The organism is Acinetobacter portensis, from assembly GCF_023158935.1.
GTDB lineage: Bacteria > Pseudomonadota > Gammaproteobacteria > Pseudomonadales > Moraxellaceae > Acinetobacter > Acinetobacter faecalis.
The window spans coordinates 920,259-977,929 of record NZ_CP096120.1; the positions used below are offsets into that span (position 1 = coordinate 920,259).

The following is a 57,671-nucleotide window of genomic DNA, read 5'->3' on the forward strand; positions in this document are numbered from 1 at the left end:
TCAGAAATTTCAAATAACTCTTCCATGCTATTAATTTTTAATTGATGAACAACATGCATTAAAATATTTGCAGTTAAAATAATGTCCATATCTGCACGATGCGCTTTTTTAATCATATCTCTGGCTTTTTCGCTGCCTTTGGTAATCATATAAATAAGTGCAGAAATATTGTGTGCTTCAGCATCTGGCCAAACTTTACGCGCAAGAGCAAGCGTACAAATTGCTTTAATATTCGAGCTATTTACACCACATTTTTCAAGCGCACGAATGTCATAATCAATATTGTGGCCAATAATATAAGTTGTTTCTGCAGGTAATTTGAACGTAGTGTAATGTGGTTGATTCACCAAGTCGGATTCTAAAATATGATGAACCGCCATTGCGGCAAAAGAAATAGGTTCATCTACAGAATAAAGCTGATCAAATAATTTCGATTTATCTAAAGTTAATTTGCCATTTTCAATGTGAATTGGCGCATATGCAATTTCAATAGGTTGACCATTTAATGTGTGCGTTTCTGTATCTAGGATAATGGCTTGCATATCGCATTCCAAAAGAATTAGTAATTCTGTTGAATTTAACATTATCGTTTAATGGGTGACAATTAAATGCAAAGATATAGAAACGAAAATCTACTTATATTTAGAAATAATGTTTTGATAGTCTATTTTTAATTCTGAACTAGAAATTAAGCCTTTATATAAATGGGCAGAGTAAAACTTGAAGTGCGACATAAACCACCTAATTAATTTAAAGGGTTTATGGAGTATATAAAATTATCATACCATCATCTTAACTTTGAAGATCGTACTGCATTAATGCTTGAGTCAAGAAAAGAAGGCTTTTCACCCAGAAAATTTGCTGAACTCATTAAAAGACATCCTAGTACGATCTATCGTGAGCTTAAAAGAAATAGCATCAATGACGTTTATCAAGCTCAATATGCTTCTGATAACACCTTCGCTAGACGTAGACGTGGTCACAGAAAACTCAAAATCGATTCAATCCTCTGGAAATTTATTGTTGAAGCGATCCGTTGTTTATGGTCTCCTCAGCAAATAGCAAAGCGTTTAAAGAGATTTCCTGATTTGGATCAAACAATGAATGTAAGCCATACAACGATTTATTCAACGATACGAGCATTACCAAAGGGTGAGCTGAAAAAAGACTTACTATCCTGTCTGCGTCATGAAAATAAAAAGCGAAAAGCTAACGGTGAACCTAAAAAAGATTCTATATTACAGGATATTAAAACTATTCATGAGCGCCCAACCGAAGTTCAAGAAAGAAAAATACCGGGTCATTGGGAAGCCGATTTAATTAAAGGTAAAGACAATAAAAGTTCGATAGCAACACTTATTGAACGAAATACACGGCTCTGTATCTTGGCAACATTACCTGATGCAAAGGCAGAATCAGTGCGCAAGGCTTTAACTGAAGCTCTGAAATATTTACCCGCAGAACTGCGTAAAACATTGACCTATGACCGTGGACGTGAGATGTCAGAACATAAAATCCTCGAAGAAGATTTAGGCATAGATGTATATTTCTGTGACCCACATTCGCCATGGCAGAAAGGCACATGCGAAAATATGAATGGTTTAATTAGGCAATATTTACCTAAAGGGATTGATTTAAACCAGGCAGATCAGCATTATTTAAATCAAGTTGCCATGTCACTGAATACTCGCCCTAGAAAAGCGTTAGATTGGCTTACACCATTAGAGAAATTTGCTCAGCTTGTTGATTATCATAAGGCTTTTGAAACTGTCGCACCTCATGTTTGAATTCGCCATGTAAGGGAATACCATCTTCACTATCGACTAATTTAATGGCTTGAGTGCCATCTCTATATTCAAAAATAGCGCAGGGCATTTTATCTTTGTCTAAAACAATAAATCTTTTTTGTTTAATGGCGATGTCAAAATCTATAAATGTTTGTTTGAGTAATCTTAAAAACACACTTTCATTTGCACTTAAAAGATTTAGTTCACGAATTCTGTCGCTATCAGTTTGATGGTAACTTTTGAGTTGTAATTTTTGTTGATGAGTCATTGGTCGGTAATATGAACGATGATTTTGTTTGGGGTGAGATTTATTTAAACGTGCCTTAATGCAAAAGCCCAATATAAATCCAAGTGTTAACAAAACAAGTTCATACATGATTTTTTCTATAACGCTAAAAACTTGAATATAACTTATGAAAACAAGGACTTCAATTTTATGTTTGATCGAATGGTCTAAACTTGACTTTTGCCTCAAATTTCAAATTGATTAATAAATATCTAAACAGAATAAAGAGGGGGAGAAGAGTTGTTCATTATGATGATTTTTGGAAAAATTATACTTTGATGATTTAAATCAATATTTCAAAACTTCAATATCATTTCAATAAGTTGTTTTTACTAAAAAAAGAGTTTTTTTTGAAAACATGCATAAATTTTATGTAAAAGTGAGCAAACTTCATTCTCTAAATTTATAAACTTCATGTTACACTATGCGCCAATCTTAGCACGGCTTAAAAGCCCTAATTTAATAGGACCTCGCTAATGTTTGCCAATATCTCAGTTGCTGAATTTGATCCAGAAATCGCGAAAGCTATTACTCAAGAAGATGCTCGCCAAGAAGCGCACATCGAGTTAATTGCTTCAGAAAACTATTGCTCACCAGCAGTAATGGAAGCTCAAGGATCAAAACTTACTAACAAATATGCAGAAGGCTACCCAGGCAAACGCTACTATGGCGGTTGTGAATACGTAGACGTAATCGAACAATTGGCAATTGACCGTGCTAAAGAACTCTTTGGTGCAGACTACGCTAACGTTCAACCACATGCTGGTTCTCAAGCGAACTCGGCTGTTTACTTAGCACTTCTTAACCCAGGCGATACAGTTTTGGGTATGAGCCTTGCTCACGGTGGTCACTTGACTCACGGTGCAAAAGTAAGCTTCTCTGGTAAAACTTACAACGCTATTCAATACGGTTTAAACCCAGAAACTGGTGAAATCGATTACGAAGAAGTTGAACGTTTAGCTGTAGAACACAAGCCACGTATGATCGTTGCTGGTTTCTCTGCGTACAGCCAAATTGTAGATTGGCAGCGTTTCCGTGATATCGCGGACAAAGTTGGCGCTTACCTATTTGTAGATATGGCTCACGTTGCTGGTTTAGTTGCTGCTGGCGTTTACCCAAGCCCAGTTCAAATTGCTGACGTAACAACAACTACGACTCACAAAACACTTCGTGGTCCACGTTCTGGTTTAATCCTTGCAAAAGCAAATGAAGAAATCGAGAAAAAATTACAGTCTGCTGTATTCCCAGGTAACCAAGGTGGTCCATTAGTACACGCTGTTGCTGCTAAAGCTATTTGTTTTAAAGAAGCTATGGCTCCTGAATACAAAGCTTACCAACAACAAGTTGTTATTAATGCTCAAGCTATGGCTGAAGTATTAATTGCACGTGGTTACGAAGTTGTTTCTGGTGGTACTAAAAACCATTTATTCCTATTGTCTTTAATTAAACAAGACATTACAGGTAAAGAAGCTGATGCTTGGTTAGGTGCTGCTCACATTACTGTGAACAAAAACTCTGTACCAAACGATCCACGTTCTCCGTTTGTTACTTCTGGTATCCGTATTGGTACACCTGCTGTGACAACTCGTGGTTTTGGTGAAGCAGAAGTACGTGACCTTGCAGGTTGGATCGCTGACATCTTAGATGCGAAAGGCGACGAAGCTGTTATTAACGCTGTTAAAGCGAAAGTTGAAACTGTTTGCGCTAAATTCCCTGTTTACGCTAAATAAGTTCTACTTGAGAAAAGCCCCCTCAAGGGGGCTTTTTTTATAGCTATTAAAAATGAAAAGTTAACTAATCTTTTTTATTTCTGTTATAAAAGAATGAGAAATAAAAATAATTTTATTGGCTGTGCAAACTAAGCTTTATAAAAGTATAGGAACAAATTTAATGTCAAAACCAAATATTATTCTTTCAGAACAAGATTTGCATCGTTTAGAAACAATGCTTGAGCATCAGACAGTTTTAACTCCAACTATGAAACATTTGGAAGATGAATTAGCACGTGCAGAAGTTGTTGCACCTAATGATGTACCGACAAATGTTGTAAGTATGAATGCTAAGGTGCTTATTACACTTGCTCCTTCTAAAGAATCTTCAGAAGTAACTTTGGTTTACCCACATGACTTTAAAGGCGAAAAGGGGCAGGTGAATGTTGTTGCACCTGTAGGCGCTGCAATTTTAGGATTATCTGAGGGGCAAGAAATTGAATGGCCTCAACCAGATGGTCATATTATGAAAGTAAAAATTGAGAAAGTGCTTTATCAACCAGAGCGTGAAGGTAATTACTTATAATTCATGCGTTGTTGAAACTAATTAGCCATGAAAGATCATGGCTTTTTTATGTGAATGATTTATGTAATAAAACTATGAAGTTAAATAGACTTTTTAATTGCAAAACTTCAACAAAATCATAAGATAGATTCAGTACTATAAAATAATGTATTTATGAGCATTTTAAATAATGTCACAAATTGAGCATCTTGTTCCGTTAAAGGAAATGATCGTTGATCGAAATGAAGTGTTATCGATTAAACGCGATGATTTAGTGCCATTATTAAATGATCAATATAAGTTAAATCATTATGCAGACTCGATTATTCAAGCACAGGCTTTATTATTAGATGGTGTAGATCCTTATTTAACTTTGAAATTAAGCCAAACAATTGAACAGTTAATTCAAGCGTTAGCCAAGTCTCAAAAATATTTGAAAAAGCGTAAATTTAATAAAGTACAAAAATGGCTAGGAATAGATATTGAATATGGTTCAAGCCAAATTGAGTACTATAAAAACTTAAATGAATTGTTAGATCGAGCAGATGATTTAAGCCAAAAATTGCAAATTGAAATCCAAAAATCACAGGCGCGTTTTAAGCAGCTTATTAGTTTACGTTCGAAAATGTTTCAATATATTGTGTCTGCGGAAGAGTTTCTTTTGGAATATCCAAGTTTTGTGAAAGACATTCATCCTTTAGATCAATTTTCTGAAAGATTATCCAAGAAAATTAATACCTTGTATACACTGCAAGCCAGTAATGATATTGCAATTACACAAATGCAATTATCACAACAACTTTCATTTGGCTTGTTAGATCGTTTTAAAGAAGCGCAACAAGTTTTAATTCCTGCATGGCAATATCATGTTAAACAGAGTCGACAAAGTAATTCGACAGTAGAGCTTGAAAAGCTTGATAATAGTCGTGAAACTTTGATTAGAAATTTAAAAAAATCACTAGAGAAGCCCTCTAATTCATAAGCTTATAGGTGAAATATGACAAATTCTGAAAATCATGTTGTTGTAGAAACTTCGATTGAACAAGTAGAGCAAAAGTTTCAGCAATTGAATTTGCAAGAAATTGGCTTACAAGCATCAGATTTTAATGAAGTGCTTGCTGCACAAAAAGAGCTTTCAGATTTAAGTCATAATTCTGTTGCTGAATATGGAAAAAATATCGCGAGTAAAACATCAATCTATACAGATGAACTGTTGAGCCTTGTTCAAAATAAAGACTTAGATGAAACAGGGCAAAAGTTGAATCAAGTAGTACAAGTTGCACAGCAATTAAATACATCGAGTATTTTAAATAAGTCTAAGGATTCTGGTTTTTTATCCAATATTTTTAATAAATTAAAAGGTGCTAAGCAAAATTTTGATCACCAATTTAATAATACTAAAGAGCAAATTGATGTTTTGGTGAAAGAGATTGAAAACTCACAAAATGGCTTAAAAGCACGTGTAAGCACTTTAGATAAAATGTTTGAAGGTGTGCAAGATGAATATAAACAGCTTGGTATTTATATAGCTGCTGGAAAATTAAAAGAGCAAGAGCTTCAACAGGAAATTGCTGTTTTAACCAATCAAACTCCAGACCAAACCACCACACAAAAGATCTACGATTTGAATCATATTGCGAATAACTTAGAAAAGCGTGTGAGTGATTTAAAAGTTTTACAACAATCTGCAATGCAAACTTTGCCGATGATTCGTATTATTCAGTCGAACAATTTAATGTTAGTCGATAAGTTTTATGCCATAAAAAATATTACTTTGCCTGCTTGGAAAAACCAAATAAGTTTGGCTATTTCTTTACAAGAGCAAAAAAATAGCGTTCAACTGGCAAATACAATTGATGATGCAACCAATGATTTGTTAAAGCGCAATGCAGATTTATTGCATCAAAACTCGGTAGATACAGCAAAAGCGAATCAACGTTCAGTGATAGATATTGAAACACTTGAACACGTGCAAAATACCCTCATTAAAACGGTTAATGATGTGATTCAAATTCAGAAGGAAGGTGTAAAAAAACGTGAAGAAGCAAGTGATCGTTTACGTACTTTACAGAATAATTTGAATCAATTGGTTCTTGAGTCTAGTTCGAGTGAATCTAGAAAATCTTAAAATTCGCTGCTTAAAATTTTCTTCAAAACTTAGTTTTAGTACAGAAATTTTATAGATTAAGTTAGATATCTTTCATCATTCTTGGCACTTATTTATCTATTTCTTATATAAAAAAGTAAGTTGATTACGGATCTTTTTCACTTTAGGAGTTTAATTTGTCTCCCTTAGATGAATATACATTAAGTCAGCAACAAATTGAGCAAGGTGTTGTTGTACTTAAAAAAAGACACAGAAATTTGATGTTATTAGCAATGACAACATCAACTGTTTTTGTCGCATCTGTTTTATCTATATTTATTCAACATGATCTTATTTACAGCTTTTTCGGTTTATCTACTGAAGTAAAACAACTTCATATTGTTCCAAGTTTAAATGTAAATGTTGATCAACCTGCAGATTATTTTTTAAGTCTTTTATCTTGGTTTGGCTGGTTTATATTAAAGATATTTGTCTCGTTTATAGGAGCATTTTTTGTTATTCGTTTTTTAAAGAAAATTAAATATTTTTATATTCGTTTTCAATCATTTGTACTGAGGTTTGTTGGCTGGCTTATTGCATTTATTTTGCTTTGGTCTAGCTTAACTTATGTTCAATATGATGGTGGCGATAAAAAAGCCCATGTGATTGAAAAATTAGTGAAATATGAAAGTAATATTCAAGAAAGTGAGATTGCACAATATTTGAAAAATAATGATATTGCGAAACCAATTCAGGATTATCTATTGGCTCAAACAGCTTTATTGCATAAGCCTGCTGATAAGGCGTTGGCAATGGTATTTACTCAGAGATTAGTAAATGCAGAAAAAAATGATGTGAAATTTTTAGAATACGGTTTTCAGCCTGAACAAATTTGGATTTTGCAAAATCAACTTTATGGAAAAAGCATTACTTTGTTTGCGAAAAATGTTGATAAGCAAGCAACTCATGCAGAATTAATTTCTAAATATGCACAAATTCTGATTTATGCTGTCATCGTGCTTTCATTTATAGTGAGTTTGTTTTTGTTTGTTTTGGCATCCAACTTGAAAAAAAGAGCCATAAGAATTGAACAACGAATATTCTAAAAAAAGCCCCTTTCGGGGCATTTTATTAACTTGATTTCAGCAAGTTTTGTAAGTCACAGAAAGATCCATTATGTTCATAAATTTCACCATCCACCAAATAGTAGGGTGTAGGATGAGTCGGTAAAGACATAATACGCTTATGTATATTCTCAAGTTGTTGCGTAGTATCTTTTATTTTTATATTTCTCATAATTTTAGTGGAGTCTAAACCCACTCCTTCAATAATTGCATTCATAATTTTAGGATTCGAAATATCTGATCCTTTAGTAAATATGGCGTGAAATATTGCTTGCGTAAGGGAGAATTGATCGAAGCGATGATCTACAGCCAAAATTGCTTGATGAGCAAGCGTGCTATTTGGCATATGTTTCATATGATCTAGGTCAATCACTAAATCTTGTTCATATGCAGCAAACTTCACTTGATCAAGCTTCTTATACGCTGCTTCTGTCCCATATTTATCTTTCAAATATTGAAGAATGTCTAAGCTGTCATTTGAAATTTCAGGCACCATTTTTACAGGTACTAATTCAACATGATGAATATTGGGTTCATCCCAAGTTTTTTTAAGCTGTTGAAATGCGATATAACTAAAAGGGTAGACCACATCAAATACAAATTAAATTTTCATAATAGCTATCCTTTAAATTACGATTACAAGTTTGCCAGATACATGACCTGTTTCACTTTTTATGTGTGCAGCTGCAATATCATTAAAGTCATAAACCTGATCAATTATTGGTTTAATTTTTCTTAATTCAATAAGCTGATTTACTTCTGTTGATGATTTACCTTGCACGCCACGCATAAAGTTAAATTTCTTATTTGGTGATGGGGTAAATTGTACGCTTTCATCTGAAACAAGTGTAACGAGTGTTCCATTTTCTTTTAGTAATTCCCAAGAATCGATTTGAGTTTGACCGCCAACACTATCTAAAATAAGGTCAAAGTTTTTTTCTAATGTGGTAATAGATGTTGCACGATAATCAATGATTTCATCTGCACCTAATTGCTTTGCTAAATGAATATTAGATGTGGAAACAGTTGTTGTTACATGAGCGCCAAAGTATTTTGCAATTTGAATGGCTGCTGTACCAACACCTCCAGCACCAGCATGAATCAGTACTTTCTGATTTTTTTGAATATTTCCCATAGTTTTGAGTGCTGAATAAGCAACTTGAGAGCCACTTGGTAAGCTTGCAGCTTCAGAAAAGTTTAAAAATGCAGGAATAATTTGAGTTTTATCAGCATCCATACTTACATATTCTGCATACGCATGTTGTGTGCGTCCATAAACGTTATCACCAACTTTAATATGCTTAACATCATCGGAAACTTTCATGACAATGCCTGACACCTCTGAACCTAAAATAAAGGGTAGTGGTAGAGGAATAAAAGCTTTCATTGCTCCGCTACGTAATTTCCAATCTATAGGGTTAATACCAAAGGCTTTAACTTGAACAAGAATTTGTCCTGCATTAATCGTAGGTATTTTCACGTCTTTTATTTCTAATACATTTGCTTTGCCATACTGACTAAATTGAATAGCTTTCATATTTTAAAGTTCATTAAATTATTTGAATTTACTTTAGCGCGAGAGTTTCTTTGAATACAGGCTGCTAAGTGCAAAGGACTGTTGCAAAAATGAAGTTATTATATTGATTTGCAAAAACGATTATGTTTATAAAAACAAACTGTTTCCTCAATTTAATGGTTTGTTCTATGATTCTCTCATCAAATAAACATTTACTCCTTTGGAGACGTTAGCAATGTTAGATCAAAATACTTCAGCTCAATTAAAAACACTTCTTGAACGCCTTGAAAGCCCAATTGAAATTGTTGCAACTTTAAATGGTTCTGATAAATCAGACAAAATTAAAGAGCTTGTTTCAGAAATTGCAGAGCTTTCTAATTTAGTCACTGCTCGTTTTGACGGTACTAACTCTCGTGCGCCAAGTTTTGGTATTGCAAAAGTAGGTGAACAACCACGTGTAAACTTCGCAGGTTTACCAATGGGTCATGAGTTCACATCTTTGATTCTGGCATTGTTACAAGTTTCAGGTTATGCACCAAAAGTATCTGATGAAGTGCTTGCTCAAATTAAAGCTTTAAACCTTAAAGCGGACTTTGACGTATTTGTATCTTTAAGCTGTCATAACTGCCCTGACGTTGTTCAAGCATTAAACTTAATTGCGATTAACAACCCTGGCACAACAGCAACCATGATTGATGGTGCATTCTTCCAAGAAGAAGTTGAAGAACGCAAAATTATGGCTGTTCCAATGTTATTCCAAAATGGTGAGCACATTGGTCAAGGTCGTATGACTTTGGAAGAAATCATCGCAAAACTTGATACAAACTCTGCTGCAAAAGATGCCGAGAAGTTAAATGCTAAAGAAGCATTTGATGTATTGGTGATTGGTGGTGGTCCTGCAGGTAATACATCTGCTATCTATGCAGCACGTAAAGGGATTAAAACAGGTATCGTAGCTGAACGCATGGGCGGTCAGGTCATGGATACCATGGATATTGAAAACTTTACTTCTATCCAAAAAACACAAGGTCCTAAGTTTGCTGCTGAAATGGAAGCACATGTACGTGAGTACGGTGTAGACATTATGAATTTGCAACGTGTATCTGACATTAAAGGTGCAGATGCAACAGCAAATGGGCTTGTTGAAGTGACTTTAGAAAATGGTGCAAAACTAGAATCTAAAACTGTCATTCTTTCAACAGGTGCGCGCTGGAGAGAAATGAACGTTCCGGGTGAACAAGAATACCGTACACGTGGTGTTGCATACTGCCCACACTGTGATGGCCCATTGTTTAAAGGCAAGCGTGTTGCAGTGATCGGTGGTGGTAACTCTGGTGTAGAAGCAGCAATTGACCTTGCAGGTATTGTTGAGCATGTAACGCTTGTTGAGTTTGATACAAAACTTCGTGCTGACCAAGTACTTCAAGACAAATTGAACAGCTTGCCAAACACAACTGTTATTAAAAATGCGTTATCTACAGAAGTGGTTGGTGATGGTTCACAAGTAACTGCGCTTAAATACAAAGACCGCGCAACCGATGTTGAACACACTGTCGAACTTGCAGGAATCTTTGTACAAATTGGTTTATTACCAAATACAGATTTCTTAAAAGCAACAGATGTTGAACTTTCAAACCGCGGTGAGATTGTAATTAATGACCGCAATGAAACCAATGTAAAAGGTGTATTTGCAGCGGGTGACTGTACAACAGTTCCTTACAAGCAAATCATTATTGCGACAGGTGAAGGTGCTAAAGCTTCGCTATCTGCTTTTGATTATATTATTCGTAGTGGTAGTTAAGTTTAAATTGAAAGAGGTGAAAGCGTCCCCAAACACTTTCACCTCTAAACTGATACATATATTGTTCTTTTTGGGAACTTTGGATGCTAACACCAAAGTTCCCTTTTTTTATTTTAAGTTAAAAATTCAAGGTGTCCCCAAGCACCTTGAATTTATCCCTTAATATCGTTTTATTATTTTTGTTTTTTTCTTTTCCCCCTGGTTATAATTTCTTAAATAGCAATATATGTGCCATTTCATCTTTTATTGTGTACTGAATAAATTCAGCGCTTTAAACTTTGTTTTTAGCTGTTCTTGAGTTTCTATATGTTCAGGATGCGGAATAATGCATTCGATAGGGCATACAGAAACACAAGTTTGATGATCATAAAAACCAACACATTCAGTGCAACGATCTACATCAATTTCATAGACCTTTGAACCTTCATAAATTGCATCATTTGGACATTCGGGTAAGCACATGTCGCAGTTAATGCATTTGTCAGTAATGAGCAATGCCATTTTAAAATCCTAAACCGCTTGATAAGCCAAAGACGACGCTGAAATATCAGCAGTAGAATTTGGTAAGTTGCGAATAAGTAAAGCAAAGTTCATATCTACATCAGCAGGAACAGGAATATCTACGATATGACCTGAACCTTTGGCATCTTCAATTGAATTACCTTTTTTATCTTTAATTTCTGTTAAAGTGAATGTGATATTTCCAGAAGTTGTCATAAGCTCTAATGAGTCACCCACAACAAAGCGATTTTTCACATCAATTTTAATGTAGTCACCGTTACGTTCTAAAACTTCACCACAGAAAATTTGATGATCGAAAACTGAAGAACCTGTTTCATAGTTTTGATATTCACTATGTACATGACGACGTAAGAAACCTTCGGTATAGCCACGGTTTGCTAAGCCTTCAAGTTGTGTCATTAACGCAGGGTCAAACTCTTTGCCTTGTAGGGCATCATCAATTGCTTTGCGATAAATTTGTGCAGTACGTGCACAGTAGAAGTACGATTTAGTACGACCTTCAATTTTTAATGAGTGAATGCCCATTTTTGTTAAACGGTCTACATGTTGTACTGCGCGTAAATCTTTTGAGTTCATGAAGTAAGTGCCGTGTTCATCTTCTTCTGCGGCAAACATATCTTCTTCATTGCGTTGTAAAAGCACAGGCTCATTAAATTGGTTTGGTTCAAGCATATGTTGTTCGTCAGCATCTACTTGTAAACCTGAACAACCACAACCAGAGTTTTCATCTAATTGTTTTACAGGAATCACATCGCCTGTTTCATCCTCGACAGCATCGTGAATTTTGTATTCCCAACGACATGCATTGGTACATGCACCTTGGTTGGCATCACGTTTATTCATGTAGCCTGAAAGTAGGCAACGACCTGAATATGCCATACATAACGCACCATGTACGAAAACTTCAATTTCCATATCTGGTACATTATTTTTAATTTCTTCAATTTCATCTATAGATAATTCACGTGACAAAATTACACGTGTTAAACCCATATTTTTCCAAAACTTAACTGTTGCCCAGTTTACAGCATTGGCTTGAACAGAAAGGTGGATATCAATATTTGGGAAGTTTTCACGCACCATCATAATCAGACCAGGGTCAGACATAATGAGCGCATCTGGGTTCATTGCAATAACAGGTTCTAAGTCACGAATGAAGTTTTTTAGTTTTGAGTTATGCGGTTGAATGTTTACAACAACATAGAATTTTTTGCCCAGTTCATGCGCTTCTTTAATACCAATTGCTAAATTGTCATGATCAAAAGCATTATTTCGAACACGTAAACTGTATCGAGGTTGTCCTGCATAAACCGCATCTGCACCATATGCAAAAGCGTAACGCATATTTTTAAGTGAACCAGCAGGAGAAAGTAATTCAGTAACGTGGGAAATAGTCATGTCTAAATAGGCATAAAAAATATATGGCTTAATTGTAAGAACTAAAAAAAAAGATTCAACCTAGTAAATTGGTCAACTTTTTAAGAAGATTTAGCCTCAAGTTGCTTCAAAATTTGACAATCATCAATGCGAGAATCTGTATTGCAAGTAGAACGAAGCTCAACAAGTTGAGTTTGGAATTTTTTTAATTCATTAATTTTATCAGTTACTTGTTGGATATGGTCGTCAATAAGTTTATTCACAGCACTACAACTTTGTGCAGGATTTTGCTCAAGTTCTAATAAGTATGTAATTTCATTTAATGAGATTTCTAGCGCACGGCAACGCTTAATAAATATTAATTTATTTAATGTTTTTTCATCGTAATAGCGATAGTTGTTTGAACCACGAAAAGTTGGCTGTAATAAATTCTTCTTTTCGTAAAAACGAATGGTGTCTGTGCTTAAACCTGTTTTTAAAGATAAATCTTTAATGAGGTAATTTTTTTGTATTTTCATGCTTGACCTTGGAGTTACTCCATAGTTTTCAATAAGCATAATATAAATTGAATGATAAGTTCATAGAGGTTATGTAAATGGCATGTTCTTGTAGTAGTGTACCTGAACCCCAAAAGCCAAATAGCAAATTTCGTACAGCTTTATGGATTGCTTTAATTATTAATGCTGCGATGTTTATTGTTGAATTGATTGGTGGTGCTTATGCACATTCATCTTCACTTTGGGCAGATTCATTAGACTTCTTTGGTGATGCTGTTAATTATGGTGTTTCGCTTGCGGTATTAAGTGCAAGTTTATATTGGCGCGCAACAGTAGCTTTAGCAAAAGGTATTGTAATGGCAACCTTTGGCTTTGTTGTAATTGGCAAAGTTATTTATGCCTATGTGCAGGGAATTCCACCTGAAGCAATTACCATGGGTGCAATTGGTATTCTTGCCTTAATTGCCAATGTCATTTCAGCAGCAGTTCTATATGCGTTTAGAGATGGCGATTCGAATATGCAATCGGTTTGGTTGTGTAGTCGTAACGATGCAATTGGTAATGTTGCGGTAATTTTGGCGGCTGTTGGTGTGTTTGGTACAGGAAGTATGTTACCAGATTTAATTGTGGCAATGATTATGGCTGGACTTGGTTTAGTTGCAGGTTATCAAGTGATTCAACGTGCTCGATTAGAACGTCAGCAAAATAAAATTGTAGATGTTTGTTCAAATTGAAAATGATTCAAAATAAAAAACCGAGCTAAGATGCTCGGTTTTTTAATTATAAAACGGTAGGTGGAAGATAAATCGTAAATTCATTTATAGGTTCAATTAATACGCTATAAGGTTTAAGTTGATCTTCAAAACTGACCAATCCCATACGTTCCAATAATTCAAATTTTGCATGCACAAGTTTCGCAGGTTTAGGCTTTAAACGATCATGCCAAACTCTATAAGTGCCTAACTTTCCATCTAAGCGATAGTAAAAACCAGCAAGAGGATGAGTTAAAAAAACTTGATAAGTTTCTTGATTGGGAAAGCCTTCAAATTGCCATGAATCTGTTTCTGATTGTTCTAAGTGAACTTCAGATGCAGCCCAATCGCTTAAAGTTTTCATTTTATATTGTGAGTAAAAGCCTTCTTTATTTTGAATGCAATCGAAGTTAATAGATGCTTTGTGCCAAGGTAATTGCCATATATGACGTGGGACAGCAACTGTCCATGAATCTAACGTTGTACCAAGAAACCAAACACAACGCTCTTGAGTTGTTTGATCTATCACATAAACACGATAGTTGGTTTGCCCCATAGTAAAATTTGGAAAAGGATAAACTGCCGAAGTAAAGTCTATATCTATAAACGGTACAACAGACATGAGTGCACAAGTTTTACCTTGATATTCAATCGTATCTAATTTAAAGCGTTTAGGAATAATATTTTCAAAACGAATAGGGTCAATTGCATAGGTAATTAAAGCAAAATGTTGAAGGCTACATTTCACATCTATGCCTTTAGGTTTTGGACGTGGGTGTAAATAATGCTCAAAACTAAGATTTGGAAATGTCATAAAGTTTTATATTCGTTCTATTTGTGCATTTTCTATTCTATGTAAAAACAGAAATATCGTCCAATAAAAAACCGAAGCTTAAGCTTCGGTTTTTAGATTCTAAAGAATCTTATTTTTCAACGAATGCACGTTCAATTACGTAATCGCCTAAAACACCCATTTTCGGTGATTCCTTAAGACCATGTTGGTCAAGAAGTGCAGCAACATCGTCAAGGAATGCAGGGCTACCACAAAGCATTGCACGGTCAGTTTCAGGGTTGAAACGTGGTAAACCAATTTTCTCGAACAAGTCACCAGTTTCAATAGCTGTAGTTACACGGCCTTGAGTGTGGAAATCTTCACGAGTAACAGTTGGGTAGTACACTAATTTTTCTTTAGCGCCTAACTCACCAAAAAATTCATGGTTTGGAATTTCGTTTTCAATTAAGTCTTGGTAAGCTAATTCTGAAACATAACGAGTACCATGAACAACGATAATTTTTTCAAAACGTTCGTAAGTTTCAGGGTCGCGAATTGTAGAAAGGAACGGTGCAAGACCAGTACCCGAAGAAAGAAGGTACAAGTTTTTACCAGGGTTTAAGTCATCTAGAACTAAAGTACCTGTAGGTTTTTTAGAAACTAAGATTTCATCGCCCACTTTAACTTTTTGTAAAATAGAAGTTAAAGGACCATCTGGCACTTTAATAGAGAAGAATTCTAGTTCTTCTTCATAGTTGGCACTAGCAATAGAATAAGCACGCATTAAAGGCTTGCCATTTACTTCAAGACCAATCATGACAAATTGTCCGTTTTTAAAACGTAGCGCGACATCACGAGTCGTTTTAAAAGAGAATAAAGTGTCATTCCAGTGGTGGACGTGAGTAATCTTTTCGACGTTGAAAGCAGCCATTAAAGGTCTCAATAATTATCAAATTAGAACAGCTTGCTATTCTAATCTAAAATGATTCTCGATAAACTGAATATATTTAATTGAGCTTATCAGAAAAAGTGATTATGACCGATCTTAAAATGCCAATTATTGGTTATATGAAGTCTCCCTACACAGAAAAATTTGGTATTCCACGTCAGCCAAACTTGGTAAAAATTGAATCTTATATAGAAATGATTGCGCCTTATAATGATTTATTGGCATTTGAAGGTATAGAAGATTTTAGTCATCTTTGGCTGATTTGGCAGTTTCATGATAATAAAAATCAACAAGATAGCGATAAGTTTAGATCGCAGGTACGTCCACCACGTTTAGGTGGAAATAAAAAAATTGGCGTGTTCGCAACACGAAGTATGTATAGACCATCTCCAATGGGCTTATCTGTAGTAAAGCTAAATAAAGTTGAAAAAGTAGGGAAGTCTGTTCGTGTATATGTGACAGGAAGTGATTTATTAAATGAGACACCTATTTTAGATATTAAGCCTTATATTCAATATTCAGATGCAGTTTTAGATGCAAAAAGTGGTTATGCGCAAGATGAACCTATTCGAAAGCAGGTTATTTGGAATGATGATGCTCAAATCCAACAACAAAATTTACTTAAGAAAAATAAAATTACATCGCAATTAATTGATGAATTAGAACAGGTTTTAAGTTTAGACCCAAGACCTGCTTATCAAGATGATGTAGAACGCATTTATAAAATGAAATTTGCAGAATTTGATGTGCAATTTAAGGTGATTGAAAACGCAATTTATATTTTAGAACTGTGAACTAATATACATAAAAAGTCCGTGAATATTCTGTTTTTATTGTATTAATTGCTATTCTAAATAAAACAATCTAAATTTTATACATGACAATAATTAATAAAATTACGGACTTACTCAGGTATAAAAAAATTATATTAAGTTTTACCTTAGGGGCGATATTTCCATATATCGCGCATGCAAATGTGAATAGTGAAAATATTATTGAAGTTGGTGAATCATGTGATACACAATCTATTGTAGATGCAATTCGTTGTGGTCAAGTCACAGGCAAATTTCATACCTTATATTATTCAACGCATAATGCTTATTTTGTGGAGGATTTGAATCAAGATACTGTGACAGCAGGAGGATATCTAAAATTTGAAACTGCGCCATTTTATGGACTCACTGCGGGAGTAAGTTATGCAGGTCAGCGCCGTTTGGACGATCGACATTCTGATAATGATGAAGTGACCGAGCTAAAAAATAATAAAGATGGTTTAGCTGAAGCGTATATAAATTGGAATAAAGATGCTTGGAAAATAAAAGTTGGTCAGCAACATTTAGATGTACCATTTTTAGGGAATTATGACTGGCGTATTATGCCGCCACTATTTCGTGCCGTAGATATTCAATATGGTTCACAAAATGATTATGTACGATTTACGGGTGCAGATCATTTTAAAAGTTATGCGGATGATCAATTTACAAAAACTTCAAGATATTCAAATGTTGAAACAGATGGTGTGTGGTCTATTGGTATTGCCAAAATTACGATGATTATAATTACCTTACTTATTTTGAAAGTCATTTAAAATTAAATGAACAGCGTTTTACTCCAAGTTTAGGCGTACAAATTATGTATGCTAAAGGTGATGGTCAAGCCCTAAAACAAGCATCAAATCTGGTAGAAAATCATAAGGTCGATCATCAAGGAGTTGGTGCACTTCTTAGCTTAAATCCTAAAGAAAATATCACCGTCAAAGCGGGTTATAATTACATTAAAGAAAACAAAGATAGTTATATGAATGGTGCATTATTTACGCCTTATATGATTTATACATCTTCGGGTCCATATTTTGCACAACCATTTTTTACAAGTACTCAAGACTTAGGTTCAGGGCATGCGTATATGGTTTCTATTGAGGGTTCTTTAAATGAACAAACATATATTGGCGCAAATTATTCATTTATGGATTTAAAAGAATCATCAGATGTGAAGTCATTGAATCAATCTGAATACGTGATTTATGGTTTTTATAATTTCAAAGGAGCAATGAAGGGGTGGAGTTTGGCTAATTTCTTTGGTGTTGTTACATCACCAAGAGAAGATAAGGTGTTTTTGCAAAACAGATTTGGAGTTAAGTATATTTTTTAACAAAATAAAAAGTTAAAAGAAAAATACCGTTAGAAGCTTATTAAACACTTTTAATAATTTGTTATAGTGATATCAGTTTTGGGGAAAACGCTATGACATTTAACTTTGAAATTGATACGACTTGGTGTTTAGAACAATTATTAAAAGATGGACGTATTACAGAACGTGATCGAGGTTTAATTCAAACTACACATCGCCAAAGAGATCAATTGAAATGGCATGCTTTACAATGGATTGCGAATTTTAATTTAATAGATCAAGCACATCCGCAATCTACTTTAACGCTTAATCGTTTATGTCAGTGGCTGTCTGAAAAATCTAAATTACCTTTTTATATTATTGATCCGCTCAAAGCAGATGTAACTGCTTTAACAGGCGTAATGTCACAAGAGTTTGCATTACGTAACCGTATTTTGGCTGTGGAAATTACCCCAACTGAAGTTCTTATTGCAACCGATCAACCGTTTCAAAAAGAATGGATTGCCAATTTAGAAAGCAGTTTATCGCCAAAGCAAATTAAGCGTGTGTTGTTAAATCCAGAACAATTACAACGTTATATTATTGAATATTATCAAGTTAGTCGTGCTGTTACAGGTTCGCAGAAATCTTCAGCTTATGAGCGTGATAACAAAGGTGTAGAAGCTCTTTTACAGTTGGGTGATACGCAAACGCCAGATGCAAATGATCAACACATCGTAAAATTGGTCGATTGGGTTTTACAGTTTGCTTTTGAACAAGGCACGAGTGATATTCACTTGGAGCCACGAAAAGGCGAAGGGAAAATCCGTTTTCGTATAGATGGTGTGTTACATACCGTTTATAACATGCCTGCAAATACGCTTATGGCGGTTATTTCACGAATTAAAATTTTGGGTAGAATGAACGTTGCCGAAAAGCGTAAACCGCAAGATGGACGTTTAAAAACACGTACGCCAAAAGGGCAAGAAACAGAATTGCGTTTAGCAACACTGCCTACAGCATTTGGTGAAAAGTTGGTTATGCGTATTTTTGATCCAGATGTTTTGGTTCGTAATTTCCAACAACTTGGTTTTGAAGGGCATTTACTTGAAAGTTGGAAAGCTCTAACGAGTCATAGTCATGGCATTATTTTAGTAACAGGGCCAACGGGGTCGGGTAAAACCACTACGTTATATTCGTCTTTAAAACAGCTTGCAACCGAGCAAGTCAATGTATGTACCATTGAAGATCCAATTGAAATGTTAGAGCCTAGCTTTAACCAAATGCAGGTAAATGCAGGTATCGATTTGGGTTTCGCAGATGGTGTACGTGCTTTAATGCGTCAAGATCCAGACATTATTATGGTTGGTGAAATACGTGACAATGATACTGCAAATATGGCAATTCAAGCAGCTTTGACGGGGCATTTGGTTTTATCTACATTACATACTAACGATGCACCATCAAGCTTAACGCGTTTGCACGATTTGGGAGTTCAGCCATTTTTAACGGCAGCGACGATTTTAGGTGTTTTAGCACAACGTTTAGTTCGAACGCTTTGCCCGCATTGTAAAACTGAAACTTTTATTAATGAGCAAGAATGGAAACATCTTGTGGCAGACTATTCTATTGCTATGCCCGAATTTGTGTTTAAAGCTGTAGGATGTGAAGAATGTCGTCATACAGGTTATAAAGGTCGTGTGGGTATTTATGAATTTTTGCCTTTAAGTTTGGATATGAAGCATTTAATAGGCACAAATTCGGCTTTAAATGATGTGCGCGCTCAGGCGAAAAAAGAAGGTATTGAACCTTTACGTGTAGCAGGCGCACGAAAAGTAATGTCGGGCTTAACAACTTTAGAAGAAGTACTTCGAGTTGTGCCATTAAGTTAAAAATATTTTTTATCTTAAGATTCACCTCATATTTGTTTGTTTTAATAACTTCATCGAATAGACACAACAACTTAGAGGTTTAAGATGAAAACATTAACGAAAACAATTTTAATGGTTGCTGCAATGGGTACTGCTTCAGTTGCAATGGCAAATACAGTAAATGAGCAAGCAATTCATAAAGTTGTTACTGTAAAACAAGCATTAAACATGAAAGATGATGCGAATGTTCAACTAAAAGGCTATGTAGTTAAATCTGTTGGTGATGAAAAATACGAATTTCGTGATCAAACAGGTTCTATTACAGTAGATATTGATGATGAACTTTGGATGGGTAAAGCAATTTCTGCAAAAACACCTGTTGTAATTATTGGTGAAGTAGATATTGATTACAAACCAATGAAACGTGTTGAAATTGATGTTGATGCTGTGAAATTTTAATTTTTAAGCGATAAACAAATTTCATTTATAAAAAACCACATGAATTCATGTGGTTTTTTCATATAAGCTGTACCAATAAATACATCAGCACATTTGTTTTGCTTAAAAGACTTATATAGGAAAATTTATGCGAATTTTATTGGCAGAAGATGATCATTCACAAGCTGAAAGCATAAAATCTTGGCTCGAAATGGATGGCTATACCGTAGATTGGGTAGAGCGAGGAGATCATGCAATTTTAGCAATTGAACAACATGAATATGATTGTTTATTGTTAGATCGAGGTTTGCCTAAAGCAACAGGTGATGAAATTCTAAAAGTCACTCGCCAAAATAAAATGAATATTCCTGTGATTTTTTTAACAGCAAAAGACAGCATTCAAGATAGAGTAGATGGATTAGATTTGGGTGCAAATGACTATTTGGTGAAACCATTTAGCTTAGAAGAATTGTCTGCACGTGTACGAAGCCAATTACGCCAAAAACAAACTGTTGCAACATCTACAATAGGGTTTGCAAACTTAGTTCTAGACGTACAAGCAAAGCAATTAAAACAAGATAATAATGTGGTCGATTTAACTGCCAAAGAATTTCAAATTTTAAATAAGCTTATGCAAAATCCATCGCATATTGTGACCAGAGAACAATTAGAAGAATCTATATATGCATGGGGAGATGAAATTGAAAGTAATGCAATTGAAGTATTTATCTATCAAATTCGTAAAAAAATTGGCAGCCATTATATAAAAACGGTACGAGGTTTAGGCTATAGAATGAATCAGGATTTATAAAATGAAAAATGTGATGCGAACTGTTTCGTTGCAAAAAAAATTAGTCAAAAGTTCAATTTGGGGCTCAATTTTTGCGGGACTTATCGCATTTATTTTATTGCTTGGTATTTCTATTTATCAAACCATGAGCGTGCAAGATGAGCTTATGGATGAAATTTCCGATATGCTTTTAATTGCTGATATTTCAAGTGTTTCAGGTTCACAATTAGATGAATTGAGTGAAGAGTTTGAAATACAATATCAATTAAATTATAACAATCAGATATTAACGCATTCGGAAGATTTTCAATCTATATTCATAACGCTAATAGAAAATAATAAAAACAAAGAAGGCTATAGTTTTATTTGGCACGACAATCAACTGTGGCGTACATATATTCAAACCAATGATGAAATGCTGAGTTTTATCGTTCAGCCTATAAAATATCGTGTGAAAGATTTAATGAATACTTTCGCAATTTATTTTGGCATTCTGTTATTACTGTGGGCTATTCAGTGGTTATTTATTCACTTCACGGTAAAACATCAATTCAAGCGTTTTAATTTGTTAGCTAAACAAATTGCTGAAAAAAGTGCAGATGATTTAGCGCCAATACAACATCAAGCAGTAGAGTTTCAAGAATTACAGCCTATGATTCATCAGCTTAATGAGTTATTGGCAAGGCTAGAACATTCTTTAGAAGCAGAACAACGTTTTACCGCAGATGCTTCTCATGAGTTGCGTTCGCCGTTGTCTGCCATTCAAATGCGTTTGCAACTTTTAACGCGAAAATATGCATCAAATGAAATATTGAACAAAGATTTAAAACAAATTCAACAAGATGTGAGTCGAGGTACTTTGGTTTTAGAAAATTTACTTTTACTTGCTCGTTTAGATCCAAGAAAGACGAATGATTTGCCTAAATCAAAAATAGATTTAGAAGCGCTTATTCAAGATGTAATAAGTGCGCTTAAACCTTTTGTAGATGAAAAGCAGATCAATATTAAAATGAGTGTTGCTCAAGATGTATGTATTCATGTGAATAAAGAACTTATTTTCACCTGTATTCGAAATATTTTAGACAATGCGATTCGTTATATTTCCATGAATGGTGAAATATATATTCAGGTACTTAAGCAAAGTCATCAAACTGAAATTGTAATTACAGATAATGGTAATAATGTCACGGATGAAACAATTGCACGTTTGGGTGAGCGCTTTTATAGAGCGTTAGGTACTAAAACGACGGGTTCGGGTTTAGGTATTTCAATTTGTCAGAAAATTATTGAATTACATCATGGTCAGTTGAGTTTTTCGAAAAGTGAACAAGGCGGTTTGATTGTGAAAATATCTCTGCCAAATTAAATTTTTATTTAAATAAAAAAGCAGTATGCGCTGATTCATACTGCTTGTTCCCACGCTTATTATTATATTTAGTGTTTTTTATTTTGTGAGAATTAGACGGTTATTGCGTGTTAAGCGTAAGCGGTATTCTTCACCTGCATGCATAATTCTAATTTCACGACCTAAAGAAAATAAGTTATTTGAATGTAGCATTGGTAGTGAGTGAGCAGTTTCGTTACGAGTGAATAAGCTAAAAGGTGCGTTCATTTTTCTAAACTCCAAGGTGTGTGGTGAACGTTTTAAATGATAATCATTATCGAATAGGCCTGTCAATGACTTATTTAAAAAATGTTCGAAATACTACAAATCGCTTACACTTTATCACCTGAATTATGGAAAAGGATAAATTCATGTCAAAGCCAAATTTGAATGTTGCAATTGGTCTTCTTGTTCATCAAAACCGTATATTGGTGGGATGGAGAGAGGAGAATCAACATCAAGGAAATAAGCATGAATTTCCAGGTGGGAAAGTAGAAACAGGCGAAACACCAGTTGAAGCATGTCGCCGTGAAATATATGAAGAAGTTGGGCTGAATATAGATTTAGATCATTGGAAAAAGTTTGATGTTATTCGTCATGAGTATGATGATGTTATTGTTCAGCTTCATTTTTTTATAGCGCATGTATCTAATGGAGATAGCCAAAAGGTAGTTGCACCGTGGAAATGGATTGCACGAGATCAGTTACTTCAATTAAATTTTCCAAAAGCAAATACAAGTATTGTGAAACGTTTATATTGGCAGCGTTTAATTAAAATTAGTCATGATTTGTCTTGTTTGAATCATATTTCAGATGATCGATTATTATATTGGCGTATTGCAGAATCTGAATTTTCACATGAAGAATTTTCACAATATAGCATCGAAAAATTATCCAAAATTATTGTGAATATTAATATTTTTAATCGGTTAGGCGAGTTGCAAAAAAATGCAATTCAAACCATTCATTTGAAGCAAGATCAACTTTTAAAGCTCGGTAGAAATCAATTAGATTCATCTAAAAGATATATCGCTGCTTGTCATAATTTAGAAGCTTTAAAACATGCAGAGAAAATTGGCTGTGAAGCTGCTTTTTTAAGCCCTGTATTGGCAACAGAAACACATCCTGATGCACAAGGATTAGGGTGGGAAAACTTTGCTGAAATAACATTACAAGCGAATTTGGTGGTATTCGCTTTAGGTGGTGTTTCACCAGAACTGTTGAATGATGCAAAAAATAATCATGCATACGGTGTTGCAGGTATTCGAAGTTTTTAACCTAAATTTATAGCAAATAACTTTGATTTAAAAATGCATTAAAGTCTAAAGTGACTTTAATGCATTTTTTGATTCAGCAACAGATTTTGCATTATTTTGCTTTTGTGCAGCACGCTGAATGGTAAGCCAAAGTTGGCGTTTCATTGTGTTGGTTTGTGCAAAACTTAAACCGCGTCTAGCCAATGATTCTGCATTTTTGGCATTGTTTTTTTGTAATGCAACGAGTGATAAATACAAATATGTATCGGCAGATTGTGGTGCAAGGCGTTGCGCTTGAAGAATAAGGCCTTCAGCTTTATCGAATTGACCTGCGTTATAGCTAGTTTTCGCTTGGCTCATAAGATTTTTATAAGCAGGTAGTGATTCACCATCTTCTAGCTTTTGCTTTGTAGTAGAAGAAGGAGCGGTGTGTAATTTTTCACGTTTTATTTCATCTAGCTCGTAAGTCTTAATTACGACACCATTAGCATTTCTAATTTCTTTTGCTTGAGGTTTAGTTGTTGAATCTGTTTTTTTAGAATCAGACTTCATTGGCAGGTTTTGACAACTCACCAAACCAAGAATCATGCATGTTGAAAGTACAATTTTATACATTGAATACAATCCTTTAATTTGTAAATTCACCGCTAGAAATTACACGTCCGCCATTTTCATCTAAGCTGTCGCTTTCACGAATTAAGTTTTCTATGCTGTCAGTAGGTTCAGCATTTTCATCGCTAGTTGATGCATTTGGATCGTAAGTTGCTTCAGGATCGTAAAATGGCAAGCCACATTCAGTTGCTTGAGTTGGTGATTTAGTACGAAGTACAGGAACCTGTATTGAGCCTTCGCAATAAGGCGCAGATAAGAAGCCTGAATAACGATCTAGCCATAACCATTGAACATCATCAGGTTGGCGTAAATTCACAGGTTTTTGGCGTAACTGTTTCATTACATTTGACCAAACAGGGAGCGCACCAGATGAGCCTGTCAATCCTGTAATTGCATTGTCATCTAAACCTAACCAAACAACAGTCGCATAATTACCTGAATAGCCTGCAAACCAAGAATCACGAGTATCGTTTGTAGTACCAGATTTCCCTGCAAGCTTTAAATTAGGCGATAAAGATGCATTCGCAGAACGACCTGTACCTGAAGCAATCACTTGTTGTAAACCGTAATTAATCATATAAGCAGACGAAGGATTCATCGTTTGTTGAACTGTGAGGCTATAACGATCTAATACACGACCTTTTGCATCTACAACTGTACGAATAGACTTCACCGGATATTGGAAGCCACCTGTAGCAAAGTTATTGTAAATACCAAGTACTTCAAGTGGAGATAAATCTACAGCACCTAAGAATGTAGAAGGGTAGCTAGGAATTTTATTACCATCGATACCAAACTTCATTAATTGGTTGCGGAAGCTACTTACACCAAATTCTTGACCTAAACGAACGGCAGATAAGTTATATGAGTTTGCAAGTGCTTGAATCATAGGTACCACGCCATGTTCACCGCCACTGTAGTTTTTAGGTGTCCAGTTTTTACCGTTTGAAGGAATGCTAATGTAGCTGTCTTCAATTTGAGATGCCCAGTTATATCGACCTGAATCTAAAGCATTTAAATAAATAACAGGTTTAAGTAATGAACCGACTTGGCGTTTTGCATCTAATGCGCGGTTAAAGCCTGTGAAATCTTGAGTAGAACCTACAGCGGCAACAAGCTCTCCATTTTCAGGATGAGTAATGACCACAGCACCTTGTAAATCTTTTAAGCGTTTAGGATTTCTATTCACTAAACTTGAAACTGAAGATTTAAACGCATTTTGAACATTGGTTTGTGCAACAGGATCAAGCGTTGTAAAAATACGTAGACCTTGATTTGTTAAATCACTTTCTTGATATTCTGCACGTAATTGACGACGCACAATATCCATGAAATCTGGGAAGCGAGAAGGCCCTAAAGTTGGTTTATCAATAACATTGAGTGGACGAGCAACTTCAGTTTCATATTGCGCTTCAGTTAAATAACCCATAACAAGCATATTATTTAACACAATATTACGACGTTTAAGTGCACCTTCTGGGTTTCTCCAAGGATTGAATAAACTTGGACCTTGAACCAAACCAACTAAATACGCTTGTTGAGCAATATTTAATTCACGAAGAGGCATACCAAAATAGAACTGCGATGCCAAACCGTAACCATTAATAGAATAGTTACCATTTTGACCTAAATGTACTTCATTTAAATATGCTTCTAAAATTTCACTTTTTTCATAGTGAAGTTCAATCAGCATTGCCATGAAAGCTTCGTTTACTTTACGTTTTAAAGTTCTTTCAGGTGTTAAATAAAAGTTTTTAACCAATTGCTGAGTAAGTGTTGAACCACCTTGACGCTTACCACCAGTTACATTACTTACAAGCGCGCGCGCTGTACCACGAATAGAAATACCATGATGGCTATAGAAGTTACGATCTTCCGTTGCAATTAAGGCTTCAATAAGTGGTTTAGGTACTTTATCGAGTTTAATAAGAACACGGTCTTCATTATGCTGAGGATAAATACCGCCAATAAGCATTGGTTCTAAACGTGCAATACCTGTTGAAGATGGCTTTGTCGCACTTACTTCTGAAATTGCATTATTGTTAAATGTAACTTTTAAAATTTGTTCAGGTTCAACGCTATCGCCAAAATCGAAGCCGCGCGTATGCACATAAACAGAATTACCTGAAGTCGTATAATTTCCAGTTTTTGTATAATTATCTGAGCTTTTATAACCAAGGAAATTCAATTCTTGAATAAGGTCTGACTGGCTCACAGGCGCATTGCTATAGATTTCTAAAGGACGAGCAAAAACCTTTGCAGGAATGTCCCATCGATTACCTTCAAATTTGTCACGAACAATATTATCCATGCGAATTAAGTAGATACTAAATGCTACAAATAAGCCGATAACAACAATACAAAAAAGAAGGGCAAATATGCCAATGCCACGTTCAGACTTCATATATCAGAATAAAATATTAGTAAATTACGCTAATCATGCGAAGCTTTTAATCAATTTGCAATGATTAATATGTTTATATCTTTAAAAAAGTCATGTATTACTAAGAGAAATTTCTAGTCCTAATTTTTCTAAATCTTCTGTGATAGTGATATTATAGATAACGAATCGTAGTGGAGCGATATCGCTGGTGCAAATTTCACATAAGAATTTTCGTAACATTGGTTTAATTGGACGTCCAGATAAATCTTCAGTTGTTGAAACTATTAGTCTTATTCATGACCATTTAATTAGTATTGGTCTACATCCAGTTTTTGACTCGGAAACTGCCGAGCTAGTACCGTATAAAAACACGCAAACTGTAAGTCGCGCTTTACTAGGTGAAGTAGTCGATTTAGTGATTGTGGTAGGGGGGGATGGTTCATTACTTCATGCTGCACGTGCTTTGGTAAAATTCAATACGCCTGTTATTGGTGTAAACCGTGGTCGTTTAGGTTTTTTAACCGATATTAAGCCTACAGAAGTAATTTTTAAACTCGATCAAGTTTTAAAAGGTCAATTTCAGTTAGATCGTCGTTTCCTTTTTGAAATGGAAGTTCGTTCAAAAGGCGAAATTATTTACGAAGCAATTGCACTTAATGATGTGGTATTGCACGGTAAAACTGTACATATGATTGATTTCGATTTAAGTATTGATGGTCAGCATGTTTATCGTCAGCACAGTGATGGTTTAATTGTATCTACACCGACAGGTTCAACGGCTTATGCCTTATCTGGTGGTGGACCTATTTTGCATCCAAGTATGGATGCAATTGCACTCGTTCCTATGCATCCCCATACATTGTCTTCTCGACCAATTGTGGTGGGTGGGCAAAGTGAAATTAAAATTGCGGTACATGAAAACCGTGTGATGCCAATGGTGAGTGCAGACGGTCAACAAAGTGTGTCATTAGGTGTAGGAGATACTTTGCATATTCGTAAACATCCTTATAAACTAAATTTACTTCATCCGCCTGGATACGACTTCTATATGGCTTGTCGTACTAAATTGGGTTGGAATCAAGGTTTTGAATCTTTGCAGCAACAGGATTAATCATGAATATTGAACAAATGCTAGCGGTACTCGATCCTGAAATTGTGGGTCGTTTAAAAACTGCAGTTGAAATTGGTAAATGGCCAAATGGTGTTGCATTGACTCAAGAGCAACGTCAAACGTGTATGCAAGCTGTTTATGCGTGGGAAATGAAAAACCTTCCTGAATCAGAGCGTAGTGGTTATATTGACCGTGGTACGAAAGAAGAAGATGAACATTGCGATTCGCATGTTGAAGAAGAGTTCAAACCAATTCGTTTTGTTTAATAAAACTGAAAATCAAAAAAAGGCACCTAAATGGTGTCTTTTTTATTTTAGGCTGTGTTAGTTTGTTGTGTGTTATTTATAAAATAAAAGAGCAATATTATGGGGTTACGGGGTGTTGAACAAAAAGATTTTATGCAATGGAATACATTGTGGAAATTGTATCAAGAGTTTTACCAAGTAAGTTTAAAAGAAGAATTATCTACACTAACTTTTGAGCGGTTCTTGAATAAAAGTGAGCCAATGGAGTGCTTTGTTTTTGAAGATGGTGAAAAAATCGTTGGATTTGTTCATTTTATTTTTCATCGAAGTACTTGGAGTGAGCGTGATTCTTGTTATTTACAAGATTTGTTTGTGAGTCCAAATTGTCGCTCTAAGGATATTGGAAAACAATTAATTGAAGCTGTTTATGCAGAAGCTGAAAATAAAGAATGTGCAAAAGTGTATTGGTTAACGCACGAGAGCAATTCGACAGCTAGGGTTTTATATGATCATGTTGCAGAAAATGTTGGATTTATTCAATATCGAAAAAATCTTTAAGACAAACCCAAGCCAATACTAAAGTGTATTGGCTTGGGTTTAATAATAATTTAGAAACGAGTATTCCAAAGTTCTTTTGCTTTGATCATTGCGTCTTCATAACTGCTTGAAATGCCCATGGTGAATAAAGCAATTCCCATGGTTTCTACCACAGCAATTTCACCATATTCATGTGATTGTTTGCCTTCCCAAACCGCTTTAAATACATCTAAATTTAGTTCTTCTTCAATTGGGCTTCGGTTATCTGTTAGCTTTGGTAATTCGTGTTCGTATAATTCACCATTTTGAATACCACAAATTAATGTTTTAGCATCAGGATTACGTTCAAATTCGCCTCCTTCACCTTTGATTACAGCACTATTTTTATATCCCAGTTGAAAAGCAGCTTGTTGATGCGAACTTCTATAAGCAGGATGGAAAATCGCTTGCATGGTTGCTTTTGCGTTAAATGGATTAATTAAACGTGCAAGGGTGTGAATAGGCGAGCGTAAACCCATGACATTTCGGAGATTAATTAAGTCACTTAAAATTGGTGAAATAACATCTAAGGGTAAATATGCAAAGTTCTTTTCTTGAAGTTGTTGTTCAACATGTTCTTGATTTTGGCAAATTTTAAAATCTAAAAATTCTAAAACTTGTTCTGTATATAAACGGTTGATGGTATGACCCGAAGCTCCATGCATCACAACTTTATAGTCATGTTTTGCAAGCGTAAGCGCAGCAAGTAAAAACCAAGGGTAGTGTTTTCTTTTACCCGCATAAGATGACCAATCTAAATCGACATCTAATGTTTTAAAATTGAGTTGATCTTTCGTCGCTTGAACAAAGCCTGTTAATTCATCGACAGATTCTTCTTTCACACGAAGAAGCATTAAGAATGCCCCAAGCTGAACATCTAAAACTTCATCTTTTAAAATCATGGAAAAAGCTTGATAAGCTTCATCGTAAGTGAGTGAGCGAGCACCGTTTTTGCCTTTCCCAACAATACGAACAAATTGTGCAAAAGGATGTTCAAAGTCTTTATAAAGATTGCGCTTGGTATTCATTAAATCATCATCAACATATTACAGCTAAGACAATATGCCATAAAACGCTGCTGAAAATGTGTGAGAAATTTTTAAATATTAATTTAATGACAGATGTTGGTCATGACAATTACTTTAAAAATGTATAGCATGAAAATTGGAAGAAAAATCAAACAATCAAAATAAGATAAGGGACTAATTATGTTGGCATATGATGCAGATTTAGAATTATTTCGCGATAATTTTAGAAGATTTATGAAAGATCATATTGAACCTCATTATGCACAGTGGGAACGTGAAGGGAAAATTCCACGTTCTATTTGGAGTATGTTGGGCGAAAATGGATTTTTATGTGTTGATATGCCTGAAGAATATGGTGGCTACGGTGTTTCAACACATTATTCTTTAATGCTAATTGAAGAGTCCGCACGAGCAGGCTATAGCGCGTTATCTACAGGAATGTCTTGCCATTCTGAAATTGCAGCGCCATATATTTTGCACATTGCAACAGAAGAGCAAACACAACAGTGGCTACCTAAAATGGTCAGTGGCGAAGTAGTTGGTGCAATTGGTATGACAGAACCTGGTGCGGGTTCCGACTTGCAAGCTATGCGTACAAGTGCAATTTTGCAGGGTGATCATTACATTCTAAATGGTTCTAAAACCTTTATTTCGAATGGGCAACATGCAGACTTGGTTGTTCTTGCTGTTAAAACTGATCCTCAAGCACGGGCAAAAGGTGTTTCACTTATGCTTGTAGATGCACATTTGGATGGCTTTAAAAAAGGAACAAACTTAGAAAAAATAGGTCTACATTCGCAAGATACTTCCGAATTATTTTTTGATAATGTTCACGTTCCTAAAGATCAGTTATTGGGGCAAGCAGGACAAGGTTTTGCATATTTAATGCAAGAATTACCACGTGAAAGAACAGCAATTGCAGCAACAGCTTTAGGTGCTATTCGTGGATCTATTGATGTCACTATTCAATATGTAAAAGAACGTCAAGCCTTTGGGCAAGCCATTAGTCAATTTCAAAACACACGCTTTGTTTTGGCACAAGCAAAAATAGATGAACTTGCTACATCTGCATTTTATGAAAGAAATGTAGAGCTTTATATGCAGGGTAAATTAGATGTTGAAACTGCGGCAGCATTAAAAAGTTTTGCAACAGATATGCAAATGAAAGTTGCAGACAATTTGCTTCAATTGTTTGGTGGATATGGTTATATGACGGAATATCCGATTTCACGTTTCTTTGTGGATGCGCGTATTCAGCGAATTTATGGCGGTACAAATGAAATTATGAAAGAAATTGTCGCGCGTGGAATGGTTGGGCGCTAAAGATAGTTTTAAGTGTATGGAAAAATAAAAAGGGCTTCGGCTCTTTTTTATGAATTATATTTCTTATAGGCTAAAGGAAAGGTTGTTATGAATTTCAATATTGAACATGATTTTTAACAAACGAAATAAAAAATCTTAGAAAGAGTTATCACTTAAACTTCTACTATTTATAAAACCTTTTCAATATACAAACTCCTTGATTTAATGAATGATGTTGAAGGTGAAAAAGACAATAGAATTGGTGAAATCTTCAACTGTGTAAATTTAAGGCTGAATAAAGCAAAGTCTTATTGCACAACAATTGAAAGCTAACTATTGTTATACTGTCGAAAACATGTTTTTAAGGGCATCATAACAATGATCAACGACGATCAAAACACAATCACTTCTCTTGATTTAGGCAAAATTCGTGAGGATATTGACTCTGTAGACCAACAGCTTCAACAACTCATCAATCGCCGTGCGAAACTGGCTGAAGCTGTAGCGAAAGCAAAGTTTGCTGCTGAAGAGAAACCATTGTTTTACCGTCCTGAACGTGAAGCGCAAGTTTTGCGTAATGTTATGGAACGTAATGAAGGGCCTCTATCTGACGCGACAATGGCTCGTTTATTCCGTGAAATTATGTCTGCATGTTTGGCTCTTGAAGCACCGCAAAGTATTGCGTTCTTAGGGCCTGTTGGAACATATACACATTCAGCAGTTTTAAAACATTTTGGTCAAGATGCTGTTGTGCGTCCATTGCCTACAATTGATGAAGTATTCCGTGAAGTTGAAGCGGGTAGCGCACATTATGGTTTAGTGCCTGTTGAAAACTCATCTGAAGGTGTGGTTAACCATACTTTAGATTGTTTCAAAGCATCTCCTTTAAATGTAATTGGTGAAGTTGAACTTCGTATTCATCACCAATTTTTAGTGTCTGAAAACACACGTAAAGACAGCATTAAACAAATTTATGCACATCAACAAACTTTGGCGCAATGCCGTGGTTGGTTAGATGCGCATTATCCAGGTGTTGAGCGTGTTGCATTAAGTTCTAATGCAGAAGCTGCACGTCGTATTCGTAACGAATGGCATTCTGCTGCTATTGCATCTGAAATTGCTGCCAATATTTATAATTTAGAAACTTTGCATAGCAATATCGAAGATAACCCAGAAAATACCACTCGTTTCTTGGTTATTGGTCGTGAAAAAGTGCCACAAAGCGGTAATGATAAAACCTCATTATTGGTTTCTGCACATGACCGTGCGGGTGCTTTACTTGAAATTCTTGCGCCATTTGCGAAGCACAATATTAGCTTAACCAGTATTGAAACACGTCCTGCATTACCTGAAAAATGGGCTTATGTTTTCTTTATTGACTTAGAAGGTCATATTGAACAAGAAAACGTAAAAGCAGCTATCGAAGAAATTCGTCCGTTAGTAAAAGAAGTACGTGTTTTAGGTTCGTATCCAATTGCAGTTTTATAAGTTCACATCAGTGGCTAATGTCTAGGGGAGATTAGCCACAACCATCACCTGAAATTTTTGGAAGTGTAAAATGACGTTTGTTCCAGCCAATGAAGGCATTGCAAAGTTAAACCCATATCAGCCTGGTAAGCCTATTAGTGAGCTTGAACGTGAGTTGGGAATTACGGATATTGTCAAATTAGCGTCAAATGAAAACCCATTGGGTTGTTCTGATAAAGTGAAAGAAGCAGTTGCTGCTGAACTTGCTGAAATTGGTCGTTATCCAGATGGTGGTGGTTTTATTTTAAAAGACCAAATTCAGCAGCAATTTGGCGTTGCACATAACCAAATTACTTTAGGTAATGGTTCAAATGACTTATTAGAAATTTTTGCACGTGCATTTGTATCAGAGAAAGATTCTGTTGTTTATAGCCAACATGCATTTGCAGTTTATGCACTTGTGACTCAAGCAATTAATGCAGAAGCAATTGAAGTTCCTGCAAAAGGCTTTTCACACGATTTAGAAGCAATGGCTGCTGCTGTTAAAGCAAACACAAAATTAATTTTCATCGCAAACCCAAATAACCCAACAGGAACTTGGTTTGAAGAAGCTGAATTTGAAGCATTTATGCAGAAAGTTCCTGCAAATGTGATTGTTGTTTTAGATGAAGCTTATGTGGAATATTATCCTGAAAACTTCAACAGCTTAAAGTTCCTAGCACAATATCCGAACCTCATCATCAGCCGTACAATGTCAAAGTGTTTTGGCTTGGCTGCGCTTCGTGTTGGTTTTGCTTTAGCTTCTGTAGAAGTAACAGATTTCTTAAACCGTATTCGTCAACCATTTAACGTGAACCATTTAGCAATGGTTGCTGCAGTTGCTGCGTTAAAAGATGAAGATTTTATTGAAAAATCACGTGTTGTAAACAAAGCAGGTATGGCGCAACTTGAAGCAGGATTTAAAGCTTTAGGTTTAAATTATGTACCTTCACGTGCAAACTTTATTTTGGTTGATGTTCAGGCAGATCCTGCACAAACATTTAATGCATTATTAAAGCAAGGCGTAATTGTTCGTCCTGTTGGAATTGCAAATCATCTTCGTGTGTCTATTGGTACAGAAGCTGAAAATGCTAAATTCTTAACAGCATTGGCGAAAGTCTTAAGTTTAGAGGCTACAGCGTAAAATATGTCTTTGCCACTGTTTGAAAAAGTTGCGTTCATTGGACTTGGGCTGATTGGCTCAAGTCTTGCACGTGTCATTATTGCTGAAAAATTAGCAAATCAAATTGTTGCATCTACACGTTCTCAAAAAACTTTAGATGATGCAAAAGCACTTGGTTTAATTCAAGAAGGTTATACAAACCCTATTGATGCGGTTCAAGGTGCAGATTTAGTTGTTTTAGCTTTGCCTGTGCGTGCAACACAAAAAGTACTTGAAATTATTCAGCCGTATTTGTCTGAAAAAACAATTATTACCGATGTAGGTAGTACCAAGGCAAATGTAGTTGAAGCAGCAAAAGCGGTGTATGGCGATGCATTACCAGAAGGTTTTGTGCCGGGACATCCTATTGCAGGTTCAGAACATACAGGCGTACATGCAGGTAAAGTCGATTTATTTGCGCACCATAAAGTGATTTTAACACCACTTCCAAGTAGCGCAGATTGGGCAATTCAAAAGCTTATTCAACTGTGGCAAGCATCTAAAGCAGAAGTGATTTGTATGGATGTAGAAAAGCACGATGAAGTGCTTGCACATACAAGTCATCTTCCGCATTTAATGGCATTTAACTTGGTCGAGCAACTTGCGAACCGAGAAGATAACCTAGATATTTTCCGCTATGCTGCGGGTGGATTCCGTGATTTTTCAAGAATTGCGGCAAGTGATCCACAAATGTGGCATGACATATTTTTTGCCAATAAAAAAGCAATTTTAAATGCCGTAGACGGCTTTGAAAAACAATTGGCAGTTATCCGTAAACTAATTGAAGATGAAAACTCTCAAGCTCTAATGGGCTTGTTAGGACATGCGCAGGCTGCGCGACAGCATTTTAATCATATGCTCGCGAATAGACCCTTGATGGAGAAAAACAAAGTGACGACACAGCAATTTACAATATTACCAGGCAAGAAAAATTTCCAAGGTAAATTTAGCGTGCCAGGCGACAAATCTGTGTCACACCGTTCTATTATGTTTGGTGCTATTGCAGAAGGTACAACGCATGTAACAGGTTTCCTTGAAGGTGAAGATGCACTTGCAACCTTACAAGCTTTCCGTGACATGGGGGTGAGCATTGAAGGTCCTAAGAATGGTGAAGTGACTATTCATGGTGTTGGTATGCATGGTTTAAAAGCACCTGCAAGCGAGCTCTATATGGGTAACTCAGGCACATCTATGCGTTTACTTTCGGGTATGTTGTCTGCGCAAAAATTTGATTCTGTAATGACAGGTGATGCATCACTTACAAAACGTCCAATGGAACGTATTGCAAAACCTTTACGTGAAATGGGTGCTTTATTACAAACTACGGGTGACCGTGGCACACCACCTATTTCAATTACAGGAAATCAAAAGCTAAAAGGTATTCATTACGACTTACCAATGGCTTCTGCGCAAGTTAAATCGGGTATTTTACTTGCAGGTTTATGGGCGGAAGGTGAAACTTCTGTGACAGAGCCAGAGCCAACACGTGATCATTCAGAACGTATGCTTCGTGCATTTGGTTATGAAGTTAAAACGGAAGGCAACCGCATTTCACTTCAAGGTGGCGGTAAGTTAACTGCAACTGAAATTCAAGTACCATCAGATATTTCATCTGCTGCGTTCTTTATGGTGGGTGCTGCAATTACAGAAGGTTCAGATGTAACACTTGAAGCTGTGGGCATTAACCCAACACGTACAGGTGTAATTGAAATTCTGAAACAAATGGGTGCAGATATTTCAGTTGAAAATGAACGTATTGCAGGTGGTGAGCCAATTGCAGATATTCGTATTCGTGGTTCACGTACATTAAAAGGCATTCATATGCCTGAAGACCAAGTGCCTTTAGCGATTGATGAATTCCCAGCATTGTTTATTGCTGCTGCATGTGCAGAAGGACAAACTGTACTTACAGGTGCTGCTGAACTTCGCGTAAAAGAATCTGACCGTATTCAAGTGATGGCAGATGGCTTGAAAATTATGGGGATAGATTGCACACCTACAGATGATGGCATCATTATTGAAGGTAAAGGTAAGTCTGGCGAGTGGGATGCTATTTTTACAGGTGGTGAAATTGAATCTCATCATGACCACCGTATTGCGATGAGCTTCTCTATGGCAGGTTTACGTACTTCTGGTGAAATTAAAATTGTAGGTACTGAAACAGTTGCGACAAGTTTCCCAACGTTTACAGAACTTGCAACAGAAGCAGGTCTTGCAATTCAAGTCACTGAATAAAACATCATCGTAAAAATCATTAAATTTTAATTAAAAACAGCCAAGCAAATGCTTGGCTGTTTTGTTTTTATTGCTTATGCTAAAACCATACAACAATAAAGCCTTTGGATATTGTGATGCGTAAACTAAAATTTGTGGCGAATCGTGAAATAAAAAATCAACTAAAAGATTTTAGTGAAGTTCAAACTTATGTTGCCGATTTACTCGCACATGAATTGGTTAATCATGGTTTTGAAACTTTATCGCAAAGTGGGGCGCAAGTGGCAGTAAGTGTAGATGATCATGCATTGCCACTTTCTGTAAGCTGTGAATCTCGTAGTGAAGATGGTCATTTAGTATGTGAAATATCTTCTTATCCAGATGAAAATCAAGATTGGTTAGACCGAATTACAGAACAAAGTTTATTAAATCAATTGGCACAAGCAGTAGAAAGTACTTTAAAAGATCATGAATCTTTAAGTGAATTTGAATGGAAAAATCCTTAATTACTTTTAAAATTTTAAAAATGGGGCGCTAAACTGAATGTATATACCTAAAGTTTTTGAAGAAACAAGAACAGAGGTTTTAACCGAATTAATTCAAAAACATGCTTTAGGATGTTTAATTCTACATACAAATGGTGAGTTGGATGCAAACCATCTTCCATTTGAATATGATGAAAAGTCACATTCTTTATATGCTCATATCGCAAAAGAAAATCCGTTATATACACAGCTAAAACAGTCGCAAAATGTGTTGGTTGTTTTTAGCATTGATCATGCATATGTATCGCCAAATTGGTATGTTGGAAAGTTTGAACATCACAAAGCTGTTCCTACATGGAATTATGTGGTTATACATGCCAAAGGAATGGCTGAACTTATTGAAGATGAAAAAGTTTTAAGAGGTATTTTGGCTAGATTAACGCGACAGCATGAAAGTAATCAGCCAAAGCCTTGGAAAATGTCTGACGCACCAAAAGATTATATTCAAAATGAATTAAATAAAATTGCTGCGATTCGTATTGAAATTTCAAGTTTAGTCGGTAAATTTAAATTGAGCCAAAATAGAGATGTTATAGATCAAGTAAATGTCGCGGAAGCTTATAAGCAGAATAACAAAAATGTTTTAGCTGAAATGATGCTAAATAAATAAGCCTATAAAAAACCTCGCAATAAGCGAGGTTTCTTGAATCAAAAAGCAGTAATTAAGCTGAAACAAGGTAGCGTGAAATGGCTAAACGCAAATGTTTCAAATAACCTGTAAAGAAATGATTTGCACCCGGTAATACAGTCACCATATGACGCTGAGGTCTTGCCCATTCAATCATGTCGGATAACAATGTTACATCGTCACCTTCGCCATGAATAAATAAAATATCGCCTTTAATTTCAGGAGTGACATAATGACGCACGCCAGCAACTGTTGCAGTAGGCAAACCACATAAAATAGTTTGTACAGGTTGTAACTCGACAGGAAGAGTAGCATAACTTTTTGCCATTACGTGCGCACCAAAGCTAAAACCGCCCGCATAGAATGGTTTGCCAATATGCTTTAAGCGTGCATATTTAATAACGTCTAGCGTATCTTCAGTTTCACCAAAACCTTCATCATGCATGCCTTCACTTTCGCCAGAACCACGAAAGCTAGGGCGATAAACCACACAGCCACGTTCTAAGAACATTTGTGCTAAAAGATGAGGGACTTTGTGATGAGGTGTTCCACCTTGCAATGGGTGTGGGTGACAAACGACAGCGAATCCTTTCACTTCACCTTGAGGATAGTCAACAAAAACTTGAATTTTACCCTCAGAGCCTTGAATGAAAAATGCTTCGGACATAGGATAGATATATATAGCAGGAGAAGGGCCGTATTTTACCGATAATGTTTATATAAAACACAGGTTGGTATTAAATAAAGTCTACTGTTATAGTCTGAATAGTTAATTTTCGATCAGGTCTTTTATGCTAGCCTTAATATCCCCCGCAAAAACATTAGATTACGAAACAACATTGCCAACAGATCAATTTACACTTCCAAGGCTTTTAGACCACTCAGAAATATTAATTCAAGATTGCAAAAAACTTTCTGCAACAGATATTGCAGGTTTAATGAGCGTGAGTGAAAAAATCGCAAAATTAAATGTAGATCGCTTTCAAGATTGGCAAACTGATTTTAATTTTTCAAATGCACGCCAAGCTCTTTTTGCCTTTAAAGGCGATGTGTATACAGGTTTAGATGCATACAATCTTACAGATTCAAATATAGACTTTGCTCAAGATCATTTACGTATGTTGTCTGGTTTATATGGATTATTACGTCCTTTAGACCTCATGATGCCGTATCGTTTAGAAATGGGAACTAAGCTTGCCAATGTACGTGGACACAATTTGTATGAATTTTGGGGGCAGAATATTACCAATTTAATTAATGAAGATTTAGCAAAAGCGAACTCTGAAATTTTGGTAAATATTGCATCTGATGAATATTATAAATCTGTAAAAGAAAGCAAAATTGAAGCTGAAATTATTAAACCTGTTTTCCTAGACCAGAAAAATGGTAAATATAAAGTCATTAGCTTTTATGCGAAAAAAGCACGTGGTTTAATGGCACGTTATATTATTGAAAACAAAATTGAAAAAATTGCAGATTTAAAATCATTTAATACAGATGGTTATTATTTTGATGCTGAAAGTTCATTGAAAGGTGAACTTGTATTTAAACGTGATGAGCAAGCAGGGCAGAGTAAAACTTGAAGTGCGACATAAACCACCTAATTAATTTAAAGGGTTTATGGAGTATATAAAATTGTCATACCATCATCTTAACTTTGAAGATCGTACTGCATTAATGCTTGAGTCAAGAAAAGAAGGCTTTTCACCCAGAAAATTTGCTGAACTCATTAAAAGACATCCTAGTACGATCTATCGTGAGCTTAAAAGAAATAGCATCAATGACGTTTATCAAGCTCAATATGCTTCTGATAACACCTTCGCTAGACGTAGACGTGGTCACAGAAAACTCAAAATCGATTCAATCCTCTGGAAATTTATTGTTGAAGCGATCCGTTGTTTATGGTCTCCTCAGCAAATAGCAAAGCGTTTAAAGAGATTTCCTGATTTGGATCAAACAATGAATGTAAGCCATACAACGATTTATTCAACGATACGAGCATTACCAAAGGGTGAGCTGAAAAAAGACTTACTATCCTGTCTGCGTCATGAAAATAAAAAGCGAAAAGCTAACGGTGAACCTAAAAAAGATTCTATATTACAGGATATTAAAACTATTCATGAGCGCCCAACCGAAGTTCAAGAAAGAAAAATACCGGGTCATTGGGAAGCCGATTTAATTAAAGGTAAAGACAATAAAAGTTCGATAGCAACACTTATTGAACGAAATACACGGCTCTGTATCTTGGCAACATTACCTGATGCAAAGGCAGAATCAGTGCGCAAGGCTTTAACTGAAGCTCTGAAATATTTACCCGCAGAACTGCGTAAAACATTGACCTATGACCGTGGACGTGAGATGTCAGAACATAAAATCCTCGAAGAAGATTTAGGCATAGATGTATATTTCTGTGACCCACATTCGCCATGGCAGAAAGGCACATGCGAAAATATGAATGGTTTAATTAGGCAATATTTACCTAAAGGGATTGATTTAAACCAGGCAGATCAGCATTATTTAAATCAAGTTGCCATGTCACTGAATACTCGCCCTAGAAAAGCGTTAGATTGGCTTACACCATTAGAGAAATTTGCTCAGCTTGTTGATTATCATAAGGCTTTTGAAACTGTCGCACCTCATGTTTGAATTCGCCCAGCTTAACGCAATAAAATACAGACAACAAAAAAGGCAAAGTAAAAACTTTGCCTTTTTTTATTCAATGAGAACTTAGTGGTGGTGACCGCCAGCGCCATGAACGTGACCGTGTTCTAATTCTTCAGCAGAAGCTTCACGAATTTCAACGATTTCAACTTCGAAAGTTAAGTCTTGACCAGCAAGTGGGAAGTTAGCATCAACAATTACGTTGTCGCCTTCAACAGATTTAACAGTAACGATTTGAACGCCATCATCAGTTTGAGCTTGGAACTGCATGCCCGCTTGGATGTTATCAACACCTTGGAACATTTGAGCAGGAACTTCTTGAACCAGGTCTGGGTTGTATTCGCCATAACCTTCAGCAGCAGGAACATTAACAGTGAATTTTTCACCAACTGTTTTGCCTAAAAGTGCATTTTCAAGACCTGGGATGATGTTACCTGCACCGTGCAAATAGGCAAGTGGTTCACCTTGAGATTGGTCCAGAGTTTCACCCTCTGCGTTAGTCAATGTGTAGTGGAAAGAAACCACAAGATTGTTTGCAATAGCAGTCATGTTATTGATCCAGTCAAATTTTAAGGGTACATCATAAAGCGAAAGCTAATTATGTAGAATAGATTTGAGCAAAATTCTACATTTTATTGATGTTTTCATATTTATATGGGCAGTTTAAACAAATTCAATGTCATTTCAATGAATAACTGACAAATAAGCGATTTCTTTTACTTTTCCTGATTAAAAAAATAGCTTATGGTGATTTTACAACAACATTTATATTAGGCAATCATCATGAAAATGTACCAAGTCGATGCTTTTACCACGCAACTTTTTAAAGGAAATCCTGCTGCGGTTTTGGTTTTAGACAATTGGTTAAATGAAGAACTTATGCAAAATATTGCCTTCGAAAATAATTTGGCAGAAACAGCATTTGTAAGAATCATTGATGATGAAAATTATGAAATCCGTTGGTTTACCCCCACCACAGAAGTTGATTTTTGCGGTCATGCGACCTTAGCAAGTAGCTTCGTTTTATTTAAAGATTATACGCAAAAGAAGAAAATTCAGTTTCATGTAAAGCAGTTAGGTATTTTTATTGTTACAGAAGCAGATGATGGAAAAATTATTATGGATTTTCCAATTCGACCTGCAAAAAAGTTGGAAAGCTATCCAGAGTTGTTAGATAAAGCCTTCACTAAACCATTTAAAAATGTGTATTTAAATGAGCAAGCTTACATTCTTGAATATGAAAATAGCCAAGATATTTTAGATGAAATGCCAAATATTGAAATGTTGAAACAATTTGGCGAAATGAAAATAGCCAATTCAGCGAATGCTTCATCTCTTGATGTTGCAATTACAGCAAACTCAAATAAATATGATTGTGTATCTCGTTATTTTGCACCTGCATCTGGCATTAATGAAGACCCTGTAACAGGATCAATTCATACGGCTATTATTCCAATTTGGGCCGAAAAATTAGGTAAAAATCAACTTTTAGCGTATCAAGCTTCAACTCGAGGCGGAGAGTTATTTTGTGAAATAAAAGCACATGATCGAATAGAAATTTCAGGTTATGCAAAACTGTATATGCAAGCAGAAATTTTTATCTAATTCTTAGTTTTTAGTTAAAGCTACCGTTAATGGTGGCTTTTTTTTTGCAAAATTTAACAGAAGGAATTTGACTGAAAGATATATTGCGAAGCTAGATAAAAAATAAAACGTCATATTTTAAATAGGTTTTTTTATGAAATTAAAACTCAAAAGATTAACGGTTTTTGTATTGGCTTTAGGTTTAAGTTCAACTGTTTTTGCTAAGCCCGTATTACAACAAAGTTATAAAAATATTGAAGAATACAAGCTTGATAACGGTCTTAAAGTTATTCTTTTTGAAAATAATAAAGAAAGCAAAGTTTATATGAATATGATTTACCAAACAGGTTCGTTAAACGATCCTCATGGTAAAGGCGGTATGGCACATTTGCTAGAACATCTTGCATTTAAAGGCACTAAGAATATTCAAGGCGAAGACTTTCAAAAGCGTTTAGATCAGTACACATTAACCAATAATGCAAGTACAGATTATTACGTGACACAATATACAAATGAAGTTCGTGCAGAGAAAACAGCCATAGACGAAGTTTTACGTTTAGAAGCTGAACGTATGGATAAATTGGTGCTACAACAAAAGTTTGTACCAGCAGAAATTGAAATTGTAAAACGTGAGCGTGAATTAACATCTGATCAGCCATTTGCGATTCTGATAGATCAAGTTTTTAAAGGCATTTATGGCAATAAAGATTTGGGTCGTGAGCCTATTGGTGATTTAGAAGAGCTTGAATCTATTAATATGGACGAGCTTAATGAGTTCTATCGTAAATGGTATACGCCCAATAATGCGACTTTTGTCATTTCAGGAAAATTCGACAAAGCAGCACTTTTGGAAAGTTTAGATCAAAAATTCAGTTCTATTCCTGCACGTAAAATTCCTGAACAAGCTGTAGTGCCTGATCTTGATTTAACTAAAGTAAAAGGACAAACATTTAGCGTTCAAAAAGGTAGTAGCTACCAAAAAATTAATTTATATATGACACCTAGAAACCCAAAAATTGAGCCAGTATTGGAAGTTGCACCGTTGCTTTTCGATATGGAACCAAGTGGTCACTTATATAAAAATATAGTAGATACAGGCATTGTAAACGAAGCAATGCTTTCACCGTGGAATACGCAGAATTTTAATTTAATGCTTGTGAGTGTAGATTATTCACCTTCACAAAATGTGAAAAAAATAGATAAAGAATTAATTTTCAATATGGAAAGTTTTAAGCCGTTTTCTGATGCTGAATTGAATCGAGTAAAAACGCTTTTTAAAAATGGGACAGAAGCTAATTTTAAAGATGCAAGTCAAATGGGGGGATGTCCTAAGTCAGTCTGTTGCTTTAAATAATGGGGATTGGTTACGCTTTTTTAAAAATAGAGAGGCGATTCAGAATTTAAATGCAAATGGTGTAAATCAACAACTCAAAACATATTTTAAGCCTGAGAATCGGATTAAGACCGAAATTACACCAACACCTACGTCAGATATAAAACCTCAGCAAAATGAAGGAAATTTGATATTACAAACATTAAAAGATGATTTGGAAGAGAAACCAGAACCTTTAAAAAATGTTGAAGTATATAAGCGTGAAAGTGCTGCACATTTAAAAAGTATAAAAAACGTTTTAACTGCATCTGAGCGTAAGGTACAAAGTGGCGCATTAGATAACGGTTTAAAATACAAAATTTATTCAGCAGAAACATCTGATGATATGGCTTATGGAACTTTTGTTATGAATTTTGGTACTCAAGATACTATGCAAAATCAAAAGCAGGTGATTGAATTTGTTTCATATTTAATGGCACGTAGTACGAAAGATCAGTCTTTACAAGATATTGCAGATCGTGGAATTGAAGCAAATGGCGAATTTTTAATTTTTCCAGATGAAAACTCGATTGAAGTCAAAGTATCGGCAGATCATGATAAATTTTTAGATTATTTTGCTTATGTTTTAGATGTAATTCAAAAACCATTATTTGATAAAGAACAATTTGATTTAGTAAAAACACGTTCATTAAATCAAATTAAGAAAGACAATAAATCCCCTGATATGGTTGCACAAGGCAAAATTAATGAGCTGAGTAATCATTATAGTAAAGGTGATTTACGATATAAGCAAAGTCCAAGCTTGCTTGAAAAACAAGTTAAAGCTGTGTCCTTAAAGAAAGTGCGTGATTTTTATAAAAATAATGTATCTGCAAGTCAGGGAGAAATAGTTTTAACAGGCAAATTTGATCATGAGCAAGCGAAGCAAATTTTGCAAAATAAATTGAGCCATTGGAGCAGTCATAATGAGTTTCGTTTGATCGAAAATGATTATGTTCCAGTAACTGCACAATCACATTATTTATTTGCTGAGCCACGTGAGTTTGGTGCTTATAAAAGCTTTATTGATATTCCTTTAAGTAAGCAAAGTGAAGATACACCTGCAATGTGGGTCATGAGCTATATATTGGGTGAGTCGCAGTTGTCTTCAAGACTGGGCAAAGAGTTACGTGAAAAAAATGCTTTGGTCTATGCATTTGGTTTTGGACTAGATTTAAATCAAGTGAATGAAGCAGGGCGAATTGCAATTGAGGCGAATTATACAGCAGGAAATGGCAAGCTTATTTCGCAAGCGATTCATAAAGTTTTAAATGATGTGCTAAAGAATGGTGTGACAGAGCAAGAAGTTGAATTTGCTAAAGCAGCATTGTTACAGCAAGATGCAACACGCTATGAAATAGACTTGGCAATGCATGACTTATTTGCAAAGCAGTTGAAGTTTAATCAGGATATGAAATATCAAATTGATAAGACCCAACAATTGGCAAAAGTCACTAAAGCGGATGTTGATGCTGTAATTAAGAAATATATTAAGCTTGATCAGTTTGTAGAAGTAATGGCAGACCAATACGGAAAGATGGAGAAATAAAACAGTAAACTTCATGTTTTATTTGTTGTTTAAATGAAAAAATCAAGTTTTTATAATTGATAATCGTTTACAATTATATTTAATGGTCAGTCTAAATTAGATTTTAATCTGATGAATGGACTGACCATTTTCCAATTTTAAATCTATGAAAATTAAAAGATTCCAGTTTTATTGAGCCTTTGTGTTTAAGTATAAAAGGAACTGAATCTTTTGGAGTGAACATGGCTTTTCGCTTTAATCAATATGTTGTATCCATCATTTTGTTGGGAATAGGGGCTTCTGTTTTTGCACAACCAGTGCTGTTAAAAACTGAGCAAAAAATTGAAGAATACAAATTAGATAATGGTTTACGTATTGTTCTTGCGGAAAATGATAAAGAAAATAAAGTGTATATGAGCACGATTTATCGAACAGGTTCTTTAAATGATCCTAAAGGTAAAGGTGGACTTGCGCATTTATTAGAACATTTAGCATTTAAAGGTACACAAAATATTAAAGGCGAAGAATTTCAACGCCGTTTAAATCAATACACCTTGTCGAATAATGCCAGCACAGATTATTACTCAACAAAATATATTAATGTGATTCGTCCTGAGAAAAATGCGATTAATGAAATTATTCATTTAGAAGCAGAGCGAATGGATAAGTTGGTACTACAAGAAAAATTTGTACCTTCTGAAATTGCAATTGTAAAACGCGAGCGTGAAGTTCGTTTAGATCAGCCATTTGCTGTACTTATAGATCAAGTATTTAAAACAGCTTATGGTAATCAGCATTTAGGTCGTTTGCCGATTGGTGATTTAAACGAGCTACAAACCATTAATATGGGTGAACTAAATACTTTCTATCGTAATTGGTATGCACCGAATAATGCCACGCTGATTATTTCAGGTAAGTTTGATAAAGCGGAAGTATTAAAACAAATTGATGAAAAATTTAGCCCAATTGCTGCACGTAATATTCCGCAGCAAGCTAAGGTGCCAACTTTAGATAACTCTAAATTTGCCAATAAAACTTTTGTGGTACAAAAAGGAAGCGACTTAGCCAAATATAATATTTATTTAACTTCCGCCAACGAGAAAATAAAAACAGCTTTGGCAATGGCACCCACTTTATATACCTTGCAACCAAGCGGTCATTTGTACCAAAGCATTGTAGAGTCTGGTACAGCTACAGCAGTTCCTGCAACAACATGGTTAGATAAAGATTTCAATATGGTATTTATGGGGGCTGTTTATGCACCAAACCATAATGAAAAAATGGTTCAAACTGCTTTAAATAATGGTGTTGAACAAAATAAATCATTTACGGATATTGAATTAAACCGTATTAAAAAAATGACTGTTAACCAAGCAGAGAGTATTAAAAATAGTGCTTCTGCATTGGGTTCTCGTTTAGGTGATTATGCGGTTGCTTATGATGGTGACTGGAGCAAATATTTTAAAGATTTAGAAGAAGTTCAGAACTTAAAAGTTGATGAAGTGAATCAGGTCTATAAGTCATTTTTAACGCCTCAAAATCGAATTATTGGGGATATTCAACCTACGCCTGAAGACCAGAAAAAAGCATTAAAATTAGATGTAAATGCAACAGATGCTAAGACTTTAGATACGTCTACTGAAAAGCCAGAACCTTTAAAAGATATATCGACTTACCAAAAAGAAGTCAGTGCTTTTGTAGAAGCATCAAAAAAACATATTGAAACAACTGAACAGAAAATTGAACGTGGCGAATTTAAAAATGGCGTGAAATATGCGCTTTATCCAACGTCTACGCGTGACGATAAAACTTATGCAACTATTCATGTGGATTTTGGTACAGCTGAAACTTTATTTAATAAAGGGCAAGTTGTCGATTTAATGGCATATTTGATGCTACGTGGTTCGGATAAATATAGCTTGCAAGATATTGCTGATAAATCTATTGAAGCGGGTGGTGGTGTTTCAGCTTCTGGTAGCGGTAATGGTGTAAATATTCAGGTTGTGGCGAAAAAAGAAAAGTTTGAAGAATTTTTCAAATTCGCAATTGAACTCATGAAAGCGCCTAAATTCGAACAAACACAATTCGATTTAATTAAATCGCAATCACTTTCAAGTTTAGACCGTCCATATACAGAACCAGATATGGTTTCTGCTTTAACCATCACACGTATTTTAGAAAAATTCCAACCAGGTGATTTACGTTATCACTTTGAGCCTGAATTTGCTAAAAAGGAATTAGAAGCTGCAACGAATGATCAGGTGAAAGCTTTATATCAACAATTTTTTGCCATGAACCATTCACAAATTGCTGTGACTGGAGATTTTGATGCGAAGAAAATGAAGAAGTTGTTAAAAGCTGAATTTTCGAAGTGGAATGGTAACGAAACGTATGAAAAGTTAATTACGCCATATTCAACATATTCTGCACAAAAGCATCATATGCTGGCGGAACAGCGTAAATTTGGTAGTTATGTGAGTGTCATGCCGTTTCCTGTAGGTCAAGACCATCCTGACCGACCTGCGCTTGTGGTATTTGGAAATATTTTAGGTGTTTCACAGTTATCTTCACGTTTGGCACAAGAATTACGTGAAAAAAATGCTTTGGTTTATGGTTTTGGTAGCACATTAAACTTTAATGATAATAATGATAGTGGCGCTTTAGGTATTAGCGCAAATTACACAGCAGGTAAAGCAGCTCAAGTTTCGCAAGCTGTTCATAAGGTTTTAAATGACTTATTGAAAAATGGTGTAACAGAGCAAGAGGTTGAAGCAGCAAAAGCAGAAATCTTTAAAAAGCGTGTAACTGCATTAGAAGATGAGCGCCGTATTCACAGTATGCTTGCACCACAATTAGAACGTGGACGAGATTTGTATGCACGTGAAAAGCAAGATCAAGACTTTGCCAAAGTAACAAAAGCAGATGTAGATGCTGCAATTAAAAAATACATTAAGTTAGATCAATTTGTAGAAGTCATGTCTGATCAATATGGTAAAGCTGCTAAATAATCTTTAATATTTTCAATATTTAAAGCAATAAAAAAAAGCCCAATTGGGCTTTTTTATTTTGAGTTATAACTCAAAACACAAATGTGAATTAGTGTTTGTGGTCATGATCATGGTTGTGTTTATTTGCATGAAACTCTTCGTTATGACGGAAACGTAAATAGTTTTCGAACTGTTCACAATATTCGTCATAGTTATCTTCTAACATCATTTGGAATTGCTGAAGAATATAAGACATTACTTGATCTTTCGCATCACGCATTTCGTTGCCATCTTTAAAATTATTGGCAGCAACCCAAGTATTAAAACGAGCAGTACCAAATAGCATTGCAGCGCTTACTTGACCACGTTTTTCACTTGGTTTTTCCTGAGTTCCTTTTTCTACACGGCAAAACTCATTTGCTTGTTTGATAAATTCATCAGCGCGTTCAAAGAAAATAGCATTCAAAGCTTCTTCTTCAGTTACATCTGTCGCTTCGATCTTTTGAACCATGAGCTTTTCCTAGTATAAAAATCTGATGCTGCATTATAGGCAAAGGCTTGCAGAAACGGAACCTTTCGCTTAATCTAAAAATAGCCTAAGCATTATTATGGAATATTCAATGCAAGATGCCATAGCAGTTCAAAGTTTAAAAAGTGATATCGCATTATTACGCCAAAATATTTGGCCACCTGCAAATTTAGCCAATGTTGAAGGTTTGCCTATTTATTACGGTACAAAGTCTGAAGTAGATGAATATTACAAACAATGGACGGGCTTAATCGAAAGGGCACAAGATTTATTTCAACCTTTCATGGAAGATGAAGTGCTTGATGAAATTCATTTGCCAAGTCACTTAAATTTGCCGTTATTTTATTTTCACGTAGACCGAATTCGTATTAATAAAACACGTGCGAAAGAATCGAAAACTTTTCGTGGTATTGCAAGTTTAATTGAAAAATGTGGGCAATTTGAACCTGAACAAATTTTAGCGATGTCTGAATGGTTAGACAGTGATGATGCGGCTGCTTTAGTTGCACATCGTGAATTTATTGATTTAAGAACTTATGTGTTTCAGCATGGACAAAGTGATTACACACGTACGCGTTTTTATGTGAATGGTATTGTGTTAAGTACAGAAGATGATTTTAAGTTGGTTGATGCGCGAGATAAGCCACGTAAGCAACGTAGTGATAGTTATAACGATCCTTTGGCAGATAACAATACTTGGAAAGTGTTTGGGAAGTATCGTTAAGTAAAATTATATAAATTTGTGGAAAATTGCTTAAATAATAAGCGTGGAACGTGTAAAATTAATGACAAAGCCCAATCGGTGATTATTGGGCTTTTAAGTGAATGATAAGGTTATGATTTAAATAAGAAAATTAGTGAAATTTCGTATAACGTGTATTATGTTAATTTTAGATATTCTTAAATTTTAATTACTTATAAAATTTGGTATAATTGAGAATAATAATTAATTACTTTTCTAAATTTTATGTTCAAAGGTAAAAGTTTCGATAACTTTCTAAAATTATCAACTTATATGTTTTGGTTGTTAACTATGTGGTCGATAGGTATGGCGCTATATGATAAATATATGGGCTATTCTGAAAGTATAGATATGGGACCAACCTTCACTTTTATGTTTTTTGCATTCTTTTCTAAATATCAATACGCAATTCAATATTGGCTTAGTCAGCTAGAAACTATCAATACACAGAACGAACTAGACAACTCAAAACAGACTCAGATCAAAGTAATCCCTAAATATAAAATATATCTCTATGCAGAAATTATTTAATTCTCAAATTAGCCAATTTTCATTTTTTGAATTTATAGGAGTACTTACTTGTGGGACTGTTCTTTCCAACTATTTTTTGGACAAACCATTAATTAATATAGGGATTTTTTCCGTTTATTGTTCAATCGGTTTGGTTTTGTCAATTTTAAAGGTTTATATAAATTATAAAAAATTTAGACCCCATACAAGAGCCGAAAATGAATAAAAAAGCTAAATGGATCATTCTTATAATAAGTTTACCAGTTGTATATGGTCTTGGATATTTTGCATATATCAATATAGCTACAGGAAAGCCTTTCTTAGGCGTGATACCAGAAATGTTGCTGTATTTAATTCCTGCATATTTTATTACTAGTATTCTTATTGAGCTTTTGATAGGTGACGCACCTAATAAGCAGGTAAAAAAAGCTCTTTTTAAGGCCTTATTACTCCTGTGCTTTTTTATATTATTTGCTGTGATTTATTGGGCTTTTTATAAATACATCATTCTTTCAAATCAGTTAAAGCATACTTTCATGGCGGAAAATATCCATCTTATTTTTCTAATGTTAGCAATATTTTGGGGCATTAAACTTGCTCAAAGATTAGATTCAAAATAAATGTATTTAAGATTTATTTATTTTTAAAAATAGGCATTTCATGAACGAAAAATTGAAGTGGATCTTCTTATATGGGGGGGAGCTTGGGGACCTTGTTTTGCTTTAATTACGATGATAATTAGAGGCATCCTAGACAAACCTATGGCGTTTGGTTCTTTTCCGATATTTCTTATCATCTGTATATCTGGGGGAATATTTTTAGGAGCTATAACGTATAAATATGTAATCAACAAGAAATTCGAAAAACAGACTTGTACCTTAGAAAAAGTATCTAAAGGTTTAGCTGTCTGGGGAATACTCCTTAGTTCATATGGACTTTTTCTGCATTTCATACTTGTCCCTTTAAATTACGAGAATACGGCTGGTGCATACATTTTTAAGTGGGTTATTATGGGCATCGGTTTCTATATAACCAACAATATTCGTGAAGATAAGAAAGAATCTAAAAGTCATTTAACATAATGGCCATTATACGAAATGTTTTTGTAAGCCCAAAATAGAAATGTCCGGTTTCTCCAAAGTAAAAATGTCCGCTTTTAGAATATGCACTTTTGCGATTATTGAAGCGGACGGTTTGATATGTTGGTGTCTATGTCGGATAAAGAACTTAAACGATTGTCGGTCTTGCAGGAAATCTGCGATCAACGCATAACTCAATCCCAGGCTGCTCAGCTACTTCATATTTCAGAACGTCAGATCAGACGCTTACTGCAGAAATACAAAGCTCAAGGCCCAGCTGCATTAGCCCATGCTGGTCGTGGCCAAACCAGCAACTGCAAACTTCCTGAAGAACTCAGACTCAAGTGCCTCAATATTGTTTCGGATCAACTCCATGGTTTCGGACCCACTTTAGCGCATGAAAAGCTCACTACCGTTCATGGATTCGATCTTTCAGTGGAAACCCTGCGTTGCTGGATGATTGCAGCCGATTTATGGATTCCTCGCTCCAAGCGCCTGAAACGCCCATATCAGCCTCGATATAACCGAGATTGTTATGGTGAACTGGTACAAATCGATGGCTCACACCATGACTGGTTTGAAGGAAGAGCCGCTAAATGCTGTCTGCTAGTCTTTATCGATGATGCCACAGGCAAATTGCAGCATTTACGCTTCTGTGAATCAGAATCAGCCTTTGACTATATGATTTCGACACGCTTGTATGTTGAACAGCATGGTAAGCCTTTAGCGTTTTACAGCGACAAACATTCAGTCTTTAGGGTGAATCAAAGCAGCAAGAAAGACAGCAAGATTACCCAGTTTGGACGCGTACTCAGTACCCTCAATATCGATATCATCTTCGCTAACTCACCCCAGGCCAAAGGTCGCGTAGAACGTGCCAACAGAACCCTTCAGGACCGTCTGATCAAGGAAATGCGCCTGGAGGGTATCAATTCGATTGCAGATGCGAATAAGTGGTTACCCTACTTTATCGAGCAGTTTAATCGTAAATTTGCCAAGATGGCTTTTAATCCCAAGGATCTACACCGGACTGTCACTGAAACAGCTGAGGAATTAGATGATGTTTTTACCTGGCGTGAACCCCGTAGAGTCACGAATAGCTTGACCATTACTTATGATAAATGCGTATATCTCCTGGAGAATACAGAGGAAAATCAGAGGCTAATCGGTAAATATCTTGAATTTCTGGAATACCCTGATGGTACGGTAGCGATTGAGCATCAAGGTCGGAAGATCAATTACAGCATCTTCGATAAGTTAAGTCAGCTCAACCAGCGAGAGATCGTTGAGAATAAACGTTTGGGTTCAGTCTTGGCTCATATCCAGCAACAGCATGAAGAATTGGAACAGCAAAACAAACGTAATCGTTCTCAAAAGATGCCACGTAGACGTGCACAGAAAACAGCAATCAAAGAACGAAATCTGAATCCTGTGCTTGACTTGGAAAGTCCTGTATAGGACATTTCTATTTGGTTATTAGGTAGGACATTTCTACTTGGGAATAACAGTTTTTGTTAGAACCCATTTAAAGTGTCTATATTCTCACCAATAAAAATGTCTGGTTTATGATGGTTTTTATCACCATGGACTGGATATAAAATATAGATGCTGATCACTATGTCTGACAAAGAAATTCAACGTCTTGCAGTTCTGCAAGACGTTCGAGATCATCGTATTACCCAAGTCCGTGCTGCTGAAATCCTGAATCTTTCCACCCGTCAAATTACCCGGTTATTGCAGAAGCTCAATCAAGATGGTGTTTCAGGCATGACGCATGCCAGTCGTGGTCAACCGGGCCATCATCGCCATGACGATTTATTAAAATCGCAATGTCTTTCCATTATTTCTGAACATCTGCTGGGCTTTGGACCTACCTTGGCGCATGAGAAGCTCAGCAGCATGTTTGACCTGAATATCCCGGTAGAAACGGTTCGGCGCTGGATGACTGCAAATGACCTTTGGATTCCGCGATCCAAACGTCTAAAACGCCCATACCAGCCACGCTATAACCGTGATTGCTTCGGTGAGCTGATCCAGATTGATGGCTCATATCATGACTGGTTTGAAGGAAGAGCCACCAAATGCTGTTTGCTGGTTTATATCGATGATGCTACCGGCAAGCTGTTGCATCTACGCTTTTGTGAGGCTGAAACGACCTTTGACTATATGCTTTCAACCCGAGCCTACATTGAGCAATACGGCAAGCCCTTGGCCTTTTATAGCGATAAACACTCGGTATTTAGAGTCAACCAGAAATCCAGGCAAGACAGCCAGATCACGCAATTTGGGCGGATTCTGAATGAGTTAAACATTGATATTATCTTCGCCAATTCACCCCAGGCCAAAGGTCGCGTAGAGCGAGCGAATAGAACCCTTCAGGACCGTTTGATCAAGGAGATGCGCCTGGAAGGCATCTGTTCGATTGCAGAAGCAAATGCCTGGTTGCCCTGCTTTATTGAGCAGTTCAATCAGAAGTTCGCCAAATGTGCGCGAAACTCAAAGAACCTGCATCGACCATTAACCGAATCTGATCTTGAACTGGATGATATTTTTACCTGGCAGGAACCGCGTAAGGTCACCAAGAACCTGACGATTACCTATGACAAATGTATTTATCTGCTTGAACCGACAGAGCTGAATCATAAGCTTGCTGGGCAATACGTTTCATTTCTGGAGTATCCGGATGGCACTGTGGCCCTCATGCATGAAGGACGAAAGCTCAACTACAGCATCTTCAATAAATTGGCTGGGCTGCAGCAAAATGAGATTGTTGAGAATAAACGGTTAGGTTCAGTCCTGGCGCATATCCAGCAACAACATGAAGAATTGGAGAAACAGAATAAACGTTCCCGTGCCAAGAAAAGTATGCCGAGCCGTAAAGCTCAGAAAGCTGTTATTGGACAAAGAAATTTAAATCCTGTGCTTGACTCTTGTGGTTAAAAACAGGACATTTTAAATGGTTTATCGCATAGACATTTTAATTGGTGAATAACACTAAATTTTAAAAAAGCGAGGTATTTAACCTCGCTTTTTTGTTTACTTAAACTTATTTCAAAAATTTACGGCTCACCATAAATTGTTCAGTCGCTTCCAATAAACGCTCTGCATAAACTTCTTGCTTTGCTGTAAGCCAACCTAAAACAAACCAATCACTCGCTTCCAATTCTGTTTGCTGAATATATAAAGCAGAAGAAGATAAAACCAAATATTCATGCGCTGCAAGTTGCGCGTCATTTAAAGCTTTACTGTATTTTTGCAAATTTTTAACATCATAAATATTGGTTAAAATTGGGAAGCTAAATTTCAACTCACTAATATGCGTTGCAAGTAAATCTAGGCTTTCAAAATTACTGATGTCTGCTGCAATTAAACTTTCCTGCAAAATTTTATACTGATGTTGCAACGTATTTTGAGCAAAAGCCTTTAAATCTTGTTTTTGCTGAACATCATTTTCTTCTAAACTAAAAATTAAAAGCTCAAGAAAATGATGAACGTTTTGCGTAGATTTAACTAAATTATTCAACTTTTCTTTAGCGTAAAGAATGTCTTTTTCTAAGTTTGAAGATGTATTTGGGTTTTGTAAGAAGGTGCCCAAAGTATCTTGCATGTGTTGTAAATGCTGTAGGTTTTCAAATTGCTGTTTAAATGCATTTAACTGATTTGTCCATTTACTCGAAAGAGAAGGGCTCCAATCTTTAAATATATGCAAACTTAAATACAAATGATTCAGCGCTGTTTGAGCTTGTTCAATATGATCTTTTTCAGCAAATCCTGCCGATATTGCAGCAATATTTGGCAATAAATGTTGAAGCTGTTGAGAAATTAATAAACGTAAATTTTTATCTGCACTATCTTTTTTACTTAAAATAAAGTCTTTCGCATATACAGCAGGACTCACATTTTGTTGTTGTGCCAATAAATTACCAATTTCTGCTTTGCTACGTACATCTAACCAAAGTTGATATTTCTTCACCCATTCAAAACTAAAGGCAAGTAAACTTTTAATAGAGCCTTCTTTAAGTTCAAATTCCACTTCATGAACAGGTGTTTCTGCATGTTCAGAACGAATTGAACCAATATCTAAACTTACTTCAATAGTTGTGTCTTCAAAAGGAATAACACGGAAAGTACGTTCAATATCCGTTTCAAATTGAAGTTTTAATGCATTAAAATTTTGTCCTAACGCATTGGTTAAAATTTGAGTCGCTTCAGCATCGTCTTTATAAATATCTAAATTGAGTTCAGGAGCTTGTTCGGCTTCGCCTAAGTCATAATTATGTTCAAAGCGTTGAATATGACTTTTTCCCGCGGCTTTTAAGGTTTGAATCCAGCGAGTGCCTTCTAAACGTAAACGAAGTGCAGCATGATTTTGTGCCAATAAACGATCTTCGGTATCAAAATATTTTGCTTTTAATTGAATGATTTCTGACTTTTTAGGATCTATAGCTTTAAGTAAAGCATTGCGTCTTGATTCATGAATTTGAAATTTTAATTCAACTTCGGTCATAAGTTTTGTCCTAGTTTTAAATCTCAATATGTGAGATGCGTCAGTTCATGTGAATATGCGTTATTAAAGTTATGTATAAGCGCAAAAATTAATCTTGTATAAGTTCAGCTTTCGATTGTAGCGAAAATCTATTTTCATGTAAGACTTGACGAATCTAGATTACAAAGAAGTGGCTTTAATTTGAGCAAAAAATGGTTTAACGTGTTTAAAAAATATCAGGAAGATATAAATGAACATCAAGATGGATCAAAATTTTAATATCGATATTCAACAAGAATACACATTACCAATTAAAAATTATCATGAATTTTATCGTTTTTATTTAACTGAGCATCGAAATATTATGAGCCGTCGCTTACATGTTGAAGGCAGTAGTATTGGCTTATATTTTTTTGCAAAAGGCATTAAACAACGTAAAGTAAAATATTTTGCCTATGGTTTGTTGTCTGGTTATGCGTGCGCTTGGATTGGTCATTTCGTATTTGAAAAAAATAAGCCTGCTAGCTTTAAACAACCTATTTATAGTTTTATTTCAGACTGGAAAATGTTTTCAGATGTGTTACGTGGAAACTTAAGCTTGAAAGATAGATCGCTTGATAGAATTAAAAGTTGATGGAAATATATGCAAAATTATCTGATTGGTGAAAATATTCTTATGATTCGTATAAAAAAATAAAATAAATGCTCTATTCTTTGTGAAAATAGAGTAGAGTAATCGAACATTAAATTTATTTAATGAAAAAATACAGAGTTTCCAAACCTAGAGTGACCTCTCTAGGTTTTTTTTATGCTTATAAAAGTAATAATCAAAATCCACTATAAAAATTATAAATTCCATTCGGTTTCACTGATTTATTATCTTGGGTTGTGAGATAATTCAACTTAAGACAAATTTCGGCAGATGTTATGCGCGGTTTATATTTAATTACGAATGATGATCCTATTGAACTTTTATTAGCGAAGCTTGAAGGTGCAATGGCAACTTATGAAGTGGCTGTATTGCAATACCGTCGTAAAAAAGTGGTTGATAAAGAAGCCAAAGCCTATGAAATTGGCTATATGAAGCATTTGTGCGATCAATATAAAGTGCCTTTTGTGATTAATGATGATTTAGATGCGGCAGTTGAATATGGCGTAGGCGTGCATTTAGGTCAGGGCGATGGTTCAATTGCTGAAGCTGTAGAACGCTTACCTAAAAATGTACTCATTGGTCGTAGCTGTAATAACTCTATAGAATTGGCGGAACAAGCTATTGCTGATGGCGCAAACTATGTTGCTTTTGGTGCTATTTATGCAACCGATACTAAGCCTGAAGCAGGTAATATTGGTCTGGAAACTTTAAAACAAGCAAAAGCAAAGTTGAATGTACCTATTTGTGCAATTGGTGGTTTGACTGTTGAAAATAGTAAAGAAGTGATTGAAGCAGGTGCCGATCTGTGTGCTGTGATTAGTGACGTTTTAGGTCGCTCAATGTCTACAGTTGGTCAACGTGTGTATGATTGGTCAGAATTATTTGCTGAACAAGCTTAATTTTTTTATTTTTTGAGTTGAGTGATTTTCATGAGTTTATCTCCAAAGCAAGAACAACTGTTTAAACAAGCAAGCAAACATATTCCAGGTGGTGTGAATTCACCTGTACGTGCATTTAACAGCGTAGGCGGCACGCCAGTATTTATTGAAAAGGCACAAGGTGCGTATTTATACGATGTAGATGGCAAGCGCTATGTCGACTATGTGGGTTCATGGGGACCAATGATTTTAGGTCATGCTCATCCTGCAATTATTAAAGCTGTACAAGATGCCGCTGTAGATGGTTTAAGTTTTGGTGCACCAACGGTTCACGAAACAACTTTGGCAGATATCATCTGTGAAATTATGCCGTCTATTGAATTGGTTCGTATGACCAATTCAGGCACTGAAGCAACAATGACCGCAATTCGTCTTGCACGTGGTTACACAGGTCGTGACAAAATTGTGAAGTTTGAAGGCTGTTACCATGGTCATTCAGATTCATTGTTAGTAAAAGCAGGTTCAGGCTTGTTAACAAGTGGTGAAGGTGAGGCGACATCTGCAGGCGTTCCTGCTGATTTTGCAAAACATACGTTAACGCTTCCATATAATGACATTGCAACCTTAAAAGAATGTTTTGCTAAATTTGGTTCTGAAATTGCAGGTGTAATTGTTGAACCTGTTGCAGGCAACATGAATTTAGTCAAACCAATTGATGGTTTCTTACAAGCTATTCGTGATGTATGTGATGAACATGGTTCAGTATTTATTATTGATGAAGTAATGACAGGTTTCCGTGTTGGTTTAGGCGGTGCTCAAGCGCATTATGGCGTAACACCAGACTTAACGACTTTAGGTAAAATCATTGGTGCGGGCTTACCTGTAGGTGCTTTTGGTGGTAAACGTGAAGTAATGGAATGCATTGCGCCATTGGGTAAAGTTTATCAAGCAGGTACATTATCGGGTAACCCACTTGCAATGCGTGCAGGTATTGAGATGTTCAAACATCTTCGTGCTGAAGGTTTTTATGAAAAACTAACAGCACAACTTGAAAAGCTTTTAGCAGGTTTACAAGTTGCTGCCGATGAAGCCGGTGTAGCGTTTAAAACTCAGCAAGTTGGTGGTATGTTTGGTTTGTATTTTACAGATCAACAAGACATTACAAGTTTCGACTCTATGTTGAAATGTGATGTAGATGCATTCCGTAAATTTTTCCACGGTATGTTGTCACGCGGTGTAAACCTTGCACCATCAGCATTTGAGGCAGGTTTTATTTCTGCTGCACATTCAGATGAAGATATTGAATTTACCATTAAAATGGCAAAAGAAGTATTTGCAGAAATAAACAACAAATAGTCTATAAATTAGCTAAACTAAAGTCCGTAGTAGATTTACTGCGGGCTTTTTTTAAGCATAAATTTTAGAATAATTTAAGGACATTTTATGAAAACTACACACACTTTAACTTTAGCAGATGCAGAATTTTTATTAGATCAATCACAAAAATATGCTGTTGAACATTCATTTAATGTCAGTATTGCTGTTGTAGATGTGACGGGTAGTCTTTTGACTATGAAACGTATGGATGGCGCTGCACCAATTAGTGCAACAATTTGCCAAGAAAAAGCAAAATGTTCTGCATTAAGTACAAAACCTTCTAAAGTATTTGAAGATATGATTAAGAATGGTCGTAACGGTTTTCTTTCAATTTCAAACTTTGTTGGTTTATTAGAGGGTGGTTTACCAATTGTTTATGAAGG

Annotated in this window: 57 protein-coding genes (2 of these 57 cut by a window edge); 40 read left to right on the top strand and 17 right to left on the bottom strand. The window is 35.5% G+C overall.

Annotated features, from left to right (window positions below; translation table 11 throughout):
- Window positions 1-542 carry the 5' portion of an exonuclease domain-containing protein gene (locus tag MZO21_RS04665; protein WP_154772448.1) on the bottom strand. 157 nt of this gene lie to the left of the window's left edge, so the window shows 542 of its 699 coding nt (coding positions 1-542); the start codon lies at window positions 540-542; its stop codon lies beyond the left edge, outside the window.
- A 219-nt stretch (window positions 543-761) separates the two neighbouring features.
- Here MZO21_RS04665 and MZO21_RS04670 point away from each other — a divergent pair, with 219 nt between their 5' ends.
- Window positions 762-1,787 (top strand): IS30-like element ISAba125 family transposase, encoded by a 1,026-nt coding sequence (locus tag MZO21_RS04670; RefSeq protein ID WP_080591907.1) that lies wholly within the window; start codon window positions 762-764, stop codon window positions 1,785-1,787.
- Here MZO21_RS04670 and MZO21_RS04675 read toward each other — a convergent pair.
- Complete coding sequence (locus MZO21_RS04675) at window positions 1,714-2,163, bottom strand: hypothetical protein (RefSeq protein WP_248102824.1); 450 nt, start codon at window positions 2,161-2,163, stop codon at window positions 1,714-1,716. The genes MZO21_RS04670 and MZO21_RS04675 overlap by 74 nt on opposite strands.
- A 386-nt stretch (window positions 2,164-2,549) precedes the next feature.
- On the opposite strand from MZO21_RS04675, the gene glyA reads away from it, so the two are divergent.
- The 5 genes from glyA to MZO21_RS04700 all read left to right on the top strand — a co-directional run bounded on the left by glyA (window position 2,550) and on the right by MZO21_RS04700 (window position 7,539).
- Window positions 2,550-3,803 carry a serine hydroxymethyltransferase gene (gene glyA, locus MZO21_RS04680; protein ID WP_154772446.1) on the top strand — a complete coding sequence of 418 codons (1,254 nt, stop codon included), beginning with the start codon at window positions 2,550-2,552 and terminating at the stop codon, window positions 3,801-3,803.
- A 160-nt stretch (window positions 3,804-3,963) separates the two neighbouring features.
- Complete coding sequence (gene rnk / locus MZO21_RS04685; RefSeq protein WP_248102821.1) at window positions 3,964-4,368, top strand: nucleoside diphosphate kinase regulator; 405 nt, start codon at window positions 3,964-3,966, stop codon at window positions 4,366-4,368.
- A gap of 169 nt (window positions 4,369-4,537) precedes the next feature.
- Window positions 4,538-5,329, top strand: coding sequence for a tellurium resistance protein (locus tag MZO21_RS04690; RefSeq protein WP_248102818.1), 792 nt, complete (start codon window positions 4,538-4,540; stop codon window positions 5,327-5,329).
- A gap of 15 nt (window positions 5,330-5,344) precedes the next feature.
- Window positions 5,345-6,475, top strand: a complete 1,131-nt coding sequence (locus MZO21_RS04695; protein ID WP_248102815.1) for a toxic anion resistance protein — start codon at window positions 5,345-5,347, stop codon at window positions 6,473-6,475.
- A 155-nt stretch (window positions 6,476-6,630) separates the two neighbouring features.
- Window positions 6,631-7,539, top strand: a complete 909-nt coding sequence (locus MZO21_RS04700; RefSeq protein WP_248102812.1) for a hypothetical protein — start codon at window positions 6,631-6,633, stop codon at window positions 7,537-7,539.
- 25 nt (window positions 7,540-7,564) lie between these two features.
- On the opposite strand, the gene MZO21_RS04705 is transcribed toward MZO21_RS04700, so the two are convergent.
- Complete coding sequence (locus MZO21_RS04705; protein ID WP_248102809.1) at window positions 7,565-8,146, bottom strand: DsbA family oxidoreductase; 582 nt, start codon at window positions 8,144-8,146, stop codon at window positions 7,565-7,567.
- A gap of 36 nt (window positions 8,147-8,182) precedes the next feature.
- Window positions 8,183-9,094 carry an NADP-dependent oxidoreductase gene (locus MZO21_RS04710; RefSeq protein WP_248102806.1) on the bottom strand — a complete coding sequence of 304 codons (912 nt, stop codon included), beginning with the start codon at window positions 9,092-9,094 and terminating at the stop codon, window positions 8,183-8,185.
- 214 nt (window positions 9,095-9,308) lie between these two features.
- Between MZO21_RS04710 and ahpF the strand changes: the two genes are divergently transcribed.
- Window positions 9,309-10,874, top strand: coding sequence for an alkyl hydroperoxide reductase subunit F (gene ahpF, locus MZO21_RS04715; RefSeq protein ID WP_248102803.1), 1,566 nt, complete (start codon window positions 9,309-9,311; stop codon window positions 10,872-10,874).
- Between the two features lie 243 nt (window positions 10,875-11,117).
- Here the strand turns inward: ahpF and MZO21_RS04720 are convergent, their stop codons facing one another.
- From MZO21_RS04720 to MZO21_RS04730, 3 genes are all read right to left on the bottom strand, one after another.
- Window positions 11,118-11,375, bottom strand: coding sequence for a YfhL family 4Fe-4S dicluster ferredoxin (locus MZO21_RS04720; protein ID WP_154772438.1), 258 nt, complete (start codon window positions 11,373-11,375; stop codon window positions 11,118-11,120).
- A gap of 9 nt (window positions 11,376-11,384) precedes the next feature.
- A complete protein-coding gene (gene yegQ / locus MZO21_RS04725) occupies window positions 11,385-12,794 on the bottom strand; it encodes a tRNA 5-hydroxyuridine modification protein YegQ (protein WP_248102800.1) in 1,410 nt (469 codons plus the stop codon).
- A gap of 80 nt (window positions 12,795-12,874) precedes the next feature.
- Entirely contained in the window at window positions 12,875-13,291 is a 417-nt protein-coding gene (locus tag MZO21_RS04730) for a Cd(II)/Pb(II)-responsive transcriptional regulator (RefSeq protein WP_248102797.1), read from the bottom strand.
- A gap of 77 nt (window positions 13,292-13,368) precedes the next feature.
- Between MZO21_RS04730 and MZO21_RS04735 the strand changes: the two genes are divergently transcribed.
- Window positions 13,369-14,004, top strand: coding sequence for a cation transporter (locus tag MZO21_RS04735; RefSeq protein ID WP_248102794.1), 636 nt, complete (start codon window positions 13,369-13,371; stop codon window positions 14,002-14,004).
- Between the two features lie 46 nt (window positions 14,005-14,050).
- On the opposite strand, the gene MZO21_RS04740 is transcribed toward MZO21_RS04735, so the two are convergent.
- Entirely contained in the window at window positions 14,051-14,836 is a 786-nt protein-coding gene (locus MZO21_RS04740) for a DUF2071 domain-containing protein (RefSeq protein WP_248102792.1), read from the bottom strand.
- Between the two features lie 109 nt (window positions 14,837-14,945).
- Window positions 14,946-15,725: a ferredoxin--NADP reductase gene (locus MZO21_RS04745; RefSeq protein ID WP_154772433.1), complete on the bottom strand. Its 780-nt coding sequence runs from the start codon at window positions 15,723-15,725 to the stop codon at window positions 14,946-14,948.
- 104 nt (window positions 15,726-15,829) lie between these two features.
- On the opposite strand from MZO21_RS04745, the gene tsaA reads away from it, so the two are divergent.
- The 7 genes from tsaA to MZO21_RS04780 all read left to right on the top strand — a co-directional run bounded on the left by tsaA (window position 15,830) and on the right by MZO21_RS04780 (window position 22,317).
- Entirely contained in the window at window positions 15,830-16,537 is a 708-nt protein-coding gene (gene tsaA, locus MZO21_RS04750) for a tRNA (N6-threonylcarbamoyladenosine(37)-N6)-methyltransferase TrmO (RefSeq protein ID WP_248102789.1), read from the top strand.
- A 182-nt stretch (window positions 16,538-16,719) separates the two neighbouring features.
- Window positions 16,720-17,331 carry a hypothetical protein gene (locus tag MZO21_RS04755; protein WP_248102786.1) on the top strand — a complete coding sequence of 204 codons (612 nt, stop codon included), beginning with the start codon at window positions 16,720-16,722 and terminating at the stop codon, window positions 17,329-17,331.
- A gap of 44 nt (window positions 17,332-17,375) precedes the next feature.
- The gene (locus tag MZO21_RS04760) at window positions 17,376-17,894 is read left to right on the top strand and encodes a hypothetical protein (RefSeq protein ID WP_248102783.1); all 519 of its coding nucleotides are present in this window, start codon (window positions 17,376-17,378) and stop codon (window positions 17,892-17,894) included.
- A gap of 92 nt (window positions 17,895-17,986) precedes the next feature.
- Window positions 17,987-19,744 (top strand): GspE/PulE family protein, encoded by a 1,758-nt coding sequence (locus tag MZO21_RS04765; protein WP_248102781.1) that lies wholly within the window; start codon window positions 17,987-17,989, stop codon window positions 19,742-19,744.
- Between the two features lie 84 nt (window positions 19,745-19,828).
- Entirely contained in the window at window positions 19,829-20,182 is a 354-nt protein-coding gene (locus MZO21_RS04770) for a NirD/YgiW/YdeI family stress tolerance protein (protein ID WP_248102778.1), read from the top strand.
- Between the two features lie 127 nt (window positions 20,183-20,309).
- Complete coding sequence (locus tag MZO21_RS04775) at window positions 20,310-20,972, top strand: response regulator transcription factor (RefSeq protein ID WP_248102775.1); 663 nt, start codon at window positions 20,310-20,312, stop codon at window positions 20,970-20,972.
- A 13-nt stretch (window positions 20,973-20,985) separates the two neighbouring features.
- Window positions 20,986-22,317: a sensor histidine kinase gene (locus MZO21_RS04780; protein WP_248102830.1), complete on the top strand. Its 1,332-nt coding sequence runs from the start codon at window positions 20,986-20,988 to the stop codon at window positions 22,315-22,317.
- Window positions 22,318-22,395: 78 nt separating this feature from the next.
- Here MZO21_RS04780 and hemP read toward each other — a convergent pair whose 3' ends face one another.
- Window positions 22,396-22,563 carry a hemin uptake protein HemP gene (gene hemP / locus MZO21_RS04785; protein ID WP_152875135.1) on the bottom strand — a complete coding sequence of 56 codons (168 nt, stop codon included), beginning with the start codon at window positions 22,561-22,563 and terminating at the stop codon, window positions 22,396-22,398.
- Between the two features lie 143 nt (window positions 22,564-22,706).
- On the opposite strand from hemP, the gene MZO21_RS04790 reads away from it, so the two are divergent.
- Entirely contained in the window at window positions 22,707-23,612 is a 906-nt protein-coding gene (locus MZO21_RS04790; RefSeq protein WP_248102772.1) for an NUDIX domain-containing protein, read from the top strand.
- 45 nt (window positions 23,613-23,657) lie between these two features.
- Here the strand turns inward: MZO21_RS04790 and MZO21_RS04795 are convergent, their stop codons facing one another.
- Together MZO21_RS04795 and mrcB are read right to left on the bottom strand one after the other, a co-directional pair.
- Complete coding sequence (locus MZO21_RS04795; protein ID WP_248102769.1) at window positions 23,658-24,206, bottom strand: tetratricopeptide repeat protein; 549 nt, start codon at window positions 24,204-24,206, stop codon at window positions 23,658-23,660.
- A 13-nt stretch (window positions 24,207-24,219) separates the two neighbouring features.
- Window positions 24,220-26,607, bottom strand: a complete 2,388-nt coding sequence (gene mrcB, locus MZO21_RS04800) for a penicillin-binding protein 1B (protein ID WP_248102766.1) — start codon at window positions 26,605-26,607, stop codon at window positions 24,220-24,222.
- 187 nt (window positions 26,608-26,794) lie between these two features.
- On the opposite strand from mrcB, the gene MZO21_RS04805 reads away from it, so the two are divergent.
- From MZO21_RS04805 to MZO21_RS04815, 3 genes are all read left to right on the top strand, one after another.
- Window positions 26,795-27,697, top strand: coding sequence for an NAD(+) kinase (locus MZO21_RS04805; protein ID WP_248102763.1), 903 nt, complete (start codon window positions 26,795-26,797; stop codon window positions 27,695-27,697).
- Window positions 27,698-27,699: 2 nt separating this feature from the next.
- A complete protein-coding gene (locus MZO21_RS04810) occupies window positions 27,700-27,963 on the top strand; it encodes a YeaC family protein (RefSeq protein WP_248102760.1) in 264 nt (87 codons plus the stop codon).
- A gap of 99 nt (window positions 27,964-28,062) precedes the next feature.
- Window positions 28,063-28,500, top strand: coding sequence for a GNAT family N-acetyltransferase (locus MZO21_RS04815; RefSeq protein ID WP_248102757.1), 438 nt, complete (start codon window positions 28,063-28,065; stop codon window positions 28,498-28,500).
- Window positions 28,501-28,550: 50 nt separating this feature from the next.
- Here the strand turns inward: MZO21_RS04815 and MZO21_RS04820 are convergent, their stop codons facing one another.
- The gene (locus MZO21_RS04820; protein WP_248102755.1) at window positions 28,551-29,546 is read right to left on the bottom strand and encodes a glycosyl transferase family protein; all 996 of its coding nucleotides are present in this window, start codon (window positions 29,544-29,546) and stop codon (window positions 28,551-28,553) included.
- 180 nt (window positions 29,547-29,726) lie between these two features.
- Between MZO21_RS04820 and MZO21_RS04825 the strand changes: the two genes are divergently transcribed.
- From MZO21_RS04825 to MZO21_RS04850, 6 genes are all read left to right on the top strand, one after another.
- On the top strand, window positions 29,727-30,869 hold the full coding sequence (locus tag MZO21_RS04825) for an acyl-CoA dehydrogenase family protein (protein ID WP_248102752.1): 1,143 nt from the start codon (window positions 29,727-29,729) through the stop codon (window positions 30,867-30,869).
- Between the two features lie 357 nt (window positions 30,870-31,226).
- Window positions 31,227-32,336 (top strand): prephenate dehydratase, encoded by a 1,110-nt coding sequence (pheA, locus tag MZO21_RS04830; protein ID WP_154772419.1) that lies wholly within the window; start codon window positions 31,227-31,229, stop codon window positions 32,334-32,336.
- Between the two features lie 70 nt (window positions 32,337-32,406).
- Window positions 32,407-33,498 carry a histidinol-phosphate transaminase gene (gene hisC / locus MZO21_RS04835; protein ID WP_248102749.1) on the top strand — a complete coding sequence of 364 codons (1,092 nt, stop codon included), beginning with the start codon at window positions 32,407-32,409 and terminating at the stop codon, window positions 33,496-33,498.
- 3 nt (window positions 33,499-33,501) lie between these two features.
- Window positions 33,502-35,751 carry a bifunctional prephenate dehydrogenase/3-phosphoshikimate 1-carboxyvinyltransferase gene (locus MZO21_RS04840; protein WP_248102746.1) on the top strand — a complete coding sequence of 750 codons (2,250 nt, stop codon included), beginning with the start codon at window positions 33,502-33,504 and terminating at the stop codon, window positions 35,749-35,751.
- A 116-nt stretch (window positions 35,752-35,867) separates the two neighbouring features.
- Window positions 35,868-36,236 carry a hypothetical protein gene (locus MZO21_RS04845; RefSeq protein ID WP_154772415.1) on the top strand — a complete coding sequence of 123 codons (369 nt, stop codon included), beginning with the start codon at window positions 35,868-35,870 and terminating at the stop codon, window positions 36,234-36,236.
- Between the two features lie 37 nt (window positions 36,237-36,273).
- The gene (locus MZO21_RS04850; protein WP_248102743.1) at window positions 36,274-36,885 is read left to right on the top strand and encodes an FMN-binding negative transcriptional regulator; all 612 of its coding nucleotides are present in this window, start codon (window positions 36,274-36,276) and stop codon (window positions 36,883-36,885) included.
- 52 nt (window positions 36,886-36,937) lie between these two features.
- Here the strand turns inward: MZO21_RS04850 and MZO21_RS04855 are convergent, their stop codons facing one another.
- The gene (locus MZO21_RS04855) at window positions 36,938-37,570 is read right to left on the bottom strand and encodes an alpha/beta hydrolase (protein ID WP_248102740.1); all 633 of its coding nucleotides are present in this window, start codon (window positions 37,568-37,570) and stop codon (window positions 36,938-36,940) included.
- A 124-nt stretch (window positions 37,571-37,694) separates the two neighbouring features.
- On the opposite strand from MZO21_RS04855, the gene yaaA reads away from it, so the two are divergent.
- Both yaaA and MZO21_RS04865 read left to right on the top strand, forming a co-directional pair.
- Window positions 37,695-38,486: a peroxide stress protein YaaA gene (yaaA, locus tag MZO21_RS04860; RefSeq protein WP_248102737.1), complete on the top strand. Its 792-nt coding sequence runs from the start codon at window positions 37,695-37,697 to the stop codon at window positions 38,484-38,486.
- Between the two features lie 37 nt (window positions 38,487-38,523).
- On the top strand, window positions 38,524-39,549 hold the full coding sequence (locus tag MZO21_RS04865) for an IS30-like element ISAba125 family transposase (RefSeq protein ID WP_080591907.1): 1,026 nt from the start codon (window positions 38,524-38,526) through the stop codon (window positions 39,547-39,549).
- Window positions 39,550-39,630: 81 nt separating this feature from the next.
- Here MZO21_RS04865 and MZO21_RS04870 read toward each other — a convergent pair whose 3' ends face one another.
- Window positions 39,631-40,113, bottom strand: coding sequence for an FKBP-type peptidyl-prolyl cis-trans isomerase (locus MZO21_RS04870; RefSeq protein ID WP_154772411.1), 483 nt, complete (start codon window positions 40,111-40,113; stop codon window positions 39,631-39,633).
- Window positions 40,114-40,347: 234 nt separating this feature from the next.
- Here MZO21_RS04870 and MZO21_RS04875 point away from each other — a divergent pair, with 234 nt between their 5' ends.
- The 4 genes from MZO21_RS04875 (at window position 40,348) to MZO21_RS04890 (ending at window position 47,056) form a co-directional block, all read left to right on the top strand.
- Window positions 40,348-41,169, top strand: coding sequence for a PhzF family phenazine biosynthesis protein (locus MZO21_RS04875; protein ID WP_248104049.1), 822 nt, complete (start codon window positions 40,348-40,350; stop codon window positions 41,167-41,169).
- A 133-nt stretch (window positions 41,170-41,302) separates the two neighbouring features.
- Window positions 41,303-42,502, top strand: a complete 1,200-nt coding sequence (locus tag MZO21_RS04880) for a M16 family metallopeptidase (protein ID WP_248104047.1) — start codon at window positions 41,303-41,305, stop codon at window positions 42,500-42,502.
- Entirely contained in the window at window positions 42,453-44,069 is a 1,617-nt protein-coding gene (locus tag MZO21_RS04885; protein WP_248104045.1) for a M16 family metallopeptidase, read from the top strand. Before MZO21_RS04880 ends, MZO21_RS04885 begins: the two co-directional genes overlap by 50 nt.
- 221 nt (window positions 44,070-44,290) lie before the next feature.
- On the top strand, window positions 44,291-47,056 hold the full coding sequence (locus tag MZO21_RS04890; protein WP_248104043.1) for a M16 family metallopeptidase: 2,766 nt from the start codon (window positions 44,291-44,293) through the stop codon (window positions 47,054-47,056).
- A gap of 88 nt (window positions 47,057-47,144) precedes the next feature.
- Here MZO21_RS04890 and MZO21_RS04895 read toward each other — a convergent pair whose 3' ends face one another.
- Entirely contained in the window at window positions 47,145-47,546 is a 402-nt protein-coding gene (locus MZO21_RS04895; protein WP_154772407.1) for a DUF3144 domain-containing protein, read from the bottom strand.
- Between the two features lie 109 nt (window positions 47,547-47,655).
- On the opposite strand from MZO21_RS04895, the gene MZO21_RS04900 reads away from it, so the two are divergent.
- The 5 genes from MZO21_RS04900 (at window position 47,656) to MZO21_RS04920 (ending at window position 52,835) form a co-directional block, all read left to right on the top strand.
- Entirely contained in the window at window positions 47,656-48,288 is a 633-nt protein-coding gene (locus MZO21_RS04900) for a hypothetical protein (protein WP_248104041.1), read from the top strand.
- A 746-nt stretch (window positions 48,289-49,034) separates the two neighbouring features.
- A complete protein-coding gene (locus tag MZO21_RS04905) occupies window positions 49,035-49,436 on the top strand; it encodes a hypothetical protein (protein WP_248104036.1) in 402 nt (133 codons plus the stop codon).
- Between the two features lie 57 nt (window positions 49,437-49,493).
- Window positions 49,494-49,898: a hypothetical protein gene (locus tag MZO21_RS04910; RefSeq protein WP_248104033.1), complete on the top strand. Its 405-nt coding sequence runs from the start codon at window positions 49,494-49,496 to the stop codon at window positions 49,896-49,898.
- 129 nt (window positions 49,899-50,027) lie between these two features.
- Window positions 50,028-51,353 carry an ISNCY family transposase gene (locus MZO21_RS04915; RefSeq protein ID WP_248129642.1) on the top strand — a complete coding sequence of 442 codons (1,326 nt, stop codon included), beginning with the start codon at window positions 50,028-50,030 and terminating at the stop codon, window positions 51,351-51,353.
- A 147-nt stretch (window positions 51,354-51,500) separates the two neighbouring features.
- The gene (locus MZO21_RS04920; protein ID WP_071851543.1) at window positions 51,501-52,835 is read left to right on the top strand and encodes an ISNCY family transposase; all 1,335 of its coding nucleotides are present in this window, start codon (window positions 51,501-51,503) and stop codon (window positions 52,833-52,835) included.
- 106 nt (window positions 52,836-52,941) lie between these two features.
- Here the strand turns inward: MZO21_RS04920 and MZO21_RS04925 are convergent, their stop codons facing one another.
- Window positions 52,942-54,402: an inorganic triphosphatase gene (locus MZO21_RS04925; RefSeq protein WP_248103710.1), complete on the bottom strand. Its 1,461-nt coding sequence runs from the start codon at window positions 54,400-54,402 to the stop codon at window positions 52,942-52,944.
- 229 nt (window positions 54,403-54,631) lie between these two features.
- Between MZO21_RS04925 and MZO21_RS04930 the strand changes: the two genes are divergently transcribed.
- From MZO21_RS04930 to MZO21_RS04945, 4 genes are all read left to right on the top strand, one after another.
- The gene (locus MZO21_RS04930) at window positions 54,632-55,015 is read left to right on the top strand and encodes a DUF962 domain-containing protein (protein WP_248103712.1); all 384 of its coding nucleotides are present in this window, start codon (window positions 54,632-54,634) and stop codon (window positions 55,013-55,015) included.
- Between the two features lie 293 nt (window positions 55,016-55,308).
- On the top strand, window positions 55,309-55,932 hold the full coding sequence (gene thiE, locus MZO21_RS04935; protein ID WP_248103714.1) for a thiamine phosphate synthase: 624 nt from the start codon (window positions 55,309-55,311) through the stop codon (window positions 55,930-55,932).
- Between the two features lie 30 nt (window positions 55,933-55,962).
- The gene (hemL, locus tag MZO21_RS04940) at window positions 55,963-57,267 is read left to right on the top strand and encodes a glutamate-1-semialdehyde 2,1-aminomutase (RefSeq protein ID WP_248103717.1); all 1,305 of its coding nucleotides are present in this window, start codon (window positions 55,963-55,965) and stop codon (window positions 57,265-57,267) included.
- Between the two features lie 87 nt (window positions 57,268-57,354).
- A protein-coding gene (locus MZO21_RS04945) for a GlcG/HbpS family heme-binding protein (protein ID WP_248103719.1) crosses the window boundary here: on the top strand, window positions 57,355-57,671 show its 5' portion. 100 nt of this gene lie beyond the right edge of the window; the window shows 317 of its 417 coding nt (coding positions 1-317); the start codon lies at window positions 57,355-57,357; the stop codon falls past the right edge of the window.

Coding starts and splice junctions, on each gene's coding strand:
- MZO21_RS04885 (WP_248104045.1), top strand. CDS start 42,453: ATGCAAGTCAAATGGGGGGATGTCCTAAGTCAGTCTGTTGCTTTAAAT.
- MZO21_RS04870 (WP_154772411.1), bottom strand. CDS start 40,113: ATGACTGCTATTGCAAACAATCTTGTGGTTTCTTTCCACTACACATTG.
- MZO21_RS04765 (WP_248102781.1), top strand. CDS start 17,987: ATGACATTTAACTTTGAAATTGATACGACTTGGTGTTTAGAACAATTA.
- MZO21_RS04925 (WP_248103710.1), bottom strand. CDS start 54,402: ATGACCGAAGTTGAATTAAAATTTCAAATTCATGAATCAAGACGCAAT.
- hemP (WP_152875135.1), bottom strand. CDS start 22,563: ATGAACGCACCTTTTAGCTTATTCACTCGTAACGAAACTGCTCACTCA.
- MZO21_RS04730 (WP_248102797.1), bottom strand. CDS start 13,291: ATGAAAATACAAAAAAATTACCTCATTAAAGATTTATCTTTAAAAACA.
- MZO21_RS04880 (WP_248104047.1), top strand. CDS start 41,303: ATGAAATTAAAACTCAAAAGATTAACGGTTTTTGTATTGGCTTTAGGT.
- MZO21_RS04720 (WP_154772438.1), bottom strand. CDS start 11,375: ATGGCATTGCTCATTACTGACAAATGCATTAACTGCGACATGTGCTTA.
- MZO21_RS04895 (WP_154772407.1), bottom strand. CDS start 47,546: ATGGTTCAAAAGATCGAAGCGACAGATGTAACTGAAGAAGAAGCTTTG.
- MZO21_RS04670 (WP_080591907.1), top strand. CDS start 762: ATGGAGTATATAAAATTATCATACCATCATCTTAACTTTGAAGATCGT.
- MZO21_RS04865 (WP_080591907.1), top strand. CDS start 38,524: ATGGAGTATATAAAATTGTCATACCATCATCTTAACTTTGAAGATCGT.
- mrcB (WP_248102766.1), bottom strand. CDS start 26,607: ATGAAGTCTGAACGTGGCATTGGCATATTTGCCCTTCTTTTTTGTATT.
- MZO21_RS04905 (WP_248104036.1), top strand. CDS start 49,035: ATGAATAAAAAAGCTAAATGGATCATTCTTATAATAAGTTTACCAGTT.
- MZO21_RS04740 (WP_248102792.1), bottom strand. CDS start 14,836: ATGACATTTCCAAATCTTAGTTTTGAGCATTATTTACACCCACGTCCA.
- MZO21_RS04810 (WP_248102760.1), top strand. CDS start 27,700: ATGAATATTGAACAAATGCTAGCGGTACTCGATCCTGAAATTGTGGGT.
- tsaA (WP_248102789.1), top strand. CDS start 15,830: ATGACCGATCTTAAAATGCCAATTATTGGTTATATGAAGTCTCCCTAC.
- MZO21_RS04795 (WP_248102769.1), bottom strand. CDS start 24,206: ATGTATAAAATTGTACTTTCAACATGCATGATTCTTGGTTTGGTGAGT.
- MZO21_RS04760 (WP_248102783.1), top strand. CDS start 17,376: ATGTATGCTAAAGGTGATGGTCAAGCCCTAAAACAAGCATCAAATCTG.
- MZO21_RS04915 (WP_248129642.1), top strand. CDS start 50,028: ATGTCGGATAAAGAACTTAAACGATTGTCGGTCTTGCAGGAAATCTGC.
- pheA (WP_154772419.1), top strand. CDS start 31,227: ATGATCAACGACGATCAAAACACAATCACTTCTCTTGATTTAGGCAAA.
- MZO21_RS04890 (WP_248104043.1), top strand. CDS start 44,291: ATGGCTTTTCGCTTTAATCAATATGTTGTATCCATCATTTTGTTGGGA.
- MZO21_RS04875 (WP_248104049.1), top strand. CDS start 40,348: ATGAAAATGTACCAAGTCGATGCTTTTACCACGCAACTTTTTAAAGGA.
- MZO21_RS04855 (WP_248102740.1), bottom strand. CDS start 37,570: ATGTCCGAAGCATTTTTCATTCAAGGCTCTGAGGGTAAAATTCAAGTT.
- MZO21_RS04770 (WP_248102778.1), top strand. CDS start 19,829: ATGAAAACATTAACGAAAACAATTTTAATGGTTGCTGCAATGGGTACT.
- hemL (WP_248103717.1), top strand. CDS start 55,963: ATGAGTTTATCTCCAAAGCAAGAACAACTGTTTAAACAAGCAAGCAAA.
- MZO21_RS04780 (WP_248102830.1), top strand. CDS start 20,986: ATGCGAACTGTTTCGTTGCAAAAAAAATTAGTCAAAAGTTCAATTTGG.
- thiE (WP_248103714.1), top strand. CDS start 55,309: ATGCGCGGTTTATATTTAATTACGAATGATGATCCTATTGAACTTTTA.
- MZO21_RS04735 (WP_248102794.1), top strand. CDS start 13,369: ATGGCATGTTCTTGTAGTAGTGTACCTGAACCCCAAAAGCCAAATAGC.
- MZO21_RS04695 (WP_248102815.1), top strand. CDS start 5,345: ATGACAAATTCTGAAAATCATGTTGTTGTAGAAACTTCGATTGAACAA.
- MZO21_RS04710 (WP_248102806.1), bottom strand. CDS start 9,094: ATGAAAGCTATTCAATTTAGTCAGTATGGCAAAGCAAATGTATTAGAA.
- MZO21_RS04675 (WP_248102824.1), bottom strand. CDS start 2,163: ATGTATGAACTTGTTTTGTTAACACTTGGATTTATATTGGGCTTTTGC.
- MZO21_RS04815 (WP_248102757.1), top strand. CDS start 28,063: ATGGGGTTACGGGGTGTTGAACAAAAAGATTTTATGCAATGGAATACA.
- MZO21_RS04845 (WP_154772415.1), top strand. CDS start 35,868: ATGCGTAAACTAAAATTTGTGGCGAATCGTGAAATAAAAAATCAACTA.
- MZO21_RS04930 (WP_248103712.1), top strand. CDS start 54,632: ATGAACATCAAGATGGATCAAAATTTTAATATCGATATTCAACAAGAA.
- ahpF (WP_248102803.1), top strand. CDS start 9,309: ATGTTAGATCAAAATACTTCAGCTCAATTAAAAACACTTCTTGAACGC.
- MZO21_RS04825 (WP_248102752.1), top strand. CDS start 29,727: ATGTTGGCATATGATGCAGATTTAGAATTATTTCGCGATAATTTTAGA.
- MZO21_RS04920 (WP_071851543.1), top strand. CDS start 51,501: ATGCTGATCACTATGTCTGACAAAGAAATTCAACGTCTTGCAGTTCTG.
- MZO21_RS04820 (WP_248102755.1), bottom strand. CDS start 29,546: ATGAATACCAAGCGCAATCTTTATAAAGACTTTGAACATCCTTTTGCA.
- yegQ (WP_248102800.1), bottom strand. CDS start 12,794: ATGACTATTTCCCACGTTACTGAATTACTTTCTCCTGCTGGTTCACTT.
- rnk (WP_248102821.1), top strand. CDS start 3,964: ATGTCAAAACCAAATATTATTCTTTCAGAACAAGATTTGCATCGTTTA.
- hisC (WP_248102749.1), top strand. CDS start 32,407: ATGACGTTTGTTCCAGCCAATGAAGGCATTGCAAAGTTAAACCCATAT.
- MZO21_RS04850 (WP_248102743.1), top strand. CDS start 36,274: ATGTATATACCTAAAGTTTTTGAAGAAACAAGAACAGAGGTTTTAACC.
- yaaA (WP_248102737.1), top strand. CDS start 37,695: ATGCTAGCCTTAATATCCCCCGCAAAAACATTAGATTACGAAACAACA.
- MZO21_RS04775 (WP_248102775.1), top strand. CDS start 20,310: ATGCGAATTTTATTGGCAGAAGATGATCATTCACAAGCTGAAAGCATA.
- MZO21_RS04690 (WP_248102818.1), top strand. CDS start 4,538: ATGTCACAAATTGAGCATCTTGTTCCGTTAAAGGAAATGATCGTTGAT.
- MZO21_RS04840 (WP_248102746.1), top strand. CDS start 33,502: ATGTCTTTGCCACTGTTTGAAAAAGTTGCGTTCATTGGACTTGGGCTG.
- glyA (WP_154772446.1), top strand. CDS start 2,550: ATGTTTGCCAATATCTCAGTTGCTGAATTTGATCCAGAAATCGCGAAA.
- MZO21_RS04900 (WP_248104041.1), top strand. CDS start 47,656: ATGCAAGATGCCATAGCAGTTCAAAGTTTAAAAAGTGATATCGCATTA.
- MZO21_RS04790 (WP_248102772.1), top strand. CDS start 22,707: ATGTCAAAGCCAAATTTGAATGTTGCAATTGGTCTTCTTGTTCATCAA.
- MZO21_RS04745 (WP_154772433.1), bottom strand. CDS start 15,725: ATGGCTGCTTTCAACGTCGAAAAGATTACTCACGTCCACCACTGGAAT.